Annotated in this window: 41 protein-coding genes, 1 tRNA gene and 2 pseudogenes (1 of these 44 running past the window's edge); 32 read left to right on the plus strand and 12 right to left on the minus strand. The window is 70.7% G+C overall.

Annotation, left to right across the window (positions count from 1 at the left end; all coding sequences use genetic code 11):
* The first annotated feature begins 496 nt into the window (after window positions 1–496).
* From gltB to ACZ4SA_RS32065, 5 genes are all read left to right on the plus strand, one after another.
* Window positions 497–5,098: a glutamate synthase large subunit gene (gltB, locus tag ACZ4SA_RS32045; RefSeq protein ID WP_468281420.1), complete on the plus strand. Its 4,602-nt coding sequence runs from the start codon at window positions 497–499 to the stop codon at window positions 5,096–5,098.
* Window positions 5,091–6,551 (plus strand): glutamate synthase subunit beta, encoded by a 1,461-nt coding sequence (locus tag ACZ4SA_RS32050; protein ID WP_468281421.1) that lies wholly within the window; start codon window positions 5,091–5,093, stop codon window positions 6,549–6,551. Before gltB ends, ACZ4SA_RS32050 begins: the two co-directional genes overlap by 8 nt.
* A gap of 171 nt (window positions 6,552–6,722) precedes the next feature.
* Complete coding sequence (locus ACZ4SA_RS32055; protein WP_468281422.1) at window positions 6,723–7,337, plus strand: TetR/AcrR family transcriptional regulator; 615 nt, start codon at window positions 6,723–6,725, stop codon at window positions 7,335–7,337.
* Window positions 7,338–7,812: 475 nt separating this feature from the next.
* Complete coding sequence (locus ACZ4SA_RS32060; RefSeq protein ID WP_005318814.1) at window positions 7,813–8,016, plus strand: cold-shock protein; 204 nt, start codon at window positions 7,813–7,815, stop codon at window positions 8,014–8,016.
* 102 nt (window positions 8,017–8,118) lie between these two features.
* Complete coding sequence (locus ACZ4SA_RS32065) at window positions 8,119–9,717, plus strand: DEAD/DEAH box helicase (RefSeq protein ID WP_468281423.1); 1,599 nt, start codon at window positions 8,119–8,121, stop codon at window positions 9,715–9,717.
* A 472-nt stretch (window positions 9,718–10,189) separates the two neighbouring features.
* Here the strand turns inward: ACZ4SA_RS32065 and ACZ4SA_RS32070 are convergent, their stop codons facing one another.
* Window positions 10,190–11,098: a hypothetical protein gene (locus ACZ4SA_RS32070; RefSeq protein ID WP_468281424.1), complete on the minus strand. Its 909-nt coding sequence runs from the start codon at window positions 11,096–11,098 to the stop codon at window positions 10,190–10,192.
* Between the two features lie 297 nt (window positions 11,099–11,395).
* On the opposite strand from ACZ4SA_RS32070, the gene ACZ4SA_RS32075 reads away from it, so the two are divergent.
* The 7 genes and pseudogenes from ACZ4SA_RS32075 to ACZ4SA_RS32105 all read left to right on the plus strand — a co-directional run bounded on the left by ACZ4SA_RS32075 (window position 11,396) and on the right by ACZ4SA_RS32105 (window position 19,634).
* On the plus strand, window positions 11,396–12,154 hold the full coding sequence (locus tag ACZ4SA_RS32075) for a S1 family peptidase (protein WP_468281425.1): 759 nt from the start codon (window positions 11,396–11,398) through the stop codon (window positions 12,152–12,154).
* A 93-nt stretch (window positions 12,155–12,247) separates the two neighbouring features.
* A pseudogene (locus tag ACZ4SA_RS32080) lies at window positions 12,248–12,361 on the plus strand (AraC family transcriptional regulator); the annotation flags it as partial.
* A gap of 11 nt (window positions 12,362–12,372) precedes the next feature.
* A complete protein-coding gene (locus tag ACZ4SA_RS32085; protein ID WP_468281426.1) occupies window positions 12,373–12,711 on the plus strand; it encodes a chorismate mutase in 339 nt (112 codons plus the stop codon).
* A gap of 170 nt (window positions 12,712–12,881) precedes the next feature.
* Window positions 12,882–15,380, plus strand: a complete 2,499-nt coding sequence (pepN, locus tag ACZ4SA_RS32090) for an aminopeptidase N (RefSeq protein ID WP_468281427.1) — start codon at window positions 12,882–12,884, stop codon at window positions 15,378–15,380.
* 626 nt (window positions 15,381–16,006) lie between these two features.
* Window positions 16,007–16,513 carry a DinB family protein gene (locus ACZ4SA_RS32095; RefSeq protein ID WP_468281428.1) on the plus strand — a complete coding sequence of 169 codons (507 nt, stop codon included), beginning with the start codon at window positions 16,007–16,009 and terminating at the stop codon, window positions 16,511–16,513.
* 350 nt (window positions 16,514–16,863) lie between these two features.
* Complete coding sequence (locus ACZ4SA_RS32100) at window positions 16,864–18,228, plus strand: pyridoxal phosphate-dependent decarboxylase family protein (RefSeq protein WP_468281429.1); 1,365 nt, start codon at window positions 16,864–16,866, stop codon at window positions 18,226–18,228.
* Window positions 18,225–19,634 (plus strand): lysine N(6)-hydroxylase/L-ornithine N(5)-oxygenase family protein, encoded by a 1,410-nt coding sequence (locus ACZ4SA_RS32105; protein ID WP_468281430.1) that lies wholly within the window; start codon window positions 18,225–18,227, stop codon window positions 19,632–19,634. The genes ACZ4SA_RS32100 and ACZ4SA_RS32105 overlap by 4 nt, the downstream gene beginning before the upstream one ends.
* Window positions 19,635–19,654: 20 nt before the next feature.
* Here ACZ4SA_RS32105 and ACZ4SA_RS32110 read toward each other — a convergent pair whose 3' ends face one another.
* On the minus strand, window positions 19,655–21,469 hold the full coding sequence (locus tag ACZ4SA_RS32110) for a bifunctional metallophosphatase/5'-nucleotidase (RefSeq protein WP_468281456.1): 1,815 nt from the start codon (window positions 21,467–21,469) through the stop codon (window positions 19,655–19,657).
* Window positions 21,470–21,698: 229 nt separating this feature from the next.
* Here ACZ4SA_RS32110 and ACZ4SA_RS32115 point away from each other — a divergent pair, with 229 nt between their 5' ends.
* Together ACZ4SA_RS32115 and pyk are read left to right on the plus strand one after the other, a co-directional pair.
* Entirely contained in the window at window positions 21,699–22,394 is a 696-nt protein-coding gene (locus ACZ4SA_RS32115; protein ID WP_468281457.1) for an SIMPL domain-containing protein, read from the plus strand.
* 134 nt (window positions 22,395–22,528) lie between these two features.
* Window positions 22,529–23,956 (plus strand): pyruvate kinase, encoded by a 1,428-nt coding sequence (gene pyk, locus ACZ4SA_RS32120; protein WP_468281431.1) that lies wholly within the window; start codon window positions 22,529–22,531, stop codon window positions 23,954–23,956.
* Window positions 23,957–24,405: 449 nt separating this feature from the next.
* Here pyk and ACZ4SA_RS32125 read toward each other — a convergent pair.
* Window positions 24,406–24,479: transfer RNA gene (locus ACZ4SA_RS32125), tRNA-Leu, on the minus strand.
* Between the two features lie 99 nt (window positions 24,480–24,578).
* Here ACZ4SA_RS32125 and ACZ4SA_RS32130 point away from each other — a divergent pair.
* The 7 genes from ACZ4SA_RS32130 to ACZ4SA_RS32160 all read left to right on the plus strand — a co-directional run bounded on the left by ACZ4SA_RS32130 (window position 24,579) and on the right by ACZ4SA_RS32160 (window position 31,776).
* On the plus strand, window positions 24,579–25,235 hold the full coding sequence (locus ACZ4SA_RS32130; protein WP_403862995.1) for an ANTAR domain-containing response regulator: 657 nt from the start codon (window positions 24,579–24,581) through the stop codon (window positions 25,233–25,235).
* Between the two features lie 532 nt (window positions 25,236–25,767).
* Window positions 25,768–26,925 carry a branched-chain amino acid ABC transporter substrate-binding protein gene (locus tag ACZ4SA_RS32135; protein ID WP_468281432.1) on the plus strand — a complete coding sequence of 386 codons (1,158 nt, stop codon included), beginning with the start codon at window positions 25,768–25,770 and terminating at the stop codon, window positions 26,923–26,925.
* Between the two features lie 135 nt (window positions 26,926–27,060).
* The gene (locus ACZ4SA_RS32140) at window positions 27,061–27,984 is read left to right on the plus strand and encodes a branched-chain amino acid ABC transporter permease (RefSeq protein WP_468281433.1); all 924 of its coding nucleotides are present in this window, start codon (window positions 27,061–27,063) and stop codon (window positions 27,982–27,984) included.
* Window positions 27,981–29,339 carry a branched-chain amino acid ABC transporter permease gene (locus ACZ4SA_RS32145; protein WP_468281434.1) on the plus strand — a complete coding sequence of 453 codons (1,359 nt, stop codon included), beginning with the start codon at window positions 27,981–27,983 and terminating at the stop codon, window positions 29,337–29,339. The genes ACZ4SA_RS32140 and ACZ4SA_RS32145 overlap by 4 nt, the downstream gene beginning before the upstream one ends.
* Window positions 29,336–30,382, plus strand: coding sequence for an ABC transporter ATP-binding protein (locus tag ACZ4SA_RS32150; RefSeq protein WP_468281435.1), 1,047 nt, complete (start codon window positions 29,336–29,338; stop codon window positions 30,380–30,382). Before ACZ4SA_RS32145 ends, ACZ4SA_RS32150 begins: the two co-directional genes overlap by 4 nt.
* On the plus strand, window positions 30,379–31,146 hold the full coding sequence (locus ACZ4SA_RS32155) for an ABC transporter ATP-binding protein (RefSeq protein ID WP_468281436.1): 768 nt from the start codon (window positions 30,379–30,381) through the stop codon (window positions 31,144–31,146). Before ACZ4SA_RS32150 ends, ACZ4SA_RS32155 begins: the two co-directional genes overlap by 4 nt.
* A gap of 132 nt (window positions 31,147–31,278) precedes the next feature.
* Window positions 31,279–31,776, plus strand: a complete 498-nt coding sequence (locus tag ACZ4SA_RS32160; protein ID WP_468281437.1) for a GNAT family N-acetyltransferase — start codon at window positions 31,279–31,281, stop codon at window positions 31,774–31,776.
* A gap of 273 nt (window positions 31,777–32,049) precedes the next feature.
* Here ACZ4SA_RS32160 and ACZ4SA_RS32165 read toward each other — a convergent pair.
* From ACZ4SA_RS32165 to ACZ4SA_RS32175, 3 genes and pseudogenes are all read right to left on the minus strand, one after another.
* Window positions 32,050–32,371, minus strand: a pseudogene (locus ACZ4SA_RS32165) (leucine zipper domain-containing protein); the annotation flags it as partial.
* Window positions 32,372–32,480: 109 nt separating this feature from the next.
* Entirely contained in the window at window positions 32,481–32,939 is a 459-nt protein-coding gene (locus ACZ4SA_RS32170) for a PaaI family thioesterase (RefSeq protein ID WP_468281438.1), read from the minus strand.
* 48 nt (window positions 32,940–32,987) lie between these two features.
* Window positions 32,988–35,267, minus strand: coding sequence for an FdhF/YdeP family oxidoreductase (locus ACZ4SA_RS32175; protein WP_468281439.1), 2,280 nt, complete (start codon window positions 35,265–35,267; stop codon window positions 32,988–32,990).
* A 205-nt stretch (window positions 35,268–35,472) separates the two neighbouring features.
* On the opposite strand from ACZ4SA_RS32175, the gene polA reads away from it, so the two are divergent.
* Entirely contained in the window at window positions 35,473–38,127 is a 2,655-nt protein-coding gene (polA, locus tag ACZ4SA_RS32180; RefSeq protein ID WP_468281458.1) for a DNA polymerase I, read from the plus strand.
* A 307-nt stretch (window positions 38,128–38,434) separates the two neighbouring features.
* Here polA and ACZ4SA_RS32185 read toward each other — a convergent pair whose 3' ends face one another.
* Window positions 38,435–39,292, minus strand: coding sequence for a DUF4184 family protein (locus ACZ4SA_RS32185; RefSeq protein WP_468281440.1), 858 nt, complete (start codon window positions 39,290–39,292; stop codon window positions 38,435–38,437).
* Between the two features lie 201 nt (window positions 39,293–39,493).
* Between ACZ4SA_RS32185 and ACZ4SA_RS32190 the strand changes: the two genes are divergently transcribed.
* From ACZ4SA_RS32190 to pgfA, 3 genes are all read left to right on the plus strand, one after another.
* Entirely contained in the window at window positions 39,494–41,236 is a 1,743-nt protein-coding gene (locus tag ACZ4SA_RS32190; RefSeq protein ID WP_468281441.1) for a lytic transglycosylase domain-containing protein, read from the plus strand.
* A 134-nt stretch (window positions 41,237–41,370) separates the two neighbouring features.
* Window positions 41,371–41,508 carry an SPW_0924 family protein gene (locus tag ACZ4SA_RS32195; RefSeq protein ID WP_468281442.1) on the plus strand — a complete coding sequence of 46 codons (138 nt, stop codon included), beginning with the start codon at window positions 41,371–41,373 and terminating at the stop codon, window positions 41,506–41,508.
* An 11-nt stretch (window positions 41,509–41,519) separates the two neighbouring features.
* Window positions 41,520–42,509, plus strand: a complete 990-nt coding sequence (gene pgfA / locus ACZ4SA_RS32200) for a cell envelope lipid trafficking protein PgfA (protein WP_468281443.1) — start codon at window positions 41,520–41,522, stop codon at window positions 42,507–42,509.
* An 85-nt stretch (window positions 42,510–42,594) separates the two neighbouring features.
* Here the strand turns inward: pgfA and hrpB are convergent, their stop codons facing one another.
* Window positions 42,595–45,075, minus strand: a complete 2,481-nt coding sequence (gene hrpB / locus ACZ4SA_RS32205; protein WP_468281444.1) for an ATP-dependent helicase HrpB — start codon at window positions 45,073–45,075, stop codon at window positions 42,595–42,597.
* Window positions 45,076–45,082: 7 nt separating this feature from the next.
* Window positions 45,083–45,886, minus strand: a complete 804-nt coding sequence (locus tag ACZ4SA_RS32210; RefSeq protein WP_468281445.1) for a class I SAM-dependent methyltransferase — start codon at window positions 45,884–45,886, stop codon at window positions 45,083–45,085.
* A 361-nt stretch (window positions 45,887–46,247) separates the two neighbouring features.
* Between ACZ4SA_RS32210 and rpsA the strand changes: the two genes are divergently transcribed.
* The 4 genes from rpsA (at window position 46,248) to ACZ4SA_RS32230 (ending at window position 50,444) form a co-directional block, all read left to right on the plus strand.
* Window positions 46,248–47,750, plus strand: a complete 1,503-nt coding sequence (rpsA, locus tag ACZ4SA_RS32215) for a 30S ribosomal protein S1 (RefSeq protein WP_356634210.1) — start codon at window positions 46,248–46,250, stop codon at window positions 47,748–47,750.
* Window positions 47,751–48,172: 422 nt separating this feature from the next.
* Window positions 48,173–49,111: a PAC2 family protein gene (locus ACZ4SA_RS32220; RefSeq protein WP_468281446.1), complete on the plus strand. Its 939-nt coding sequence runs from the start codon at window positions 48,173–48,175 to the stop codon at window positions 49,109–49,111.
* A 62-nt stretch (window positions 49,112–49,173) separates the two neighbouring features.
* Window positions 49,174–49,782 carry a dephospho-CoA kinase gene (gene coaE, locus ACZ4SA_RS32225; RefSeq protein WP_468281447.1) on the plus strand — a complete coding sequence of 203 codons (609 nt, stop codon included), beginning with the start codon at window positions 49,174–49,176 and terminating at the stop codon, window positions 49,780–49,782.
* Between the two features lie 296 nt (window positions 49,783–50,078).
* Window positions 50,079–50,444, plus strand: a complete 366-nt coding sequence (locus tag ACZ4SA_RS32230; protein ID WP_468281448.1) for a tetratricopeptide repeat protein — start codon at window positions 50,079–50,081, stop codon at window positions 50,442–50,444.
* A 55-nt stretch (window positions 50,445–50,499) separates the two neighbouring features.
* On the opposite strand, the gene ACZ4SA_RS32235 is transcribed toward ACZ4SA_RS32230, so the two are convergent.
* Window positions 50,500–50,757, minus strand: coding sequence for a DUF6343 family protein (locus ACZ4SA_RS32235; protein WP_468281449.1), 258 nt, complete (start codon window positions 50,755–50,757; stop codon window positions 50,500–50,502).
* Between the two features lie 641 nt (window positions 50,758–51,398).
* Here ACZ4SA_RS32235 and ACZ4SA_RS32240 point away from each other — a divergent pair.
* Both ACZ4SA_RS32240 and ACZ4SA_RS32245 read left to right on the plus strand, forming a co-directional pair.
* The gene (locus ACZ4SA_RS32240; RefSeq protein ID WP_468281450.1) at window positions 51,399–54,236 is read left to right on the plus strand and encodes a DEAD/DEAH box helicase; all 2,838 of its coding nucleotides are present in this window, start codon (window positions 51,399–51,401) and stop codon (window positions 54,234–54,236) included.
* The gene (locus ACZ4SA_RS32245; protein WP_468281451.1) at window positions 54,233–55,513 is read left to right on the plus strand and encodes an SWIM zinc finger family protein; all 1,281 of its coding nucleotides are present in this window, start codon (window positions 54,233–54,235) and stop codon (window positions 55,511–55,513) included. Before ACZ4SA_RS32240 ends, ACZ4SA_RS32245 begins: the two co-directional genes overlap by 4 nt.
* Before the next feature lies 1 nt (window position 55,514).
* Here ACZ4SA_RS32245 and ACZ4SA_RS32250 read toward each other — a convergent pair whose 3' ends face one another.
* Complete coding sequence (locus ACZ4SA_RS32250) at window positions 55,515–56,024, minus strand: DUF3574 domain-containing protein (RefSeq protein ID WP_468281452.1); 510 nt, start codon at window positions 56,022–56,024, stop codon at window positions 55,515–55,517.
* Window positions 56,025–56,333: 309 nt separating this feature from the next.
* Between ACZ4SA_RS32250 and ACZ4SA_RS32255 the strand changes: the two genes are divergently transcribed.
* Window positions 56,334–57,035: a chaplin gene (locus tag ACZ4SA_RS32255; protein ID WP_468281453.1), complete on the plus strand. Its 702-nt coding sequence runs from the start codon at window positions 56,334–56,336 to the stop codon at window positions 57,033–57,035.
* A gap of 45 nt (window positions 57,036–57,080) precedes the next feature.
* On the opposite strand, the gene ACZ4SA_RS32260 is transcribed toward ACZ4SA_RS32255, so the two are convergent.
* A protein-coding gene (locus tag ACZ4SA_RS32260; RefSeq protein ID WP_468281454.1) for a DUF2293 domain-containing protein crosses the window boundary here: on the minus strand, window positions 57,081–57,671 show its 3' portion. The gene runs 69 nt beyond the window's last position; 591 of the gene's 660 nt are visible here — the last part of the coding sequence; its start codon lies beyond the right edge, outside the window; it ends in the stop codon at window positions 57,081–57,083.

Raw genomic sequence — 57,671 nt, forward strand, 5'->3', positions numbered from 1 at the left:
CCCCCCCCCCCCCCCCCCCCCCCCCCCCCCCCCCCCCCCCCCCCCCCCCCCCCCCCCCCCCCCCCCCCCCCCCCCCCCCCCCCCCCCCCCCCCACGCCGCTCCCACGGCGTCCGCCGCTCGCCGGCCCCCGGGAGCCGGCACGTTCGCATTTTCGGGCTTTGTCACGGACCCTGTGACGTACGCCCTCCCGCAGCAGGGGCCCAGGGTGAGACACTATGCAAGGCGCAACATAAGTAGCCGTCATCCGGTGGTTTCGATTCCGTAATCACTGGGCATCAGCCGTAGACGCTGCGGGCAATGAAGCCTGCTCAGCCGAAGTCCGCCGGATGCGACGTGTCCGCCGCGACCCTCTCACCGCCTGGCGCGGTGTCCGCATGCTGGAATGAACTATCCGCTTTCCGAGAATCACTCCATCATGTAACCTGCACGAAATTTCGCGGAGGGCCAACGTCGTCCCTCGGCACTGCATATGCCACGACGACGACGGGAGAGCCGATGCGTTCCGACGCCTGGTCGCCCATGGACGGTCGCCCCGCCCCCCAGGGGATGTACGACCCCCGTAACGAACACGACGCCTGCGGTGTCGGGTTCGTGGCCACCCTCACCGGTGTTGCCAGCCATGAGCTGGTCGAGCAGGCGCTGACCGTACTGCGAAACCTCGAGCACCGCGGTGCCACCGGTTCCGAGCCCGATTCGGGCGACGGCGCGGGCATCCTGCTCCAGGTTCCCGACGCCTTCCTGCGCGAGGCCACCGGTTTCGAGCTGCCAGAGGCAGGCTCGTACGCCGTCGGTATCGCCTTCCTTCCGGCGGACGCCGAGGAGAACGAGGCCGCCGTCTCGCAGATCGAGACGATCGTCTCCGAAGAGGGCCTGCGCGTCCTCGGCTGGCGCGAGGTCCCCGTCACGCCCGACCTGCTCGGCAACGGCGCCCGCGCCACCATGCCCGCCTTCCGTCAGCTCTTCGTGGCTGGGGGTACCTCCCAGGCCGAAGGCTCTGGGGGAGGCGAGAGCACCGGCATCGCGCTGGACCGCAAGGCGTTCGTGCTGCGCAAGCGCGCCGAGCGCGAGGCCGGTGTCTACTTCCCGTCGCTCTCCGCGCGCACCATCGTCTACAAGGGCATGCTGACCACCGGCCAGCTCGAGCCCTTCTTCCCCGACCTCTCGGACCGGCGCTTCGCGACCGCCGTGGCGCTCGTCCACTCGCGGTTCTCCACGAACACCTTCCCGAGCTGGCCGCTGGCCCACCCGTACCGCTTCGTCGCGCACAACGGCGAGATCAACACGGTCAAGGGCAACCGCAACTGGATGCGCGCCCGTGAGTCGCAGCTCGCCTCCACGCTGTTCAATTCCGGCGCCGGCAAGATCGACCGGATCTTCCCCGTCTGCACGCCGGACGCCTCAGACTCCGCGTCCTTCGACGAGGTCCTGGAGCTGCTCCACCTCGGCGGCCGTTCGCTGCCGCACGCCGTGCTGATGATGGTCCCCGAGGCGTGGGAGAACCACGACTCGATGGACCCGGCCCGGCGCGCCTTCTACCAGTACCACTCCACGATGATGGAGCCCTGGGACGGCCCGGCCTGTGTCACCTTCACCGACGGCGTCCAGGTCGGCGCGGTCCTCGACCGCAACGGTCTGCGCCCCGGACGCTACTGGGTCACCGACGACGGCCTCGTCGTCCTCTCCTCGGAGGTCGGCGTCCTCGACATCGACCCCGCCAAGGTCGTCCGCAAGGGCCGGCTGCAGCCCGGCAGGATGTTCCTCGTCGACACCGCCGAGCACCGCATCATCGAGGACGACGAGATCAAGTCCTCCCTCGCCGCGGAGGCGCCGTACGCGGAGTGGCTCGAGGCCGGCGAGATCGAGCTCGAGGACCTCCCCGAGCGCGAGCACATCGTCCACACCCACGCCTCGGTCACCCGCCGCCAGCAGACCTTCGGTTACACCGAGGAGGAGCTGCGCGTCATCCTCGCGCCCATGGCACGCACCGGCGGCGAGCCGCTCGGTTCCATGGGCACCGACTCGCCGATCGCGGCGCTGTCCGAGCGCCCGCGGCTGCTCTTCGACTACTTCACCCAGCTGTTCGCGCAGGTCACCAACCCGCCGCTGGACGCCATCCGCGAGGAGCTCGTCACCTCGCTGCACTCCTCGCTCGGCCCCCAGGGCAACCTGCTGGAGCCGACCGCCGCGTCCTGCCGCAGCGTCACGCTGCCGTTCCCGGTGATCGACAACGACGAGCTGGCCAAGCTCATCCACATCAACGCCGACGGCGACATGCCCGGCATGAAGGCCGCCACGCTGGCCGGCCTCTACCGGGTCACCGGCGGCGGCGACGCGCTCGCCGCCCGTATCGAGGCCATCTGCGCCGAGGTCGACGCGGCCATCGAGGACGGCGCCCGGCTGGTTGTCCTGTCCGACCGGCACTCGGACGCCGAACACGCGCCGATCCCGTCGCTGCTGCTCACCTCCGCCGTGCACCACCACCTCATCCGCACCAAGCAGCGCACCCAGGTGGGCCTGCTGGTCGAGGCCGGTGACGTCCGCGAGGTGCACCACGTCGCCCTGCTGATCGGCTACGGCGCCGCGGCCGTCAACCCGTACCTGGCGATGGAGTCGGTCGAGGACCTGGTCCGCGCCGGCACGTTCATCGAGGGCCTTGAGCCCGAGAAGGCCATCCGCAACCTGATCTACGCGCTGGGCAAGGGCGTCCTGAAGGTCATGTCCAAGATGGGCATCTCCACGGTCGCCTCCTACCGCGGCGCGCAGGTCTTCGAGGCCGTCGGTCTCGACGACGCCTTCGTCGACAGGTACTTCAACGGCACCGCCACCAAGATCGGCGGCGCCGGACTCGACGTCATCGCCAAGGAGGTCGCCGCCCGGCACGCCAAGGCCTACCCGGCCTCCGGCATCGCCGCCACGCACCGCGCGCTGGACATCGGCGGCGAGTACCAGTGGCGCCGCGAGGGCGAGCCGCACCTGTTCGACCCGGAGACCGTCTTCCGCCTGCAGCACGCCACGCGCAACAAGCGGTACGACATCTTCAAGCAGTACACGGGCCGTGTGAACGAGCAGTCCGAGCGTCTGATGACGCTGCGCGGCCTCTTCGGCTTCAGCTCGGACCGCCGGCCGATCCCCATCGACGAGGTCGAGCCCGTCTCCGAGATCGTCAAGCGCTTCTCCACCGGCGCCATGTCGTACGGCTCCATCTCCAAGGAGGCGCACGAGACCCTCGCCGTCGCCATGAACCAGCTGGGCGGCAAGTCCAACACGGGTGAGGGCGGCGAGGACCCCGACCGTCTCTACGACCCCGAGCGCCGCTCCTCCATCAAGCAGGTCGCGTCCGGCCGCTTCGGTGTCACCAGCGAGTACCTGGTCAACGCGGACGACATCCAGATCAAGATGGCCCAGGGCGCCAAGCCCGGCGAGGGCGGCCAGCTGCCCGGCCACAAGGTCTACCCGTGGGTCGCCAAGACCCGGCACTCCACCCCGGGCGTCGGTCTGATCTCCCCGCCGCCGCACCACGACATCTACTCCATCGAGGACCTGGCTCAGCTGATCCACGACCTCAAGAACGCCAACCCGGCAGCCCGCATCCACGTGAAGCTGGTCTCCGAGGTCGGCGTCGGCACGGTCGCCGCCGGTGTCTCCAAGGCCCACGCGGACGTCGTCCTGATCTCCGGCCACGACGGCGGTACGGGCGCCTCCCCGCTGACCTCGCTGAAGCACGCGGGCGGCCCCTGGGAGCTCGGCCTCGCCGAGACCCAGCAGACCCTGCTGCTCAACGGCCTGCGCGACCGCATCGTCGTCCAGACCGACGGCCAGCTCAAGACCGGCCGCGACGTCGTCATCGCCGCGCTGCTCGGCGCCGAGGAGTTCGGTTTCGCGACCGCGCCGCTGGTCGTGTCCGGCTGCGTCATGATGCGCGTCTGCCACCTGGACACCTGCCCCGTGGGCATCGCGACGCAGAACCCGGTGCTGCGCGAGCGGTTCTCCGGCAAGGCCGAGTTCGTCGTGAACTTCTTCGAGTTCGTCGCCGAGGAGGTCCGGGAGATCCTCGCCGAGCTGGGTTTCCGCAGCATCGAGGAAGCCGTCGGCCACGCCGAGTTCCTCGACACCGAGCGGGCCGTCGATCACTGGAAGGCACAGGGCCTCAACCTCGCGCCCCTCTTCCACGTGCCCGACCTGCCCGACGGCGCGGTGCGCCACCAGGCCGTCGAGCAGGACCACGGCCTGGAGAAGGCGCTCGACAACGAGCTGATCAAGCTCGCCGCCGACGCGCTGAACGCGGCGACCATCGAGGAAGCCCAGCCGGTCCGCGGCCAGGTCGCCATCCGGAACATCAACCGGACCGTCGGCACCATGCTCGGCCACGAGGTGACGAAGAAGTTCGGCGGTGCGGGCCTGCCCGACGACACCATCGACATCACCTTCACCGGCTCCGCCGGCCAGTCCTTCGGCGCGTTCGTGCCGCGCGGCGTCACGCTGCGTCTCGAAGGCGACGCCAACGACTACGTCGGCAAGGGCCTCTCCGGCGGCCGGGTCGTCGTCCGCCCCGACCGGGGCGCCGAGCACCTGGCCGAGTACTCGACCATCGCGGGCAACACCATCGCCTACGGCGCCACCGGCGGCGAGCTGTTCCTGCGCGGCCGGACCGGCGAGCGCTTCTGTGTCCGCAACTCCGGCGCACTGGTGGTCTCCGAGGGCGTCGGCGACCACGGTTGCGAGTACATGACCGGTGGCCACGCGGTCGTCCTCGGCGAGACCGGCCGCAACTTCGCGGCCGGCATGTCCGGCGGCATCGCCTACGTGATCGACCTCGACAAGGACAACGTCAACGCCGGTAACCTGGGGGCGATCGAGCCCCTGTCCGACACGGACAAGCAGTGGCTGCACGATGTCGTGCGCCGCCACTTCGAGGAGACCGGCTCGACCGTCGCAGAGAAGCTCCTCGCCGACTGGTCCGTGAACGTGGACCGTTTCAGCAAGATCATCCCGACCACGTACAAGGCAGTGCTCGCCGCCAAGGACGCCGCTGAGCTCGCCGGTCTCTCCGAGGGGGAGACCACCGAGAAGATGATGGAGGCGGCGATCAATGGCTGACCCCAAGGGCTTCCTGACCACCGGGCGCGAGGTCGCCGAGACCCGTCCCGTCGAGGAGCGCGTCAAGGACTGGAACGAGGTCTACGTCCCCGGCTCCCTGCTGCCGATCATCAGCAAGCAGGCCGCCCGGTGCATGGACTGCGGCATTCCGTTCTGCCACAACGGCTGCCCGCTGGGGAACCTCATCCCCGAGTGGAACGACTACGCCTACCGCGAGGACTGGGCCGCCGCGTCCGAGCGGCTGCACGCCACGAACAACTTCCCGGAGTTCACCGGCCGCCTGTGCCCGGCTCCGTGCGAGTCGGCGTGTGTGCTCGGCATCAACCAGCCGGCCGTCACCATCAAAAACGTCGAAGTCTCCATCATCGACAAGGCGTGGGACTCCGGCGACGTCACCCCGCAGCCGCCGGACCGCCTGTCCGGCAAGACCGTCGCGGTCATCGGCTCCGGCCCGGCGGGCCTCGCGGCAGCCCAGCAGCTGACCCGGGCGGGCCACACGGTCGCCGTCTACGAGCGCGCCGACCGCATCGGCGGACTGCTGCGGTACGGCATCCCCGAGTTCAAGATGGAGAAGGTGCACATCAACCGCCGCATCGAGCAGATGCGCGCGGAGGGCACCAAGTTCCGTACCGAGGTGGAGATCGGGCGCGACCTCGACGCCACCAAGCTGCGCCGGCGCTACGACGCCGTCGTCATCGCGGCCGGCGCGACCGTCTCCCGCGACCTGCCGGTCCCCGGACGCGAGCTGAACGGCATCCACTTCGCCATGGAGTACCTGCCGCTCGCCAACAAGGTGCAGGAGGGCGACTTCGTGGCGCCCCCCATCACCGCGGAGGGCAAGCACGTCGTCGTCATCGGCGGCGGCGACACCGGCGCGGACTGCGTGGGCACCGCCCACCGCCAGGGCGCGGCCTCGGTCACGCAGCTGGAGATCATGCCGCGCCCGGGCGACGAGCGGAACGCGAACCAGCCCTGGCCGACGTTCCCCATGCTCTACAAGGTGACCTCCGCGCACGAGGAGGGCGGCGAGCGGGTCTACTCCGTCTCCACCACCCACTTCGAGGGCGACGAGGACGGGAACGTGCAGTTCCTGCACCTGGTCGAAGTGTCCTTCGAGGACGGCAAGCTGGTCCAGAAGCCGGGCACCGAGCGGAAGATCCCCGCGCAGCTGGTCACCCTGGCGATGGGCTTCACCGGCATCGACCAGGCCAACGGACTGGTCGAGCAGTTCGGCCTCGAGCTCGACGAGCGCGGTAATGTGGCGCGTGACGCGGACTTCGCGACGAACGTCGACGGTGTCTTCGTCGCCGGCGACGCGGGCCGCGGCCAGTCGCTGATCGTCTGGGCGATCGCCGAAGGCCGCTCGGCGGCGCGCGGCGTGGACCGCTACCTCACGGGCGCGAGCGCCCTGCCGGCCCCGATCCGCCCGACGGACCGCGCACTGACGGTCTGACCGCACCGCCCCTTGCACGTCCCGTACAACGGCGTACGGAACTGAACACGGCGCCTGCCCTGTCCCCGACCGGACTTTGGGCAGGCGCCGTGACGCGTCAGGGGGATGCGTGACGCCTGCGGCGGGCGTTCGCCCCGCCCCGCCCCGCCCCGAACCGGGGAGAATGGGCGGGTGCCTACGAAGAAGCAGAAGCAGGTGAGCGCTGCTCCGCCCGAGCGGCGCCGGGAACTCCTCGGTATCGCCGCCGAGGTCTTCGCCGCTCAGGGCTACAACGCCACCACCGTCCGCAAGATCGCGGACGCGGGCGGGATGCTCGCCGGCAGCCTCTACTACCACTTCGATTCCAAGGAATCGATGCTCGACGAGATCCTCGCCACGTTCCTCGACGAACTCTGGGCCGGCTACGACACCGTCCTCGCCGCCGGTCTCGGTCCGCGCGAGACCATCGAGGCCCTCATCACCGAGTCCTTCCGGGAGATCGACCGGCACCGCGCCGCCGTCGCCATCTACCAGAAGGAGTCCCGGCACCTGGCCCTGCAGCCGCGCTTCCAGTACCTGGCCGACTCGCAGGTGAAGTTCGAGAAGGCGTGGCTGGGAACACTGGAGCGCGGGGTCGCGGCGCACGTCTTCCGCGCCGACCTCGACATCCGGCTCACGTACCGGTTCGTCCGCGACACGGTCTGGGTCGCCGCCTCCTGGTACCGGCCCGGAGGTCTGCACAGCCCGGAGGAGATCGCCCGGCAGTATCTGTCGATGGTTCTCGACGGGATCGCCGTACGCACGTGACGGAAGCCGGTCGTACGCACATGACGCCGGCCGTAGGTGCGAACCCTGCGCGGCCGTGCCGGTGGCACGCACTCGTCCGGCTCAACGGGGCAGGGGCCGATCCGGCGAAAGCGAACGCGCACGGGCCGGCCCGGCGCGGGCTCGGACAGGACGCCGGTCCGGAGCCGAACCGGTGACGTCGCAGGTCCACGATCCGGCACGATCCGGCGGCCGGTCGGCCCGCAGATCCTGGGCGAGCGCGGCCGCCGGGCGAACGCGACGATCATCCAGCGTGTCCGATCCGCGCTTTCCGGGGCTCGGCGTGCTACGGTGGCACAGTTGCAGTTTTGGTACCCATGAACTTTGTGTGCGCCTGACGGGAATGCTTCCTCAGGCGCACATTATTGTTTCCGGCTTCTCCGGATGGGGCTCAATGCAGCGACGGGAAATTCACGAGGTGTGAATTTTCGGCTTGCCCCTGTTTTAGGAGAATGACATGGCTACTGGAACCGTGAAGTGGTTCAACTCGGAAAAGGGCTTCGGCTTCATCGAGCAGGACGGCGGCGGCGCCGACGTCTTCGCCCACTACTCGAACATTGCCACCTCGGGCTTCCGTGAGCTCCAGGAGGGCCAGAAGGTGACGTTCGACGTCACGCAGGGCCAGAAGGGCCCGCAGGCGGAGAACATCCTCCCGGCCTGATTGCCGGGCGCGTATCTCGCAGCTCCTGCAGCCGGGGCCCGCACCTTCGTCGGTGTGGGCCCCGGCTCTTGCTGTCCACAGGCCCCAGGAAGGCACATCCGCATGAACCGCTCCGAACGACCGGACCGCCCCGCCGCCAGGTCCGCACGCCCGGCCCGCAGGCGCCCGGCCACCTCCGGCGTCGGAAACCGGCCCGGTGCCGGAAAGGGCACCGGCGCAGGCAAGGCCGCCGGGTCCGGGAAGGCGAAGGCGTCCGCCCGCAGTGCCGCGCCGCCGCAGGAGTTCACCCTGCCGCAGACCGTCACGCCCGCGCTGCCCGCCGTCACGGCGTTCGACGAGCTGGACATGCCCGCCGCCCTGCTGAAGACCCTCGCGGCACAGGGCGTCACCGAGCCCTTCCCCATCCAGGCGGCGACGCTCCCCAACTCCCTCGCCGGCCGGGACATCCTCGGTCGCGGCCGCACCGGCTCCGGCAAGACGCTCGCCTTCGGGCTCGCGCTCCTCGCCCGTACCGCCGGCCGCCGAGCCGAGTCACGGGCGCCCCTCGCGCTCGTACTCGTCCCCACGCGGGAGCTCGCGCAGCAGGTCACCGACGCCCTCGCGCCCTACGCGACGTCCCTGCAGCTGCGGCTCGCCACCGTCGTCGGCGGTCTGTCCATCACCAAGCAGGCCGGGGCGCTGCGGCGCGGCGCCGAGGTACTGGTGGCCACCCCCGGGCGGCTCAAGGACCTCATAGAACGCGGCGACTGCTCACTGGGCGACGTCGCGATCACCGTTCTCGACGAGGCCGACCAGATGGCCGACATGGGCTTCATGCCGCAGGTCACCGCGCTGTTGAAGCAGGTGGAGCCGGACGGCCAGCGGATGCTCTTCTCCGCGACCCTGGACAAGAACATCGACCGGCTCGTACGGATGTTCCTCACGGATCCCGTGGTGCACTCGGTCGACCCGTCCGCGGGCGCGGTCACCACCATGGAGCACCACGTGCTCCACGTGCTCGACGAGACCGACAAGAAGGCCGTCGCCACGCGCATTGCCGCCCGCGACGGCCGCGTGATCCTCTTCGTGGACACCAAGCGGACCGCCGACCGGTTCGCGAAGCGGCTGCTGGCCAGCGGTGTGCGGGCGGCCGCCCTGCACGGCGGCCGGTCCCAGCCGCAGCGCAACCGCACCCTGGACCAGTTCAAGAACGGGCAGATCACGGCACTGGTCGCGACGAACGTGGCGGCGCGCGGCATCCACGTCGACGACCTGGACCTCGTCGTCAACGTCGACCCGCCCGTCGACCACAAGGACTACCTGCATCGCGGCGGCCGCACGGCCCGCGCGGGCGAGTCGGGCAGTGTCGTGACGCTCGTCCTGCCCGAGCAGCGCCGCGAGATGACGCGCCTCATGGCGAACGCGGGCATCAGCCCGCGTACGGCACGGGTGAAGTCCGGCGACGAAGAACTCAGCCGGCTGACGGGGGCGCGGGAGCCCTCGGGTGTCGCGGTGACGATCGAGCTCCCGCAGCCGGTGGCGCCGGCCGCGAAGACCGGAGCCGCGTCGTCGCGCAGGCGACGGCCGGCGCGACGCCACGGCGAAGGCGCGACGGAGTCGCCGCGGGCCTCGCGGGCGGCTGCGCCGGGCGAGTCCCGGGGCCGGACGTCGGCAGGCCGCGGGCGGCCGGCACGACGAGGCGGCAGGGGCGCGGCGGGCTGACGCGGTGGGCGGCCCCGTTATGTTTTTCGCGGTCCTGCAAGAGGGGGACCACTGCACCGCCGACCACTACGGGTCCTTCGACCTCGTCGACCACGGCTGCTGAATCCGCCCCGCCGCGCCGCTCTGCCGCGCCGGCAACCTCCGCCCCGTCGCTGGTTGGGTTTTGCGCCCGGGGCGAGCAGGGCCCGTACGGATTCGGTGTGTCCCCAGGCCGCGGCGCCGCCGGGCGGCAAGTCGCCGTCATCGGGACCACAGGCGCGGTCGGGTTCCGCGCCCGGGGCGAGCAGCAGCAGCACGATGCCCGCCTTTGTTGCCGGTGACCGCCGCGTACAGGGCTGTCCGGTCGTCCTCGGCGTCGGCTCCCGCAGCGGTCGCACCACGGTGTCGTCGTCACCGCCGTGCACCGCCTCGAACAGGTCCTGCCTGTTCGCCGCCGGGTCGTCCGTCATGGTTCGACGCCACGGAAGCCCGGTCAGGTGTCGCATTCGAGAATCGTCCGGCACAGCCCGCAGCGGGCCCGCACCCGCCCCCGTACGGGCACTCGGATGCGCTGGTGGCAGGTTGTGCACGGGAAGGAGACGCGCAGCCCGTCCGGCCCGTGCTCGAACGCGTACGCGTACGGGCCGGCGACCCGGGCACCTGGGGTCTCCAGCGCGTGGCGGCGGTCCTTGGCGTAGCGGAGGCGGCCGATCCGGCCCGCTGTGGTCAGCGGGGGTTGCTGGGCGTCACGCAGCGCCTCGGCGCGGCCCTTGGTGTACGCGTGGTAGGCCTGCGGGCTGGTGAACCAGGTCCGCGGATCCTCGTCGAAGGCCGTCGCCCGCCCGGCGAGGACATAGCCGAACTCCTCCGGGGTGAGGTAACCGAGCTTCTGGCTGGAGACGGCGTCCTCGCGGAACGCGTCCAGCAGCAGCCAGCCCGCGCCCAGGTAGGTGGTCACGGTGTCGGTGAGGATCTCGTTGTCGCGGGTGCCGGGGAACGCCAGCCCCAGCCGGTGCAGCAGTACATGGGTGATCTCGTGGGCGAGGGCGGCGCCGATGTCCCGCCGGTGGGTGCGGAACCGGTCGTTGAGCTCGATGAAGTACTCCGGCCCCGCCGTCAGTTCGACGCTCGCCGCGTGCTTCATCTCGCGGAAGCTGACGATCACCCGGGCGTCCGGGAGGCGCAGATGGTGTACCAGGGCGCGGGCCACCCGCTGGGCGCCCAGGTGAAGATCGTCCTGGTCGCCGAAGGCGACATCGGCGGGGAGCACGCTGGGGGCGTAGGAGAGCACGCCTTCGGGGGAGAGCCGCCGGTACAGCGCGGTGATCGCCGACCGCACGGTGTCCAGGTGCGGAAAGCCGTGCAGGACCTCGCTGTCGTTCGCCACGTTCCGTACCCCCATGCGTCCTGGTCTTCTGCGCCTGTGGCGCCTGTGCCACTCCGCGCTTTGCGCGCCTGTGGCGCCTCGGCACCTGCGCGCCTGTGGCGCCTCCGCCCCGCCCGAACGGGCTTCAACTCTACGGCGGTGCCGTGACCGCACCGCTGGGACGACGCCAGGGAATTGGCCGAAAGGTGCTCCTTGTGGTGTCCGCTGACCGGGTCCCATACTCCGGACAACGCCTTGTCGGGCACATGTCACTGCTTCCGCCCGGCTCGGTGATCCCCTCAACCCCCCACGAGAGGCAGTCCCTTGAACCTGATGCGCACGCTCAAGAGATGCGCCGCCGCCGGCGCCGTCATCCTGGCCGCCGTCAGTCTCCAGCCCACCTCCGCCTCCGCCGCCGCCCCGCCCGTCGTCGGCGGCACGCGCGCCGCCCAGGGCGAATTCCCCTTCATGGTCCGGCTCTCCATGGGCTGCGGCGGTGCGCTCTACGCCAAGGACATCGTGCTCACCGCCGCCCACTGCGTGAACGGCTCCGGCAACAACACCAGCATCACGGCGACCGCCGGCGTCGTGGACCTCCGGAGCTCCAGCGCCATCAAGGTCCGCTCCACCAAGGTGCTGCAGGCCCCCGGCTACAACGGCACGGGCAAGGACTGGGCCCTGATCAAGCTCGCCCAGCCCGTCAACCTGCCCACCCTGAAGATCGCAGAGACCACGGAGTACAACAGCGGCACCTTCACCGTCGCCGGCTGGGGCGCGGCCCGCGAGGGCGGCCCGCAGCAGCGCTACCTGCTGAAGGCCCAGGTCCCGTTCGTCTCCGACGCCAGCTGCCGGCAGGCGTACAACGAACTCGTACCCGGCGAGGAGATCTGCGCCGGATACAACCAGGGCGGAGTCGACACCTGCCAGGGCGACTCCGGTGGTCCCATGTTCCGCAAGGACAACGCCGGCGCCTGGACCCAGGTGGGCATCGTCAGCTGGGGCTACGGATGCGCCAGGGCGGGCTACCCCGGCGTCTACACCGAGGTCTCGACCTTCGCCGCCGCCATCAAGTCCGCGGCAGCGAATCTGTAAGGCACGCGGCGCAGAGGAGGGGGCAGGCCCCGCGGCCTGCCCCTTTCCGGCACACAGCGACACCGCAGCTCAGCGAAGCCGCAGCACGGGCCGGGCCTCGCGCCCATCCGCTTCAGGGAACAGCAGGGCCGGGCCGTCCCCGGGGGCTGGAGCACTCGCGTCCCGGACCCTGAACACCCTCCGACCATCGCCACGCCCTCGACGTAAGCTCCCTGACCATGACCACGAGGGACATCGACGAGACCGTGCGCGCCGAGCTGAACCGTCTGCGCGAGAGCATCGACAACATCGACGCTGCCGTCGTCCACATGCTCGCAGAACGCTTCAAGTGCACCCAGCAGGTCGGCCACCTCAAGGCCGAGCACCAGCTGCCGCCCGCCGACCCGGCGCGCGAGGCCCGCCAGATCGAGCGGCTCCGGCACCTCGCGGAGAGCGCGAAACTCGACCCGGCGTTCGCGGAGAAACTGCTCAACTTCATCATCGCCGAGGTGATCCGCCACCACGAGCAGATCGCCGACCAGCCCGAGCAGCCCGACCAGCCGGACCGACCCGCCTGACTCCACCAGCCGGACCGGCCCGCCTGACCCGACCGGCCCGGCCGCCCCGCCTGCCCAGTACGCCGGTGACCCCTGCCCGCCCGACCTGTGCGCCCGTACCCCCGGGTGTGCGCTGACAGCGGAACGCCCACCCCGTGTGCCGACGCGGGCCCATCAGGCAGCATGGGCCCATGTCCGTACTGACGCGCGACGAAGCGCAGACCCGAGCCCGGCAACTCGACGTACACCGGTACACGATCGACCTCGATCTCACCACCGGCGACGACACCTTCGACTCCCGCACCGTCATCCACTTCACCGCCATCGCGGCCGGGGACACCTTCGTCGAGTTCAAGCCCGCCGAACTCCGCTCGATCACGCTCGACGGACACCCGCTCGACCCCGCCTCCCTCACGGAGAACCGGCTCCCCCTCACCGGCCTCACCGCCGGTGAACACGAACTCCGTGTCGACGGCCGGATGCGCTACTCGCACACCGGCGAAGGCATGCACCGCTTCACCGATCCGAGCGACGGCGAGACGTACGTCTACACCCAGCTGTTCATGGACGACGTGCAGCGCGTCTTCGCCGCGTTCGACCAGCCCGACCTCAAGGCCGTCTTCGAACTGTCCGTCACCGCTCCCCGAGGCTGGACCGTCCTCGGCAACGGCATCGCCACCGACCAGGGCGCGGGCCGCTGGACCTGTGCGCCCACCCCGCTGCTCTCCACCTACCTCGTCGCCGTCGCCGCCGGCCCCTGGCACTCCGTACGCACCGAACACGCCGGACTGCCCTTCGGTCTCCACTGCCGCCGCTCGCTCGCCCCCTACCTCGACGCCGACGCCGACGAACTCCTCGACGTCACCCGGCAGTGCTACGACCGCTACCACGAGAAGTTCGAGGAGCCGTACCCCTTCGACTCCTACGACCAGGCCTTCGTCCCCGAATTCAACGCGGGCGCCATGGAGAACCCGGGCCTCGTCACCTTCCGCGACGAATTCATCTACCGCTCCGCCGTCACCGACACCCAGCGCCAGACCCGCGCCATGGTCATCGCCCACGAGATGGCCCACATGTGGTTCGGCGACCTCGTGACTCTCAAGTGGTGGGACGACATCTGGCTCAACGAGTCCTTCGCCGAGTACATGGGCTACCAGACCCTGACCGAGGCCACCCGCTTCACCGACACCTGGGTCGACTTCGCCATCGCCCGCAAGTCCTGGGGCTACGACGCCGACCAGCGCCCCTCCACCCACCCCGTCGCCCCCGACCCCGACGCCGTGCCCGACACCGCGTCCGCCATGCTCAACTTCGACGGCATCTCCTACGCCAAGGGCGCCTCAGCGCTGCGCCAGCTCGTCACCTGGGTCGGGGAGAAGGACTTCCTCGCCGGCATCAACAACCATTTCGCCCGGCACAAGTTCGCCAACGCGACCCTCGCCGACTTCATCGACTCGCTCGCCGACGCCACCGACCGGGACGTGCACGCCTGGGCCGGGTCATGGCTGCGCACCAGCGGCGTCGACACCCTCACCCCGACCGTCACCGACACGGCGGCCGGCTGGACACTCACCGTCGAACGCGACGGCAGCCGCCCGCACCGCATCGCCGTCGGCGCGTTCGACCCCGACCCCATCGACCCCGGGCACTTCGTCCTGCGCGACCGGCTCGAGATCGACGTACCCCGGACCGAGGAGGCGACGCCGCGCCCCGGCCGGCGCCCCGCCCTCGTCGTCCTCAACCACGGCGACAACAGCTACGCCAAGGTCCGCCTCGACGACACCTCCTGGGCCGCCGTCCTCGCCTCGCTGTCCGGCATCCCCGACGCGCTCACCCGCGCCGTCGTGTGGAACGCCGCACGTGACATGGTCCGCGACGGCGAAGTCGCCCCCTCCGTCTACCTCGAGGCCGCCCGCGACCACCTGCCGCGCGAGAGCGACCTCGCCGTCGTCCAAGGCGTCCTTGCCTTCGCCGCCGGCCCGATCGCCGACTGCTACCTCCCGGCCGGCCGGCGCCCCGCCGCGCTCGCCACCCTCACGCACATCAGCCGCGACCTGCTGCGCCGCACCGAGGACGGCAGCGACCCCGGCCTGCGCCTGACCGCCGTACGCCACTACATCGATGCGGCCACCCAGCCGGAGCCGATCCAGGAATGGCTCAGCGACGGCAGTGTTCCCGGCGGCCCCGAGCTCGACCCCGAGCTGCGCTGGCGCGTCCTGAAGCGCCTCGCCGTCCTCGGCGCGGTCGACGAAGCGGCCATCGCGGCGGAGCTGGAAGGCGACCCGAGCGCTACCGGCCAGGAAGGCGCGGCCCGCTGCCGCGCCGCCCTCCCCACGCCCGAGGCGAAGGCCGCGGCCTGGGCCAGGCTCTTCACCGGCGACGAGCTGTCGAACTACCTGTTCGCCGCGACGGCGCAGGGCTTCTGGCAGCCCGAACAGGCCGACCTCGTACGGGAGTACGTGCCCCGCTTCTACCCGGACGCCGTCGCGCTCGCGGCCCGCCGCGGGCCCGCGATCGCGGAAGCGTGCGGCCGGTACGCCTTCCCCGTCCACGCGGTGGACGCGGAAGCGCTGCGCCTCGGCGAGGCCTGCCTGCCCGAGCCGGACATGCTCCCGGCCCTCCGCCGCAAACTGGCCGACCAGCTCGACGACTTGCGCAGGGCCCTCAGGGTCCGGGCCGCGCAATCCTGACGGGGGCGCGGCGCGCCGGTCTTGTCGGGACCGCACCCCGAGCCCCGCGCGTCAGTCGCCGGCGGGGCTGAGGTTGGCCGCTCTGCCGGGACTCGTCCCAGGGGCCCGTGTGCGGGCGCGGCGTGCCGGGGGAGCGCACGGGCCTTGGCGGGCCGCAGCCCGAGCCCCGCGCGTCAGTCGCCGGCGGGGCTGGATTGCGCGGAGTGAAATCAGCCCGTCTGGGGGCACTCCACCCACGCCTGGCGGCGTGGGAGGTGCCCCCACCCACGGCCGTCAGGCCGTAGGGAGATCGACGACACCGCGCGAAGCGCGGTATCGGGTCCGGGCGGAGCCCGGTTTCGGGGAAGGGGCGGGGGAGGGGAACGGCCCCGCGCAGCGGCGCGCCGTGCGGTGCGGTGGGCGGCTACGGGATGGCAGGGGGGACGCACTCGGCGGCGGACGTGCGCGCGTGACGCCCCACCGTTTTTCATGGCGGCGACAACGACACCGGGGCCTCGTCGAGGGAGCCCGCCACTTCTCCGGGAGACTGGAGCACGTCACGTCCAATCCTGCGGTGTACGTCGAACTCCCAAGAGCGCAGCATGCGTTCGACCTCGGGAGGAACTGAGCAGCCTATCGTTGCAGTCATGACATTCCAGCCTTCGACGGAACCCGCCGTCTTCCACGCGGCGCTCCGCGATCAGTTCGAGGCGTTCCTCGACGAGCACCGATCCGCGCTGCACGACAGTCTGGACGGGCTGACCGAAGAACAAGCACGCCGGTCGCTGGTCACGTCCAAGACCACGCTGCTCGGCCTGGTCAAGCACGCCACGTTCGTCGAGAAGGTCTGGTTCGACGAGGCAATCACCTGCCGGTCCCGTACCGAGATCGGCATTCCCGACTCGCCCGACGAGTCGTTCGATCTCCACGACGGCGACACGATCGCCTCGGTCCGGCGCGCCCACCAGCAGGCTTGTGCGGCGTCCCGCCAGGCCACGGCGGAGCTGACGCTGGACGACCTTGTCCAGGGCAACCGCCGGGGCCCGCTGCCGCTGCGTTGGGTCTACCTCCACACGCTGCGTGAACTGGCCCAGCACTGCGGCCACGCGGACATCCTTCGCGAGCAGATCGTCAGCGGCACGACAGGCGGCTGAAGCAGGGTGCGGCCTGTCTGTGCCGGCGGCCGTTCCTGCCCAGACCATGCCTCGGTGGACCACGGCCGCCTGGGACACCCGCCATTCTGATGACCCGGTCACCTCGTGCGACCTCACGGCCTGCGGCAACCGCGGTACGGGGTCCGGGGCTTGCCCGGTATCGGAAAAGGGGCAGGGAGGGGAACGGCCCCGCGCAGCGGTCCGCCCCATAGCAGCCCGAGCCCACCCGCCGCCGCCCACCTCCACCCCAATACCACTTTCGGGTTCTGATCGTTGAGATCTGCGGGCACCCCACCGGCCCCCTCGCCACCGTGGAGTGACACCCCCCGCGTCTCGCCGAAGGACCGCCCATGCCGCACACCCCGCCCCTCGCGGGAGGAACCACCGGCCCCGACGCGCTGCGCCCCCTGCTCGCCGTTGTGCTCGACGCGCTCGCAGAGGGGGCGACGGCGCGGGGTGGGCCCGTGCCGGTCGGGGGGCCCGAAGCGGTCGACGCACGGGTGCGGCAGGCAGTCGGCAACGTACTGCCCGAGGACGGCGACGGCGCGGAGACCGCCCTGCGCACCCTCGTCGGTGCCGTCGCCCACGGCGCCGCCGACCCCGCCGACCCGCTGTGCGCGGCCCACCTCCACACCCCGCCGCTCGCGCTCGCGGTCGCCGCCGATCTCGCGGCCTCCGCGCTCAATCCGTCCATGGACTCCTGGGACCAGGCCCCCGCCGCCTCCGCACTGGAAGCGCAGGTCACGCGCGCACTGGCCGCTGACATCTACCCCAGGGAAGCCGACCCCGACGCCCTCGTCAGCACCGGCGGCACCGAGTCCAACCAGCTCGCCCTGCTGCTGGCCCGCGAGCGGTACGGGCCGGCGCTCCAAGTGGTCTGCGGCGACACCGCCCATCACTCGGTGCGCCGTGCCGCCTGGCTCCTCGGCCTGCCCGAGCCGGTCACGGTCCGCGGCCCCGCTTCCCTCGACGGCACACTCACCGCACTCGCCGGCCGTCCGCTCCTCGTCGTCGCCACCGCCGGCACCACCGACACCGGCCGTATCGACCCGCTTCCCGCGATCGCCGACCTCGCGGACCGCCACCGCGCCGAACTGCACGTCGACGCCTCCTACGGCGGTCCGCTCCTGTTCAGCGCCGACAGGCGACACCTCCTCGCAGGCCTCAACCGGGCCCACTCCGTCACGCTCGACCTGCACAAGCTGGGCTGGCAGCCGGCCGCGGCCGGGCTGCTCGCCGTGCCCGACGCGGCACGTCTCGCGCCCCTGGCCCACACCACCGAGTACCTCAACGCCTGCGACGACACCGACGCAGGACTGCCCGACCTCCTCGGGCGTTCCCTGCGCACCACCCGGCGCCCCGACATCCTCAAGATCGCCGTCACCCTCAGGGCCCTCGGACGCACCGGACTCGGCGCCCTCGTCGACCGCACCTGCACCGCCGCCGACGACCTCGCCGATCTTGTCGACAAGGATCCCCGGCTCGAGCTGTACGAGCGGCCCACGCTCTCCACCGTGCTGTTCCGGCCGGTCGGCGCCACCGACGAGGAAGTCGCCGAAATCCGGCGCACCCTGCTCACCCGGGGCCGCGCCGTCCTCGGCCGCGCCCGCGCCGACGGCCGGCTCTGGCTCAAGGCAACCCTGCTCAACCCGCACATCACCCCTGACGCCCTCGAAGCCCTGACCGAACTCGTGGAAGGCAGCACGCCCCGATGACCGGCACGCCATCGACCGAACAGCTCGACCAGCCGCACGATCTCGTGGGCGTCGGCATCGGCCCGTTCAACCTGTCCCTCGCGGCCCTCGCCCACGGTGTCCCCGGCGGGCTGGCTGCCACCTTCTTCGAGCAGCAGCCGGTCTTCCGCTGGCACCCCGGTCTCCTCATCGAAGGCTCCACGCTCCAGGTGCCGTTCCTCGCCGATCTCGTCACCCTCGCCGACCCCGCGAGCCCGTGGTCGTTCCTGAGCTATCTGCGCTCCCGCGACCGGCTGTTCCCGTTCTACTTCGCGGAGCGTTTCCACATCCAGCGGGCCGAGTACGACGCCTACTGCCGCTGGGTGGGCGACAACCTGCCCGGCCTCCACTTCGGCCACCAGGTGGACGCCGTCCGCTGGAGCGTGGAACGCGACCTGTTCGAGGTCGACTTCACCCGGCTCGACGCAGACGGCGAGGCGGAGGCTCTCGGCCGCGCCTACACCCGCAGCATCGCACTCGGCGTCGGCACCGAGCCGTACGTCCCCGAGCCGCTCCGTCCGCTCGTCGAGGCGCCCGCCGTGCCCGTCATCCACTCCGCCAACTACCTCGAGCACCGTGAACGGCTGCTGGCCGCCGAGCATGTCACGGTCATCGGCTCGGGGCAGTCCGGTGCCGAGGTCTTCCTCGACCTGCTGCGCGCCCGGCCGGCGGGAGTGGAGAAGCTCCACTGGCTCGCCCGGACGGATGCCTTCGCACCCATGGAGTACTCCAAGCTAGGCCTGGAGCACTTCACGCCCGACTACACCCGCTACTTCCACAACCTGCCGGAGAAGGTCCGCGACGACCTCGTGCCCCGCCAGTGGCAGCTCCACAAGGGCATCGACGCCGACACCATCGCCGCCATCCACGACGAGCTCTACCGCCGCAGCATGCACGGCGGCTGGCCCGACGCCGTCCTCACACCCGGCGTCACCGTCCGCACCGCCGGCCGGGTCGCCACCACCAAGGTCGAGCTGCACCTCGAGCACACCCAGCAGGCCACCCGCTCCCGGCTCACCACCGACGCCGTCGTCCTCGCCACCGGCTACCGCGAGCGGCCGCTCGACGGGCTCCTCGCCGGTCTCGACCCGTACATGAGCCGTGACTCGGCCGGACGTCCCCTCGTCGACGGCGAGTTCCGGCTGAAGCTCGGCCCGGCCGTGACCGGAGCCCTCTATGTGCAGAACGCCGAACGGCACACCCACGGCGTCGGCGCGCCCGATCTGGGCCTCGCCGCCTGGCGCAGCGCCGGCATCCTCAACTCCCTCACCGGCAAGGAGCCCTACCCGCTGCCCCGCCGCACCGCGTTCACCAGCTTCGGTCTGGAACGACGCGAGGCGCCCGGCATTCCCGGCCAGGCGTCCGCGCTCACCCCCCTGGAGTGCTGATGGCGTGCTGATCCTTCCGGCTAGAAGACGGGCACGCCGTCGCGCGTCAGCTTCCAGCCCACCGACGCGAACTCCGCCGGGTCGACCGTGCCCTTCGCCTGCACCCACCCGATGATCGTGTTCCGGATCTCCTCCGAGTTCGCCCACAGCTGCTGGGCCGCGGCGACATGCGGGAAGTTGCCGCCGCCGCTCGCCCGGTAGTTGTTGACCGCGAGCACGAACCGCGCCGCCGGGTCGATCGGCGCGCCCTCGAACGACAGGTTCACGATCCGCGATCCGGCCGCCTGCGCGATGTCGATGTCGTACGTCAGGCCGTGGACCGCGTCGTAGTTGTAGTCCGGCGTACCGTCGGCGTTCGTCAGCTTCGACGTGTCGACGGGGGCACCGGACGGTGTCCGCACGTAGTACCGCGCGGAGAACTCCAGGTACTCCCTGAGCTGAGCACCCGTCATCAGCCGTGCCTCGAGGGTGTTCTCGAACGGGTAGAGACCCGCTGCGTCCTTGATCGTCACCTCGCCGGCCGGAATCGACGCCGTACGGGAGAAGCATGACGCCTGCGACAGCACCGGCAGTGCCGCGTGGTCACCGCCGGCCAGCGCCGCCTTCACAGTCTCCGCCTGGACGTGGTTGATCAGATCGATGATCGGCTCGTCCTTCCACGGCGCGTCGGCCGTCGACATGGCGGCGGTCGAGGTGCCGATGACCTGGTTCACATAGGCGACGACCTTCTTGTGCTCGTCGCCCAGCAGCCGGGTGACACGCGGGTCCTCCACGACCGTGTTGGAGTTCAGGACCTGCGCGCCGACCTTCTCGACCGTCCAGCACCCCTTGTCCCACACCAGGTCGAAGTCGAACAGCGTCAGCCGCTGACCCCACTTCAGCGGCTCGGAGAGCACCACCTGCCTGCCGGTCTCCTTGTTGGTGACGAAGTGCTCCGGGATCTCGGTGTGCGCATGGCCCACCAGGATCGCGTCGATACCGGGCACCTGCTCCGCGACCAGACCCGCCGCGTTCTCGACGTAGGGGAGCTGGTCACCGTACGAGGAGGTGCCGCTGGAGCCCGAGTGCGCCGAGACGATCACCACGTCCGCACCCATCGAACGAAGCTTCGGCACCCACTTCGCCGCCTGCTCCTCCAGGCCCGGAAACACCATCTTCCCGCTGACGTTCTGCTTGTCCCAGATGGCGATCCCCGGGTTCGTCAGACCGAGGACCGCGACCAACACATCGCGGCCGTGCGGGGTGCACAGCCGGTGCATGCTGTACGGCGCGAAGGCCGGGCGCAGCGTCTTCGCGTCCAGCGCGTTCGCGCCCAGCAGCGGGAAACGGCACTGCTCCTCGAACTTCCGCAGCACCGGGATGCCGTAGTTGAACTCATGGTTGCCGAGCGCCGCGGCGTCATAACCGATGGCGTTCATCGCCTGCGCCATCGGATGCACCGGGCCGCGCTCCGCGGTGATCGGGTCGACCTTGGCGTAGTAGTACGACAACTGGGTGCCCTGGATGGTGTCACCGGCGTCTATCAGCAGCGTGTTGCGCCGGCCCTTCTCCTCCCGGACCTGGTTCACCAGGGTGGAGATCTTCGCCAGGCCCACGTCGTTGTGCGCCTTGTCGTCGAACTCCTTGTCCGTGAAGTAGTCCCAGTTGAAGACGTTTCCGTGCAGGTCGGTCGTGCCCAGCACGGTGAACGAGTACCGCTTCCGCGGACGTCCACGGCCCGGGCGGCCCTCGCCCCGGCTTGCGGCCGCCGCGGGAACGGCGGCACTCCCGGCGACGGCCGCTCCGGCCCCGGCGGCGGCCGAACGCCCAAGGAACGTCCTGCGGTTGAGCGGCATCTCTTCTCCCTCGGTCAAGGTGCACACCGGCGCGCCCCGGTGCACAACGCGCGTAGATTCTGGCCCAGGAGCACCACCCCGCAACACCCCCCACGGGTTTCGATCCGATGACCAGCCGTTGTCGTACCCGGATGGGAGAGTGTCACCAAGAGGGCCGCTCCGACCCGGACCCGCCGGAGAGGCCCGAGCCGCCGCGACAGGGAGAACAGCCGTGACGACAGACGAACCCATGCCCGCCACGCCGTACGGCACCCCCCAGGCGCCCCGCGTCGCCGTGCGTGGCGAGGCCCGCCTCGAGTTCGACCCCGAGATCGCCCGCATCGGCATCACCGTCAGCGCCCGCGGCACCGACCGGCGCAGCGCGCTCGAAGACCTCACCCGGCGAAACGGCGCGGTGATCGAGCTCGTGAAGGCCTACGGCGACGCCGTCGAGAAGCTGGAGACCGGCGCGTTGTCCATCAGCCCCGAGCTCGGCCGGCACGGCAGGGGCGAGCGCGTCAGGGCCTACCACGGCCGCGTCCACATCACCGCCGTACTGAACGACTTCACCGCTCTCGGCGAAGTCACCACCCGCCTCGCCGACCTCGAACTCACCCGCGTAGACGGCCCCTGGTGGTCCCTGCGCCCCGACTCGCCCGCCCATGGCGAAGCCCGGCGCCAAGCGGTCCGTGAAGCGGTGCAGCGCGCCCGGGAGTACGCGGAGGCCATCGGCGGCCGGCTCGCCGCCCTGGTCGAACTGGCCGACCTCGGCGCGGAGAGCGCGGCTCCCTACGGCGGGCCCGCGGCGCCCGGCGGGATGAGGACGGCCGCGTTCGCCGGAGCGGCCCAGACGGAGGCCGCCCCCGCCCTCGACCTCGAACCACAGCGCCAGACGGTCTACGCCCAGGTGAATGCGCGCTTCACCATGACACCGCCGCAGCTGTGACCGTGCGCGGCCAAATGCTCATCAGAGCACGCCCGCGCACAATTCAACACTTGTCAAGAGTCCGTCATGCAAAGGTTGTTGAGTAGTCATGCAAGGCCAATTCTCTACCGGTGGGTAAGCTTTAGGCTCGAATCATGCGCCGAGCAAAGATCGTCTGTACTCTGGGCCCCGCCACCGACACATACGACCAGATCAAGGCACTGGTCGAAGCCGGAATGGACATCGCCCGCTTCAACCTCAGCCACGGCACCTACGCCGATCACGAGGAGCGTTACCAGCACGTACGCAAGGCCTCCGACGAGACGGGCCGCAGCGTGGGCATCCTCGCCGACCTTCAAGGCCCGAAGATCCGCCTCGGCCGGTTCCGCGAAGGACCCGTACTGCTTGAACGCGGCGACACCTTCACCATCACCGCCGAGGACGTCGACGGCGACCGGCACACCTGCGGCACCACCTATCAGGGACTGGCGTCCGACGTCACCCGCGGCGAGCGCATCCTCGTGGACGACGGCAAGGTCGCCCTGGAGGTCACCGAGATCGACGGCCGCCGCGTCCACACCAAGGTCGTCGAAGGCGGCATGGTCTCCGACCACAAGGGACTCAACCTCCCCGGCGTCGCCGTCTCCGTCCCGGCCCTCTCCGAAAAGGACATCGAAGACCTCCGCTGGGCCCTCGGCATCGGCGCCGACATCATCGCCCTCTCCTTCGTGCGAGGCGGCCGTGACATCGAAGACGTCCACCGTGTCATGGACGAGGAAGGCCGCCGTCTCCCCGTCATCGCCAAGGTCGAAAAGCCGCAGGCGGTCGAGAACATCGACGGCATCGTCGCCGCATTCGACGGAATCATGGTCGCGCGCGGCGACCTCGGCGTCGAAATGCCCCTCGAGCAGGTGCCGATCGTCCAAAAGCGCGCGATCAAACTCGCCAAGCGCAATGCCAAGCCGGTCATCGTCGCCACCCAGATGCTCGACTCGATGATCGACAACAGCCGCCCCACCCGCGCCGAGGCCTCCGACGTCGCCAACGCCGTCCTCGACGGCACCGACGCCGTGATGCTCTCCGGCGAGACCAGCGTGGGCAAATACCCCGTCGAGACCGTCCGCACAATGGCCCGTATCGTCATCGCGGCAGAGGAGGACGTCCTCGCCAAGGGGCTGCCCCCGCTGACCGAACGCAACAAGCCCCGCACCCAGGGCGGCGCCGTGGCCCGCGCCGCCGCGGAGATCGGGGACTTCCTCGGCGCGAAGTCCCTCGTCGCCTTCACCCAGTCCGGCGACACCGTCAAGCGCCTGTCCCGCTACCGCTCCCCGATCCCTCTCCTGGCCTTCACCCCCGACCCGGCCACGCGCTCCCAGCTCAACCTCACCTGGGGCGTCGAAACGTTCCTCGGTCCCCACGTGGAGTCCACCGACGCGATGGTGGCCCAGGTCGACGAGGAACTGCTGCGCATCGGCCGCTGCGAGAGGGGCGACATCGTGGTGATCACCGCAGGCTCCCCACCGGGCGTCCCGGGCTCGACCAACCTCGTCCGCGTCCACCGCATCGGCGAGAGCCTGAAGTAGCGGGTGCCGTTCAGTGCTTTGGCCTGACGTGCGCGTCCATGAGAGCGACGGACGCGCGTCGGGCGACGGAGACGTTGGCGCCGCCGCGCGGACGTGCGGTGCTCGTCCGAGCCGCAACGATGTGGCCGTCGCCGATAGAGGCCGAGCAGACAGCTGTAGGCCGTCGGGTCCTCGGGGAGGCCTGGGATGTCACGGCACCGGGTATCTGCTGAGCGGCTCAAGTCGTGATCGCCAAGAGCGTGTCGCTGCTCGGGAGACGCCGGTTTCCCGACTGACGGAGTTCAGACCGCGCCCTTGGGCGACAAGGGCCAACACCCGTGCGCGTGTCGATGTCGTACACGCTCTCGACTTTGCGCCTCTGCCCGGCAGACATGGGCGATTTGGTCGCCAGTTCACTGTCGGGAGTGAAGATCACCCAACGAATGGCGACCTTCAATTTCGAAGGTAAGTGCCCCGGGTGGGATTCGAACCCACACTGAATACCTTTTGAGGGTATCGTCTCTGCCGATTGGACTACCGGAGCTCCTGCAATCCGAAGGCCAGTGTAGCCCCTCGGTGCCTCAAAGATACAGGAGCTGGGTAGGCTCTGGGGAGCAGTACCTGACCCGCCCAGAGGAGCCCCGTGACCGCCCCCGAGTCGCCCCAGCCCATCTCCGACGACGACGACAAGTCGCACGTTCCGCCGCTGACGACCCGTGTCGTCATCGCCGAGGACGAGGCGCTCATCCGGCTCGACCTCAAAGAGATGCTCGAGGAAGAGGGCTACTCGGTCGTCGGCGAAGCGGGGGACGGGCAGCGGGCCGTCGAGCTCGCTCGGGAGCACCGGCCGGACCTGGTGATCCTGGACGTGAAGATGCCCGTCCTCGACGGGATCTCCGCGGCCGAGAAGATCGCGGAGGAGTCCATCGCGCCGGTCCTGATGCTGACGGCCTTCTCGCAGCGCGATCTCGTCGAGCGGGCGCGGGACGCCGGGGCGATGGCGTATCTGGTGAAGCCGTTCAGCAAGAGCGACGTCGTGCCGGCGATCGAGATGGCGGTGTCCCGGTTCACCGAGCTGAAGGCGCTGGAGCAGGAGGTCGCGGACCTCTCACAGCGGCTGGAGACGCGCAAGCTGGTGGATCGTGCGAAGAGCATCCTGCAGACGCAGTACGGGCTGACGGAGCCCGCGGCGTTCCGGTGGATCCAGAAGACGTCGATGGACCGGCGGCTGTCGATGCAGCAGGTTGCGGAGGCGGTCATCGAGGACGCCGAGGAGAAGAAGGCCGCGAAGGGGCAGTAGCGGCGCGAGGAGTCGGGCGGGGCTCTCGGTCACATGGGTGACCGGGGGCCTGTGTCGTTCCTGGGGATGTTGTGAAGGACGTTTTCGATTCGGCCGCGCGGTGGGACGTGGCGCGCTACCGTGACGCGTTCCGGTTGAAGGGGGCTGCACGGTGAGACGGCGGGAGCGTTCGGGGTGTGTGGGCCGGGTCGTGCGGGGTCAGGTTGCGGCCGGTTCGTGCGGGTGGTCATGGCCGGATAGCGCCTGTTCAGGGCCGCTGTGGGTGGGCCTGGGGCCGAGGTCGTGAAGATCGCTCAGGGGTATGTCGGGAACTTCTGGATCACTGCTCAGTTGTCCGGTCGCCGGTAAGGAGTGTTCTGTTTCCGGCGCATGACTCAGGTCACAGGGCGATCACACATCGCTCGGTCACCTATCCGTGTGCCCGAACGCGCGATTACATTCCCCGCACACCGCACCGATTGGCGGTGTCCTGCGAGGAAAGGCCAACTTTTCCCGCAGACAGGATCGTTCGGGCGGCTCCAAGGGGTTCGTAGTGCTGAACAAGAACATCGTCAGGCTCGCCATTCCGCTGGCAGTGGGCGCTCTTGCGCTCACGGGCTGCGCGACTGACTCCGGCAGTGGCGGCGACACGCTGAAGATCGCCTTCCAGGGCCCGCTCTCCGGTGACAACGTCGCGCTGGGCCAGAACATGGAGCGCGGCGTCCAGCTCGCGATCGAGCAGGCGAACGCCAAGGGTGACCTCGGTGTCGAGATCGAGTACGTCCCGGTCGACGACCAGGGTCTGCCGGAGAAGGCGACGGCCGCGGCGCAGAAGGCGATCGACGACCCGGATGTCATCGCGCTGGTGGGTCCGGCGTTCTCCGGTCCGACGAACTCGGCGGCTCCGCTGCTGGGTGACGCGGGTCTGACCGCCATCTCTCCGTCGGCGACCAACCCGGGTCTGACCGAGCAGGGCTTCAAGACGTTCCTGCGTGGTGTGCCGAATGACAGCGCCCAGGGCGCCGGCATGGCGGACTACTACGCGAAGAAGCTGAAGGCCAAGAAGGTCTACCTGGTCGACGACAAGTCGGACTACGGCGTGGGCCTGGCCAAGGTCGCGAACGAGAAGCTCACGGCGGCCGGTGTCGAGGTCGTCAAGAAGTCCGTTCCCGCGAAGACCCCGGACTACAGCGCCACCGCGAAGGATGTCGTCAACTCCAAGGCCGACGCGCTGGTCTACGCCGGTTACTACCAGGACGCGGCTCCGTTCGCGAAGAAGCTGGCCGAGGCCGGTTACAAGGGCGCCGCGATCTCCGGTGACGGCACGAACGACATGAAGTTCGTGGAGCTCGCCGGCAAGGCGTCGGAGAACTGGTTCCTCACCTGCCCGTGCACGGACGCCACGGTCGAGGCGAGCACCAAGCAGTTCACCGCGGACTACAAGAAGAAGTTCAATGTCGACCCGGGTACGTACTCGGCCGAGGCGTACGACCTGACGAACTACGTCCTCCAGGAGCTGAAGAAGCTGGGTGACAAGGCGGACCGCGCGAGCATGTACGACGCGCTTGCCAAGGGTTCGTACAAGGGTCTGACGAAGGAGTTCTCCTTCGACGACAAGGGTGAGCTGAAGGTCTCGAGTATCTACCTGTACCAGGTCAAGAGCGGCAAGATCGCGTACCAGGGCTCCATCGAAGAGCTGTCCGGCAGCTGATCTCCGGGTGCGGGCCGCGTCCAGTCTCCGTAGGGCGCGGCCCGGCGCCGTCCTCGCACACATGGCGCGGGCCCCAGTCGTGTGCCGATCGCACCCCAGGCCCGCCCGCTCAGCTCCCACAAGGAAGTACGTTCGATGTCCCTTGTTGAATTCTGGGACTATCTGGTCCTAGGGGTGGTGCTCGGCTCCATCTATGCCGTCATCGCCATCGGTTACACCCTCGTCTACGGCGTTCTCCAGCTGATCAACTTCGCGCACAGCGAGGTGTTCATGCTGGGTGCCTACGGCGGTCTCATCGCTCTCACCGTTGTGGTGCCGGGGGATGCTCCCTCCGGCCTCGCCTCGGTCGGTTATGTGCTGCTCGGCCTCGGCGCCGGCGCGGCCTTCGGTGCTTTCACGGCGTACGGCCTGGAGAAGGTGGCCTATCGGCCGCTGCGCCGCAGAGGTGCTCCACGGCTCATCTTCCTGATCACCGCGATCGGTGCCTCCTTCTTCCTGTACAACCTCGCGGGCAAGCTCTTCGGCCGTGATCCGCTGCCGATGCCCGAGGCGTACGCGAACAAGAAGGTTCTGTCGGTCTTCGGCGCCGATCTGAATGTGACGCAGCTGCTGTTGCTGGCGTCGGCCGTGGTCATGATGGTCGGTCTCGACCTGGTGGTGAACCGCACCAAGCTCGGTTCGGGTATCCGTGCGGTGTCGCAGGACGCCGAGGTCGCCGGCCTGATGGGCGTGGACATCGACAAGGTCGTCTCGCGTACTTTCGTCATCGGTGGTCTGCTCGGCGGTGCCGCGGGCTTCCTGTACGGCACGTTCACGCAGGTCAAGTTCGACATGGGCTTCATTCCCGGCATCACGGCGTTCGCCGCGGCGGTCGTCGGAGGTATCGGCAACATCCGCGGTGCCATGCTCGGTGGTCTGATGCTCGGCATCGTGGAGACCCTGACGGTGCCGATGTTCGGCGGCGAGTGGCGTCACGTCGGCGCGTTCGTCGTGCTGATCGGTGTACTGATGTTCCGGCCGACCGGCATCCTCGGTGAGCGCGTGGGGAGGACGGCATGAGTACGAACACGTCCGTGAAGTCGCCGTCCGCGGCGGCGAAGCTGCGCCGGACCGCGTGGTACCAGCAGCCGCGTTTCAAGCGGCTGGGCGCCCTGGTGGCGCTGGGTGTCGTGCTCACCTTGATGGTGGGCGAGCAGGGCAACACCCGTGATCTGTTCTACTCCGTGAAGACCAGTTTCACCGGGGTGAATCTCTGGATCTGCCTGGGCATCGCTGTGGCGATCTGGCTCGTGCGGGAGTTCGGCTCCCAGCATGTGTCGAAGGCGGCTGAGGGTGCCAAGTCGGCGACGAGCTGGGGCCCGTTGGCCCAGGCGCGCGAGGCGATGCGCACCCAGCCCAAGGTCAAGTGGGCGGTGATGATCGCGCTGCTGCTCGCGGTGCTGTTCATCCCCGGTCAGCTGACGGGTTACTGGCAGACGGTGCTGATCGACCAGATCGCGATCTATGCGCTGCTGGCCATCGGTCTGAATGTGGTGATCGGCTGGGCCGGCCTGCTGGACCTGGGCTTCGTCGCCTTCTTCGCGGTCGGTGCCTACAGCGCGGCGTTCTGGACGGGCAGTCTTCCGGTGGAGCCGCCGGTCGTCCTGAACAACTTCCTGATCATTCCGGTGGCCGTGGTCACGTGTCTGATCGCGGGTGTGCTGCTCGGTGCGCCCACGCTGCGGCTGCGCGGTGACTATCTGGCGATCGTGACGCTGGGCTTCCACGAAATCGTGTACCTGGTGGCGAAGAACGCGGACGGGATCACGAACGGTCCGGCCGGTGCGCGGCAGGTGCCGAAGTTCTCCGCCTTCGGGTACGAGTGGACGCTGGAGCGGATGCCGTACTGGTATCTGCTGGTCACGGTGATCGTGATTCTGATCATTGTCTTCGCGCGGCTGGAGCACTCCCGGGTGGGTCGTGCGTGGACGGCGATCCGTGAGGACGAGGTGGCCGCTGCGGCCAATGGCGTCGACACGGTCCGCTTCAAGCTGATGGCGTTCGCGATCGGTGCGTCGACCTCCGGTGTCGCCGGTGTCGTCTACGCGAGCAAGGTCGGGTACTTCAACCCGGAGAACTTCATCATCCTCAACTCCATCCTGGTGCTGTCCTACGTCATCTTCGGTGGCATGGGATCGATCCCGGGTGTGCTGCTGGGTGCCGCGATCCTGGTGTGGTTGCCGGAGGTGCTCCGCGACTTCGTGGATCCGGCCGACCGTTACATGTACCTGGGTGCGCTGCTGGTGGTCATGATGATCTACCGGCCGCAGGGTGTGTGGCCATCCAAGCGCCGTCAAAGGGAGTTGAAGATGGCGCAGGAAGGCATCGGTGACGCCGATGCGATGACGGAGCCGGCGGGAGGTGCGGTCCGATGACGACGGATGTGACGAAGGGCGTGGTCACGGCGGCCGACGGCTCTGGGGCCGGTCACGACCATGTTCTCGAGGCGTCCGGTGTGACGCTTCGGTTCGGTGGTCTGACCTGCCTGGACAGCGTGGACCTGGGAATGCGCCGCGGCGAGGTTCTCGCCGTGATCGGTCCGAACGGTGCGGGTAAGACGTCGCTGTTCAACTCGCTGACGGGTGTGTACAAGCCGCAGGAGGGGCGGATCACGTTCCTTCCCAAGGACGGCGGCGAGAAGCAACTGCTCGGCAGCAAGCCGCACATCGTCAACCGGCTGGGTCTGGCGCGTACGTTCCAGAACATCCGGCTGTTCTCGGCGCTGACGGCGTTGGAGAACGTGAAGATCGCGGCGGAGACCCGGCTGAAGGCCGGTCCGGTGTCGATCATGCTCGGTCTTCCGAACGCCCGTAGGGCGGAGCGGGAGAGCGACGAGCGGGCCCTCCGGCTGCTGAAGTTCGTCGGCCTGGAGAACAAGATCAACGAGATCGCGGGCAGTCTCTCCTACGGCGACCAGCGCAGTCTGGAGATCGCGAGGGCGCTGGCCACCGATCCGCAGGTGCTGCTGCTCGACGAGCCGGCGGCGGGTACGAACCCGACGGAGAAGCTGGAGCTGGAACAGCTGATCCGCCGGATCAACACGGATCTGGGCGTCAGTGTGCTGCTGATCGAGCACGACATGCGTCTGGTGATGTCGGTGGCGGACCGGGTGATGGTCCTCAACTTCGGTAAGAAGATCGCCGAGGGGACGCCGAGCGAGGTGCAGCAGCACCCGGCGGTGATCGAGGCCTACCTGGGTGCTTCGGCGTCGGAGGCGCCGGCGGAACCGGTCCAGGCCGTGATCGCCGAGCAGCGTGGCCCGGCGGACGAGTCGGGTTCGGACGGCGAGTCGGGTTCGGACGCCGGGTCCGGTTCGGGCGTGGCATCTTCGGACGAGGAGCCGTCCTCGGACGATGCTGCGTCGTCGGACGAGACGGCGCCGGGTGGTTCCGCGTCGGACGAGGAGAGCGGCAAGTGAGCACGACGACCGAACTCGAGAAGGGCGCCGGCGGGACCGGCACCCCGCAGGAGACGCTCCTCGAACTCAAGGGTGTCCGGGTTTTCTACGGCGCCATCGAGGCGATCAAGGGCATCGACCTGACCGTCCGCAAGGGTGAGATCGTCGCTCTGCTCGGTGGCAACGGCGCAGGCAAGACGACGACGCTGCGCACGATCTCCGGCATGCTCCAGCCGCGTCACGGCGAGGTGCTGCTGCATGACGAGCGCATCGACGGCATCAAGTCGCACGAGCTGGTGCGGTTCGGCATCAACCACGTGCCGGAGGGCCGCAGGGTCTTCGCGCGGATGACCGTGCGCGAGAACCTGGAGATGGGCGCCTACCGTTTCAAGTCCGCCGATGCGGCCGAGATGGACCGGGTGTTCACGCTCTTCCCGCGTCTGGCGGAGCGGCGCAGCCAGCTCGCCGGCACTCTGTCGGGCGGTGAGCAGCAGATGCTGGCGATCGGCCGTGCCCTGATGGGCAAGCCGGAACTGCTGCTGCTGGACGAGCCGTCGATGGGTCTGGCACCGCTGATCGTGCAGCAGATCTTCGAGATCATCGAGGAGATCAACAAGCAGGGTACGACCGTGCTGCTGGTCGAGCAGAACGCCACTCAGGCTCTGGGCCTGGCCAACCGCGGCTACGTCCTGGAGACGGGTGCGGTCGCGATGTCGGGTCCGTCGTCGGAACTTCTGGCCGACTCCAGGATCCGGGAGGCGTACCTCGGTGAGGGCGCGGCTTGACGGTTCGGTGACCGTCGGCGGGGCCGGGAAGCCTTCGGGCTTCCCGGCCCCGCCCGCGTTGTGCGGGCGCGCGTCGCTGCGCTCCGGAAAATGCGGCGGACTTCCGGATCGTGGTGTTGCACACTGCCGGGCATGGACATCACGATCAGGAGGATCGAGCCGGGGGAGTACGCCGAGCTCGGTGAGCTGACCGCGCAGGCGTATCTGCGGGGCGGTCTGCTGGATTTCGGCGAGGACGACCCGTATCTGTCGGTGCTGCGGGATGTCGCGGGGCGGGCAGCGGGGTCCGAGGTGTATGTCGCGGTCGACGGGCCGGGCACGGTGGTCGGCGGGGTCGCGTTCGTGCCGGACGGCGGGCTGTGGGCCGACATCGCGGGACCGGGCGAGGCGGAGTTCCGCATGCTCGCGGTCTCTGAGCAGGCGCGTGGCCGCGGGGCGGGCGAGGCGCTGGTGCGTACCTGCGTCGAGCGGGCACAGGCCGTCGGCTGCGTGCGGCTGGTGCTGTCGACGCAGAGTGGCATGCACGCCGCCCACCGGATTTACCGTCGGCTGGGTTTCGTGCGTACGCCGGAGCGGGACTGGGAGCCGGTCCCCGGCCTCGGGCTGCTGACGTACGCGCTGGAGCTCTGAGGCGGCTTCTGGCGCGCCCCGGCCGGCTCTGGGCTGTGCTGCCGCATTCCTGGGGCGTGGCCATTCCGGCCACGCAAAGGGGGATCAGCTCCTTCATGCGGAAGGCGTTCTCGGTGACGGGTTCGATGAGCTGGGTCTCGACCTGGCTCTGGGCGACGCAGGCGCGTACGGAGAGGCCTTCGGCCTGGAGTTCGTCGAGGCGGGGGCCGATGTGATCGTGGTGCTCGACGGGTGCCGGATCACCGAACGGGGCACGCACGACGAGCTGACGGCGTGACGGGTCGGGACGCGCGTCACCGCCCGGGCGGGAACGCCGGTTTCCGCGGCGAGGAAGTCCGGCTCCCGCCGGTGAGCACGCCGTGCGCCGAGCGCCGCGGCCTCGATGTGTGCGTCTCGGGCAGCTGAGGGGCTGGCTGGAGCGGTCGTGCGGCCCGTCCCGGCCCTCGGCCCGGAAGCGGGCCATCCATCGGTGCGCGCACTGCCGTGAGACTCCCAGCTCCTTGGCCACATGCGCCACCGGGCGCAGGTCGTGCACGACACGGCGGATCAGAAGGCCTCTGCCGTGAAAGGTCGGACGGGCGTTGGCGTGGGCCACCAAGACCTCCGGTTGTGGTGAAGACAGACATCTCCACTACGCCCGGAGGTCTCTTCTTGATCAACTACCGATGCGAGTAACCAACCTCATGGCCGAGCACATCCAGGGCTCAGCCCTGGGCGTCGCGCAGCAGGCAGGTCAGCCGTGCCGTGCAGACCCGCTTGTCCTGGTCGTCGGTGATGACGATCTCGTACGTGGCGGTGGACCGGCCGCGGTGCACGGGGGTGGCCACGCCGGTCACCTGTCCCGAGCGGACGCCGCGGTGGTGGGTGCAGTTGAGGTCCACGCCGACGGCGATCTTGGTGCTGCCGCCGTGCATCATCGAGCCGACGGAGCCGAGCGTCTCGGCGAGCACGGCCGACGCCCCGCCGTGCAGCAGTCCGTACGGCTGGGTGTTGCCCTCCACCGGCATCGTGCCGACGACGCGGTCGGCGGAGGCCTCCAGGATCTGCACGCCCATGCGCGTGCCGAGGGTCCCCGCGGAGAACAGCGCGGGCAGGTCGATGCCGAGGGCGGCGTACTCGTCGATGACCTCTTGCGGGAACTTCACGGTGGTCTGCTCGCCCATGGGCCGGCTCCGATCGTCGTCAGGTCTCGTGCTCGCCTGAGCGGACGCTTAGGCGGACGGTGATTGTTCCAGACGCACGATGACGGACTTGCTGGCGGGGGTGTTGCTGGTGTCCGCGGTGGAGTCCAGCGGGACCAGCACATTGGTCTCCGGGTAGTACGCCGCTGCGCAGCCGCGCGCGGTGGGGTAGTGCACGACGCGGAAGCCGGGGGCGCGCCGCTCGACGCCGTCCTTCCACTCGCTCACGAGATCGGTGTACGAGCCGTCGGCCAGACCCAGTTCGCGGGCGTCGTCGGGGTTGACCAGGACGACCCTGCGGCCGCCCTTGATGCCGCGGTAGCGGTCGTCGAGGCCGTAGATCGTGGTGTTGTACTGGTCGTGCGAGCGCAGCGTCTGCAGCAGCAGCCGGCCCTCCGGGACCTCGGGGTACTCGACGGGCGCCGCCGTGAAGTTGGCCTTGCCGGTGGCGGTGGGGAAGCGGCGCTCGTCCCTCGGGGCGTGCGGCAGGGTGAAACCACCGGGACGGGCGATCTTCGCGTTGAAGTCCTCGAAGCCGGGGACCACACGCGCGATCCGGTCGCGGATCGTGCCGTAGTCGTGTCCGAACTCCTCCCACGGCGTCGGCGAACCGGGCCCCAGCACGGCGCGTGCCAGCCGGGCCACGATGGCCGGCTCGGACAGCAGGTGGGGACTCGCGGGCGTGAGGTTGCCCCGGGAGGCGTGCACCATGCCCATGGAGTCCTCGACGGTCACGACCTGCCGTCCTCCGGCCTGCACGTCCTTGTCGGTGCGGCCCAGGGTGGGCAGGATCAGCGCCCGCCGCCCCGTGACGCAGTGCGAGCGGTTCAGCTTCGTGGACACGTGCACGGTCAGCCGGGCGCGGCGCACAGCCGCCTCCGTGACCGCGGTGTCGGGGCTGGCCGACACGAAATTGCCGCCCATGGCGAAGAAGACCTTCGCCATGCCGTCGCGCAGCGCCGCGATGGACCGGACCACGTCGAGGCCGTGGTGGCGCGGCGGCGCGAAGCCGAACTCCTTCTCCAGGGCGTCCAGGAAAGCGGGGGAGGGCCGTTCGAAGATGCCCATGGTGCGATCGCCCTGGACGTTGGAGTGGCCGCGCACCGGGCAGACGCCGGCGCCGGGGCGGCCGATGTTGCCCCTCAGGAGGAGGAAGTTGACCACCTCGCGGATGGTGGCGACGGAGTGCTTGTGCTGGGTGAGGCCCATCGCCCAGCACACGATGGTGCGCTCGGAGGCGAGCACCAGGCGCAGGGCCTGCTCGATCTCGGCGCGCTCGAGCCCGGTCGCCGCGAGGGTGGCCTCCCAGTCGGCGGCCCGGGCGGCCGCGGCGAAGTCCTCGAAACCGTGCGTGTGGTCGCGGACGAACTCCTCGTCGACAGCGCCGTCGGTGTCCAGGATCAGCTTGTTCAGCAGCCGGAACAATGCCTGGTCGCCACCGATGCGGATCTGGAGGAACAGATCGTTCAGCGCGGTGCCCTTGACGATGCCGCGGGGTGTCTGCGGGTTCTTGAACCTCTCCATTCCCGCCTCCGGCAGCGGATTCACGGAGATGATCTTCGCCCCGGAGGTCTTGGCCTTCTCGAGGGCGCTGAGCATGCGGGGATGGTTCGTGCCCGGGTTCTGCCCGGCGACGATGATCAGGTCCGCCCGGTACAGATCCTCCAGCGAGACGCTGCCCTTGCCGATGCCGAGGGTCTCCGTGAGCGCAGAGCCGGAGGACTCGTGGCACATGTTGGAGCAGTCCGGGAGGTTGTTGGTGCCGAACTCGCGGGCGAACAACTGCAGCAGGAACGCCGCCTCGTTGCTGGTGCGGCCGGAGGTGTAGAACAGTGCCTCGTCGGGCGACTCCAGCGCGCGGAGCTCCTCGGCGATGATCGCGAAAGCCCGCTCCCAGGTCACCGCCTCGTACCGGTCGGCGCCCTCGGGGAGGTACATCGGCTGGGTGATCCGGCCCTGCTGGCCGAGCCAGTAGCCGCTGCGGTTCGCGAGGTCGGCGAGCGGATGCGCGGCGAAGAAGTCGGGCGTCACCCGGCGCAGGGTCGCCTCCTCGGCGACGGCCTTCGCCCCGTTCTCACAGAACTCGGCGACATGGCGCTTGTCGTCCTCCGGCCAGGCACAGCCGGGACAGTCGAAGCCGTCCTTCTGGTTGACCTTGAGCAGGGTGCGGGCGGAGCGGCCCACTCCCATCTGCTGCTGTGCGACGCGCAGCGTGTGACCGATCGCGGGCAGGCCCGCCGCCGCATGCTGCGGGGCCTCGACCTGCGGTGCGTCCTGGACCGGATCACCTGCGGGCGGCTTGCTGGCCATCGCGCTCTCCCTTGAGCCGTGCCTGTGCGATACATCTTTCGTTACGTCTCCGATCCTGTCACGCCGCTGTGACAGCCGTCCCCGCCGGGTCGCGCCGGTCGGGAAGGTCAGCCGGTCGGGAATGTCAGTAGTACGTGGCAGGATCGGGGTCGTGGCTGAGACGGCATCGAAGAAGACGGCAGACAACCGACCGCGCCTGCTCCTCATGGACGGGCACTCTCTTGCGTACCGGGCGTTCTTCGCGCTGCCCGCGGAGAATTTCACCAGCGCGAGCGGCCAGACGACGAACGCCGTCTACGGCTTCGCGTCGATGCTGGCGAACACGCTGCGCGACGAGGCGCCCACGCATTTCGCCGTGGCCTTCGACGTGTCCCGCAAGACCTGGCGCTCGGCCGACTTCCCCGAGTACAAGGCGAACCGCTCCAAGACCCCTGACGAGTTCAAAGGCCAGGTCGAGCTGATCGGCGAGCTGCTCGACACGATGAACGCGGTGCGCTTCGCGGTCGACGGCTTCGAGGCGGACGACATCATCGCCACGCTCGCCACCCAGGCCGAGGCCGCCGGCTTCGAGGTGCTGATCGTCACGGGTGACCGGGACTCCTTCCAGCTGGTCAGCGAGCGCACCACCGTGCTCTACCCGACCAAGGGCGTCTCCGAGCTCACCCGCTTCACGCCGGAGAAGGTCGAGGAGAAGTACGGTCTCACCCCGCAGCAGTACCCGGACTTCGCCGCGCTGCGCGGCGACCCGTCCGACAATCTCCCCGGCATCCCCGGCGTTGGAGAGAAAACGGCGACGAAGTGGATCAACCAGTTCGGCTCGTTCGCCGACCTCGTCGAGCGCGCCGGCGAGGTCAAGGGCAAGGTAGGCCAGGCCCTCCGCGACCACCTGGAGTCCGTCAAGCTCAACCGCCACCTGACAGAGCTGGTCCGCGACGTGGAGCTGCCCAAGACCGTGGCCGACCTCGAGCGGGCGCCGTACGACAGGACGGCCCTCAAGGGCTTCCTCGAGGTCCTCGAGATCCGCAATCCGAGCCTGCGGGAGCGACTGCTCGCCGTCGACCCGGGCGCGGCCGAGGAGGAGGCCCCCACCCCCGAGGCCGGTGTCGAGCTCGACGGCACCGTCATCGGCGCCGGGGAGCTCGCGCACTGGCTGGACCAGCACGGCGAGCAGCCGCTCGGTGTGGCCACCGTCTCGGCCTGGGCGCTGGGCGTCGGCAACGTCAGCGAGATCGCGCTGGCGGCCGCCGACGGCAAGGCGGCCTGGTTCGACACGACACAGCTCGACGAGTCCGACGAGCGGGCCTTCGCCGCCTGGATCTCCGACCCGGCCCGGCCGAAGACGATGCACAACGCGAAGGACGCGCTGCGGGTGTTCCCCGAGCACGGCTGGAGCATCGCCGGCGTCACCATGGACACCGCGCTCGCCGCGTATCTGGTCAAGCCCGGGCGACGGTCCTTCGCGCTGGACGCCCTCTCCGTCGAATACCTCCACCGGGAGCTGGCCCCCGCGTCCGCCGACGGACAGCTCGCCTTCGGCGCCGACGAGCAGGCCGAGGCCGACGCCCTCATGGCACAGGCCCGGGCGGTCCTCGACCTCGGAGAGGCGTTCGGCGAGAGGCTGAAGGAGGTCGGCGCGGCCGAGCTGCTGCACGACGTGGAGCTGCCCACCTCCCTGTTGCTGGCCCGCATGGAGCGCCACGGCATCGCGGCCGACCGCGCCCATCTCGAAGCGATGGAGCAGCAGTTCGCCGCGGCCGTGCAGCAGGCGGTCAAGGAGGCGCACGCGGCGGTGGGCCACGAGTTCAACCTCGGCTCGCCCAAGCAGCTCCAGGAAGTCTTCTTCGGAGAGCTCAACCTCCCCAAGACGAAGAAGACCAAGACCGGTTACACCACGGACGCGGACGCGCTCGCCTGGCTGGCAGCGCAGACCGACCACGAGCTGCCGGTCATCATGCTGCGCCACCGCGAGCAGGCCCGGCTGCGCTCCACGGTCGAGGGCCTGATCAAGACGATCGCCGCCGACGGCCGCATCCACACCACGTTCAGCCAGACCGTCGCGGCCACGGGCCGGCTGTCGTCCACCGACCCCAACCTGCAGAACGTGCCGGTGAGGACTGACGAGGGCCGCGCCATCCGTCGCGGGTTCGTCGTCGGCGAGGGCTTCGAGTCGCTGATGACCGCGGACTACAGCCAGATCGAACTGCGCGTGATGGCGCACCTCTCGGAGGACGAGGGCCTCATCGAGGCGTTCACCTCCGGTGAGGACCTGCACACCACCGTCGCCTCCCAGGTGTTCTCCGTCGAGCGGTCCGCCGTCGATGCGGAGATGCGGCGGAAGATCAAGGCGATGTCGTACGGGCTGGCCTACGGGCTGTCGGCCTTCGGCCTCTCCCAGCAGCTGAACATCGAGCCCGCGGAGGCACGGGTCCTGATGGACACGTACTTCGAGCGGTTCGGCGGGGTACGGGACTACCTGCGGCGCGTCGTCGACGAGGCGCGGGCCACGGGCTACACGGCGACCATGCTGGGCCGCCGGCGATACCTCCCCGACCTCAACAGCGACAACCGCCAGCGCCGCGAGGCGGCCGAGCGGATGGCTCTCAACGCGCCGATCCAGGGCACGGCGGCGGACATCGTGAAGGTCGCCATGCTGAACGTGGACCGCGCGCTGACGGAGGCGAAGCTGTCGTCCCGCCTGCTGCTCCAGGTCCACGACGAAATCGTCCTCGAGGTCGCACCGGGCGAGCGCGACCAGGCCGAGGCGCTGGTGCGCCACGAAATGTCGTCGGCGGTCTCGCTGCGGGCGCCGCTGGACGTGTCGGTGGGCGTGGGACACGACTGGGAGTCGGCGGCGCACTGATCTGACGTCGGGGGCGGCGTTGCTGCGGCCGTAGGGGTCCGCGCGGGCGGCCCGATCGGGTGACGCGTCGCCCGGGGGCCTGCCGGCCCGTGCTGCGCCGCCCGATTGTGACGCGTCGCCGGGAGGTGGCCGGTCGGGGTATCGCCGCCCAATACAGGGCCGTGCGGTCTGCTTGCGGGTCGCCGGGAGGCGGCCGTTGGGGGCGTAGCCGCCCCACGCGGGGGCAATGCCCCAGACGAGCGGGCCACCCTCAGGCCACGTCCGTGCGGCCCGGTCGGCGGCCACGGCGACCCACGCGGAGGCCGCCTCAGGCCACGCCGGCGTGGTCCCGGTCGGTGGGGTGCGGCGCGAGGGCATCGGTCGGTCGGCGGTCCCGCCAGTGGAGCCGGACCGCCGCCCCGTACAGCACCAGGCCGGCCGCCAGGCCCGCGCCGGCGCCGAAGCAGGCTGTCGGGATGATGTCGAGGGGCGTGTCGACCCGGCCCCAGTGCTGGTACCAGCGCACACAGCGGTGCACGACACCCGCCAGGACGCACAGGGCGAGCAGCCCCGCCGCCGACAGGCGGGCGCGGCGGCCGAGCACCGGGACGGGCGGCAGCTGCGGCGCCGGCAGCCGCCGCAGGGCGGACGAGACGAACCACACCAGCGCGACCAGCGCCACAACCGAACTGCCGTACTGCGTGTACGTGTAGAGCGGGAAGCCCGCCACGACCTCGCCGAGCACCGGCACCATCCGTACACCCCACCGGTCGAAGTGGGTGAAGGCGTCCCACACGACGTGTGAACTCGCCCCGATCACCGCCGATACGTAGAACCACAGCGCTGTGGCCAGGGGCGGACGCCCATGCACCGGACGCCCCCGCAGCAGGGTGTGCACCCGCCCCTGCCACGCCGTCGGCAGCAGCGCCACGAGCGGGTCACGCATCATCAGCCAGAGCGCCACGAGCGCCGCGGTGATGGCGACGTCGACCGTCAGCACCCCGAGCGGCCCGTGTGTCACGCTCCCGAGCTGCATTGCCGCGGGCGAGACGCTCGCTACGAAGTACGTCGTGTCCGGCGCGAACGAGCCGAGGACGAGAGCCGAGGCGCACAGCGGGCCGCGGGCGCTGCCGTTCCTGCGGATGCCCGGAAGCACCGCCGCGGCGTGGCTGAGTGTGAACGGCATGGTGTCGCCCCCTGAGACCTTCGTAGATCAGTCGGGCCCAGTATGCGTGATGGCGCCTTGGCCGATCGGTACGACGATGAGGTGGCGAAGTGGTGAATAGCGGTCAGGGGCCGGTGCCCCGATGCCGCAAGGTGCACTAGGGTCACGTGAGTCCGCGCTGGGGAGCGCGAACGGCCGCCCATGGGGAGGGGAACCAGACGTATGGCAGCGCAATTCGGCCGCCGACTGCGCAGGGGAGCGACAACGACCGCGGTGGCCGCAGCCGCCGTGGCCGCACTCTCCGCATCACAGGCCCCCGGTGTCACGCCCGCCGCCTCGGGCGCCGGTCAGGAAGCCACGGACGCCACCCCGCCGCCCGGCACCCCGGTCACCGGCAACTCGCCGTACTACACGGACCTTCCCCCGCTGAACACCCCCGACAAGCCGGGCACTTCGATCGATCTGCCGGTCACCGGTCCGGGCGAGGCCGGTATACCGGCGACCGTCCTCGCCGCCTACAAGCAGGCCGAGCAGACCATCGCGGCGTCCGACCCGGCCTGCCGTCTTCCGTGGCAGCTGCTCGCCGCGATCGGCAAGGTGGAGTCGGGCCAGGCCCGCGGCGGCCGCGTCGACGCCAACGGCACGACGCTCTCCCCGATCCTCGGCCCGGTTCTCAACGGCGTCGGCTTCGCGAACATTTCGGACAGTGACAACGGCGCCTACGACGGCGACTCGGTTCACGACCGAGCCGTCGGGCCGATGCAGTTCATCCCCGAGACCTGGGCGGCCTGGGGCCAGGACGCCAACGCGGACGGCCGCAAGGACCCCAACAACATCTACGACGCGGCGCTCGCCGCGGGGCGCTACCTCTGCGCCGGCGGCCGGGACCTCGGCAACAAGGACGACCTCGACAGGGCGATCCTCGGCTACAACCAGTCGCGGGAGTACCTGCGTACGGTGCTGTCCTGGTTCGAGTACTACAAGCGCGGGACGCACCAGGTCCCCGACGGCACGGGTGTGCTGCCGGTGGGCGACGGCCCCGGCTCCTCGACCCCGCCGACGACCCCGAGCCCCAAGCCCACGCCGACGCCGAACCCGGCGCCCCCTGGAACGAAGCCGACTCCGCCGCCCGCAAAGCCGGCCCCGACGACTCCGCCGCCGACGACTCCGCCGGCCACCCCGCCGCCGACGACTCCGCCGGCCCCCGCCCCGGTGGCGCGCATCGAGGACGCCGGGACCGGGCCGCTGACGTCCGTCGCCGGTGGCGAGTTCAGCGAGCGGCCCACCGTCAGGGCCGAGAACGCCAAGGGCCTGCCCGTCCAGAAGGTGGCCGTCCGGTTCATGGTCGTCGGCGACACAGACGCCCGCTTCTCCGGCGGGCACCAGAGCGTCGTGCTGGCCACCGGCGCCGACGGCACGGTCAGCGCCCCCGCGCTGCTCGCGGGTGAGAAGACCGGCACGTTCACCGTGCGCGCCACGGTCGTCGAGCGCTCCCTGCCCGGCGTCGAGTTCGGGGCCACCGTCACCGAACGGCAGGCGGACAGCATCGTCCGGACGGACGAGAAGGCGCTGACGGCCACCGCCGGCGGCGAGTTCGCGGACGTCATCCGGGTCAAGGCTGCCTGCGACGGCGTCGCCGCCTCGGGTGTCGCGGTCACCGCCACGATGATCGTTTCCAAGGAGGACGCGGCCGAGAACGGCAGGGGCCCGTACTTCAAGGAGGACGGCAAGGTCGTGCGCACCCTGACCGGGCTCAAGACCGGCGCCGACGGCGTCCTCGAGCTCCCCAAGGTCTACGCGGACGACGCTGAGGGCACGTTCCTGCTGCGCCTGACCGCCCCCGGCGGCGGCAGCCTGGACATCGAACTGAACGTGACGGCACCGGCACCGAGCACGACCCCTGAACCCTCGCCGTCGACCTCCCCCTCGCCGTCGACCTCTCCCTCCCCGTCGCCCTCTGCCTGACCCGCACGCACCGCGCACCGTCCCTCTCCCGCCGCCAGGGAGAGGGGCGGTGCCGCGTGTTCTCTTCTTCCGGCCGGATTGCTACGGTGCCCAGACCTGACGCCCTATCAGTTCTGCGTTCCGGGAGGCCGAGCATGCGCGCCCTCGTCGCCGCCGCCATCGGACTGGCAGCCGCCCTCGCCCTCGTCCTGACCGTCACGGCGATCGGCGCGCCGGCCGGCGAGACCTCGCCCGAACCGCTGCTCACCACCGTCCCCGGACCCAAGAAGTAGGAGGGCGGACCGTGCAGCGCAGAGCAGGTCTCGTACTCGTCGCCCTCGCCGTCTTCTTCGCCGCACTGGGGCCCCTGCTGCGCTGGTACGCCTTTCCCCGGCTCGTCAAGATCCCCGCCGGCCAGTACCAGGAGATGGTCCTCGAGGCGAAGCCCGCGACACTCCTCGACTACGGCACCCTCAAGGCCGAGGAGGTCGAGAGGGTCACCATCGTGCAGACCCTCAAGGGCAATGTGGAGGAGTCGGAGAGGATCGAACGCACCGCGGGCCGCGACGTCGTCGTCTGGGACTCCCTCTCCTACGTCCAGGGGCCGGACGGGAAGATGGTGTCCCAGATCCCCGAGCGGTACATCTTCGACGCGCACACCCAGGAACCCGTGCACGTCACCGGCGAATCCGTCGACGGCGACCCGGTGCGCCGCGAGGGCATCGAGTTCAAGTGGCCGTTCCTCACCGAGAAACGGGACTACGTGTACTTCGACGCCCAGGCCCGCAGGTCCGCCCCGATCCACTACCAGGGCACCCGGCAGTTCCGCGGCCTGGAGGTCTACTACTTCGAGCAGACCATCCCCTGGACCAAGGTGCCGTACCCGAAGAAGATGCCGATCCCCGGTATCGATGCGACCACGCTGGAGAAACAGACCGGCACCACCCGCTGGTACACCACCAAGCGGATGTTCTGGGTGGACCCGGTCACCGGAGCACCCGTCAACGGCGAGGAGATCCACACCGAGGAACTACGCGGCGGATCCCTGCTCGGCGGCCGCGACAAGGTCACGGCGTTCTCGGGCCATGTGAAGATGCGCCCGGACTACGTCGACTCCACCGTCGAACTGGTCACCTCCCAGCGCCGGCTGGTGCTGCTGATGACCTCGTACCTGCCCTGGGGGCTCCCGGCCCTCGGCGGTGTCCTGTTCGCTCTCGCCCTGTGGCTGGAGGCCCGCGCCCGCCGCCCGGACACGGCGGCCGGCGAACCGGCCCCCGAGCCGCTCACGGTCTGAGCCGCTCACGGTCTGAGCCGCTCACGGTCTGAGTCGCTCACGGCCTGTGCCGCTCACGGTCTGAGTCGCTCACGGCCTGTGCCGCTCACGGCCTGGGGCGCGCCTTCGTGTGCCGGGTGGGCTCCGCCGACGAAGGATCCTCCGGCCACGGGTGCTTCGGGTAGCGGCCGCGCAGCTCAGCCCGTACGGCCCGGTAACCGTCCCGCCAGAAGGACGCCAGGTCCGCGGTGACCGCCGCGGGCCGTCCGGCGGGGGAGAGGAGGTGTACCAGCACCGGCACACCCGCGACCCGCGGTGTCTCCCGCAGCCCGAACAGCTCCTGCAGCTTCACCGCGAGTACCGGCTGTTCACCGCTGTACTCCACCCGTACACGGGACCCGCTCGGCACCTGGATCCGCTCCGGCGCCAGCTCGTCCAGCCGGGACGCGTCGCCGGTCGCCCACGGCAGGAGCCGCTGCAGTGCCTGACCCGCTTGGATGCGGCCGAGGTCCGCGCGCCGCCGGGCGCGGGAGAGCTCCGGCTCGAGCCACCGGTCGGCGGCCTCGAGCAACGCCGTGTCAGAGACGCCCGGCCACGGCGGGCCCACCACCCGGTGCAGAAACGAAAGCCGCTCCCGCAGCCCCCGCGCCTCGCGCGTCCAATGCAGCAGCCCCAGCCCCTCGTGCCGCATGCCCTCCAGCAGCGCCTGGCGCACGAGCGAGGGGTCCGGGTCGCCCAGCGGCCGCACGGACAGCTCCACCGCTCCCAGCCGTTCCACGCGCCGGGCGACGACGTCGCCGTCCTCCCAGTGGACCTCCTCGCCGGACGTCAGCAGATGTGCGGCGGCGCCACGGGCGGCGTCCTCGTCGAGGACGGCGGCCAGCCGCACGCGTGCGGACGCGGCCGTGGCGGGACGGTCGGCCACGGCGACCGCCAGCCAGGGCGCGTCGCGCAGCGCCGAGCCGGCGCCCAGCCCGCCTCCGGTCCCCGAGGCCATCAGGTACTGCCCGTCCCCGCGCCGCCGTGCCACCCGCTCTGGGAACGCCAGAGCTGCGACGAGCCCGGCGACGGCGTCGTCGCCGGACACCCCCTGGCCGTGTCCGGTGTCACCGAGGGACGACTCCAGCCGGCGCGCCTCCGTCCGCCAGCGCGCACCGTACGCGTCACCACCCCGGCGGGCCGTGCGCCAGGCGCCGGCCAGGTCGTCCCCGTACTCCCGCGGGGGCTCGTCGCCCAGCAGCGCGACCACCTCGGCCGCGCGCCGCGCCCCCACCTGGCGGGCACCGTCGAGCAGCGCGCGGGCCAGCCGTGGATGGAGACCCAGCCGTGACATCCGTACGCCCCGGTCCGTCACCCTGCCCGACTCGTCGACCGCGCCGATCGCGCCCAGCACCGACCGGGCCGCGGCCATCGCGCCCGCCGGGGGCGCGTCCAGCAGGGCGAGGCCGCTCGCCGCCGGGTCGCCCCAACATGCTGCGTGCAGAGCGAACGCCGTCAGGTCGGCGACCTTGATCTCGGGCGCGGGGAACCGCGTCAGCCGTGCGTCCTCGGCCTCGGTCCAGCAGCGGTACACCGTGCCCGGCCCCTCCCGGCCGGCACGCCCCGCCCGCTGTCTGCCCGCGGCCTGCGACGCCCGTACGGTCGTCAGCGCGCTCAGGCCCCGCGCATGGTCGGTACGCGGCTCGCGCGCCAGCCCCGAGTCGACCACGACCCGCACTCCCGGCACGGTCAGCGACGACTCGGCGACGGACGTCGCGAGAATCACCCGGCGGACGGCACCGCCCGCCAGCACGGCGTCCTGGACCGCCGCAGGCGCCCGGCCGTGCACCTGGAGGACCTCCGCGTCCACCCCTGCGAGCTGCCCGGCCACCCGGCCGGTCTCGCCCACGCCCGGCAGGAAGCACAGCACGTCGCCGGTCCGCTCGGCGAGCGCCCGCCGCACCACGGACGCCACGTGCGTCAGCAGCGCGGGATCGACCCGCATCCCGTGCGGAGGCCGCACCGGACGCGCGGGAGGAGCCCAGAGCACCTCGACGGGGTGCGTGACGCCCTCGGCCCGCACCACCGGCGCGTCGCCGAGCAGCCGGGACCAGCCCTCGGCGTCCGTGGTTGCCGATGCCGCGACCAGCCGCAGCTCGGGCCGCAGGGCGGCACGCACGTCCAGCAGGAAGGCGGCGACGGTGTCGGCGTCCAGGTGGCGCTCGTGGCACTCGTCGAGCACGACCACGTCGACGCCCGCCAGCTCTTGGTCCCGTTGCAACCGCTGCAGCAGCACACCCGTCGTGACGACCTCGACGACCGTTTCACGGCTCACCACGCGCTCACCGCGGACGGTGAAGCCGACCGTCCGGCCGACCTTCTCACCGAGCAGCCACGCCATCCGGCGGGCCGCGGCCCGCGCCGCGATACGCCGCGGCTCCGCGACCACGACCCGTGCGCCGCCCTCCGCGAGCACCAGCGGCACCAGGGTCGTCTTGCCGGTGCCCGGCGGCGCGCACAGCACGGCGGCCCCGCCCCCGTCGAGAGCCTCCCGCAGCGCCGGCAGGGCGGCACGTACGGGCAGTTCCAGGGCCTCGTCGCGTATCACGCCCCTGTCACGCCCGCTCGCAGACGAAGATCGCCGTTCCCGGGATCAGATTGCCGCGCAGCGGGGACCAGCCGCCCCACTCCTGGCTGTTCCAGGCGGGCCACTCGGGCTCGACCAGGTCGACCAGGCGGAAACCGCCGGCGACCACGTCCCGTACGCGGTCGCCGATCGTCCGGTGGTGTTCCACGTACACGGCGCGGCCCTGGTCGTCCTGCTCGACGTAAGGGGTGCGGTCGAAGTAGGAGGCGGCCACCGACAGGCCCTCGGGCCCCGGCTCGTCGGGGAAGGCCCAGCGGATCGGGTGCGTGACGGAGAAGACCCAGCGCCCGCCCGGCCGCAGCACCCGCCTCACCTCGCGGAACACCTTCACGGGGTCTGCGACGAACGGCACCGCGCCGTAGGCGGAGCAGGCGATGTCGAAGGAGGCGTCCCTGAACGGCAGTACCCCCGCGTCCGCCTCCACCAGCGGCACGTCGGCGCCGATGCGCAGGGCGTGCTGGAGCTGGCGGTGGGAGAGGTCCAGCGCCACCGGCCTGGCGCCCTGCGCGGCGAGCCAGCGCGAGCACTGGGCGGCGCCCGCGCCGATCTCCAGCACGTCCAGTCCCTTCAGCGAGGCGGCGGGTCCCAACAGCCCGGCGTCCGCCTCGTCGAGTCCTTCTGGGCCCCATACGAACCGGTCGTCGCCGAGGAAGGCGCCGTGCTCGTTCTGGTACTCGTCGGCGTTCACGTCCCACCAGCCCCGGCTGGCCCGGCTGCTCTCCGCATCCCCAGCGCTACGGCGGGTCGCTTCCGGTTCGAAATCTTGGCTCATCGTCACCGTCGTTGTAGTTTGCGTCCAGCGCGCCGAAGCCGGGCATCGAAAAGAAGCCATCCTGGCCTCGGCGAACAAGAGTTGTGCCGGAAATGTGGTCTTCCACCCCGGGTGTGCGCCTTCGCGCATTGACCGTGTCCGGCTGCCCCCGTATGCTACAAGTTGCGCTGCGAGCCTGCGCGCCTCAGACGGAGCAGGCCGCGCTCGCATCTGTATGTATCCCTCGGTTCACGAGGCGTCTCCAGGGTCTTCGGATCTTTTGTTCGGCGCTTCCTAGGCTGTCCGGCTTCTGCAGCTGCGATACGGGCTCTCGGCGTAGCAGTACCTACGACTCAATGTCCGTACCGGAGCCCTTTCCCACATGACGAGCAGCACCGAGACCACCGCCACCACCCCGCAGGTTGCGGTCAACGACATCGGTAACGAGGAAGCCTTCCTCGCCGCGATCGACGAGACGATCAAGTACTTCAACGACGGCGACATCGTCGACGGCGTCATCGTGAAGGTCGACCGGGACGAGGTCCTGCTCGACATCGGTTACAAGACCGAAGGTGTCATCCCGAGCCGCGAGCTCTCGATCAAGCACGACGTCGACCCGAACGAGGTCGTCAAGGTCGGCGACGAGATCGAGGCCCTTGTTCTCCAGAAGGAGGACAAGGAAGGCCGCCTGATCCTCTCGAAGAAGCGCGCCCAGTACGAGCGTGCCTGGGGCACCATCGAGAAGATCAAGGAAGAGGACGGCATCGTCACCGGTACCGTCATCGAGGTCGTCAAGGGTGGTCTCATCCTCGACATCGGCCTCCGTGGCTTCCTGCCGGCCTCCCTCGTCGAGATGCGCCGTGTCCGCGACCTCCAGCCCTACGTGGGCAAGGAGCTCGAGGCGAAGATCATCGAGCTGGACAAGAACCGCAACAACGTGGTCCTGTCCCGCCGCGCCTGGCTGGAGCAGACCCAGTCCGAGGTCCGCCAGACGTTCCTCACGACCCTGCAGAAGGGTCAGGTCCGCTCCGGCGTCGTTTCCTCGATCGTCAACTTCGGTGCGTTCGTGGACCTGGGCGGCGTCGACGGTCTCGTCCACGTCTCCGAGCTGTCCTGGAAGCACATCGACCACCCCTCCGAGGTTGTCGAGGTCGGCCAGGAAGTCACCGTCGAGGTCCTCGACGTCGACATGGACCGCGAGCGTGTCTCCCTGTCGCTGAAGGCGACGCAGGAGGACCCGTGGCAGCAGTTCGCCCGGACCCACCAGATCGGTCAGGTCGTCCCGGGTAAGGTCACGAAGCTCGTTCCGTTCGGTGCGTTCGTCCGCGTCGACGAGGGCATCGAGGGTCTGGTCCACATCTCCGAGCTGGCCGAGCGCCACGTGGAGATCCCGGAGCAGGTCGTCCAGGTCAACGACGAGATCTTCGTCAAGGTCATCGACATCGACCTCGAGCGCCGTCGCATCAGCCTCTCGCTGAAGCAGGCCAACGAGTCCTTCGGTGCCGACCCGGCCTCGGTCGAGTTCGACCCGACCCTGTACGGCATGGCCGCGTCCTACGACGACCAGGGCAACTACATCTACCCCGAGGGCTTCGACCCGGAGACCAACGACTGGCTGCCGGGCTTCGAGTCCCAGCGCGAGGCGTGGGAGACGCAGTACGCCGAGGCGCAGCAGCGCTTCGAGCAGCACCAGGCCCAGGTCATCAAGTCCCGCGAGGCCGACGAGGCCGCCGCTGCCGAGGGTGGCGCCGCCGCTCCGGCCGGTGCCCCGGCGGGTGCGACCGGCGGTTCCTACTCCTCGGAGTCGGACGACAACTCCGGCGCCCTTGCGTCGGACGAGGCGCTTGCCGCCCTGCGCGAGAAGCTTGCCGGCGGCCAGAGCTGAGGCTCGTCCCGCAGGCAGCTGACCAGCTGAAGTAAGGCCCGCTCCCCACTGGGGGGCGGGCCTTACCGCTGTTTCGGGGAACTGCTGTCTTTCGGGGGCTACGGATCTGCAGGGGGCTACGGGTCCTACCGGGGGCTACGGGACTTCCGGGGCCATGGGGTGACGGCGATGTGGTCAGCCCCTTGCCGCCGGTGACGGTGCTGCTAGCGCAGACGGTCGTCCGGCAGCCGGAGCTGTGGTTGGCGACATCGACGGCCGGCTGCTTGGAGCCGGTGGCACGGCGGGGTCTCGGGGGCGGCCCGAACTGCCCGGCATCAGCGGCCCGTTCGAAGTGGGGCACGCACCATGGAGCGGGAAAGCCACGGGAATGCACATGCGTCACCGCGCGTTCTTGTCTTCGAACACGAGGAGGAGCGGTAATCGTGCTGGATCCGCAGGATTTGTACGAGTGGGAGCCGAAGGGTCTCGCGGTCGTCGACACGGCGCTCGCGCAGGAGTCCGCCGGCCTGGTCATGCTGTACCACTTCGACGGCTATATCGACGCGGGTGAGACCGGCGAGCAGATCGTCGACAACCTGATGGAGACGCTTCCCCACCAGGTGGTGGCGCGTTTCGACCACGACAGGCTGGTGGACTACCGTGCCCGCCGCCCCCTGCTGACCTTCCGGCGCGACCGCTGGGCCGGATACGAGACCCCGTCGCTGGAGGTCAGGCTCGTCCAGGACGCCACCGGCGCGCCGTTCCTGCTGCTCAGCGGCCCCGAGCCGGACGTCGAGTGGGAGCGCTTCGCGGCGGCGGTTCGACAGATCGTCGAGCGGCTCCAGGTGCGCCTCGCGGTCAACTTCCACGGCATCCCGATGGGCGTTCCGCACACCCGCCCCGTCGGCCTCACCCCGCACGGCAACCGCACGGACCTCATGCCCGGCCATCGCAGCCCCTTCGACGAGGCCCAGGTGCCCGGCAGCGCCGAGGCACTCGTCGAGTACCGCCTGATGCAGGCAGGCCACGACGTGCTCGGCGTGGCCGCCCACGTACCGCACTACGTGGCCCGCTCCTCCTACCCGGACGCGGCTCTGAGCGCCCTGGAGGCCATCACGGCCGCCACGGGTCTGGTGCTGCCGGCGGTCGCGCACTCCCTGCGGACGGAGGCGCACCGCACCCAGACCGAGATCGAGCGGCAGATCGGCGAGGGCGACGAGGAGCTGGTGGCCCTGGTCCAGGGCCTTGAGCACCAGTACGACGCCATGGCCGGAGCCGAGACCCGCGGCAGCCTCGTCGCCGAAGCGGTCGAACTGCCGTCGGCGGACGAGATCGGGCTGGAATTCGAGCGCTTCCTTGCTGAACGCGAGGGTGAGTCCTGAGGCTCTGCCGGCGATCGGACCGGACCGGAGAGGGGCCCGGGCGCTCGCGTAGGCTGCGGCCCATGCTGACAGTTGGTCTGACCGGCGGTATCGGCGCCGGCAAGAGCGAGGTGTCCCGGCTGCTGGTGTCGTACGGGGCGGTGCTCATCGACGCCGACCGGATCGCCCGCGAGGTCGTCGAGCCCGGGACCCCCGGGCTCGCGGCGGTCGTCGAGGCATTCGGCCCCGAGATCCTTTCCGTCGACGGCACCCTGGACCGGCCCCGGCTCGGCGCCATCGTGTTCGCCGACGCCGATCGGCTCGCGACCCTCAACGCGATCGTGCACCCCCTGGTCGGGGCGCGTTCGCGGGAGCTGGAGGAGGCGGCCGGTCCCGACGAGGTGGTCGTCCACGACGTACCGCTGCTCACGGAGAACAAGCTCGAGTCTCTCTACGACGTGGTGGTCGTGGTGGACGTGTCACCGCAGACCCAGCTCGACCGGCTCGTACGGCTGCGCGGGATGACGGAGCAGGAGGCGCGGTCACGGATGGCGGCGCAGGCCACTCGTGAACAGCGGCGGGCCATCGCCGATCTTGTCATCGAGAACGACGGGCCCCTGGAGGAGCTGGAGCCCCAGGTCCGCGAGGTGTGGGCCGAGCTGACCCGGCGCGCGGCGGGCTCTCGTTCCTAGGGCGTGTTTCGAAAGTAGCGTCGTCCGCCCGCAGGGCGGGGCCCGCGGCGTCTGGTGCGTGCGATCGCAAGGCGGAGGTTCATCCTCGTACTGGACGTACCTGGATGACTCCGACAACGCAGCGAGTGTGCGTGCCAGGCGTCGTGGGCCAGGCGGGACTTTCGAAACACGCCCTAGGGGGCTGCCCTGCGTTCCCAGGGGGCGGCCTCGGGACGGGCGGAGCCGCCCGGCGCAGGCACCGGAATAGCCCTGACCCGAGCCGTGTTGGTCCGGGCAGCGACGGGAAGGAATGCAGCGTGTCCAACAGCAACCCGGAAACGCACGTCATCGACTATCGCGCGGCCGAGCAGTTGCTGGCGTCGCGGGATCCGCGCGGAGCCGTGAAGCTTCTCGACTCCGTCATCGCAGCCCACCCGGAGAACACAGCAGCCCGGCTGCTGCGTGCCCGCGCCTTCTTCGCCGCGGCTCAATTGAGACCAGCCGAGCTCGAGTTCGAGCTCGTCCTCGAGCGTGAGCCGGACAACGCCTTCGCCCACTTCGCCCTCGCGCGCACCTTCGAGCGCGCCGGCAGACCGGAGCAGGCCAAGCGCCACTTCCGTCTCGCGGCGGCGCTGGACCCGAACCCCGAATATCTGAAAGCCGCCGACTTCGACACGCAGTGACACCGACCCACACGGAGCGCGCTCCCGGCGGGGCGGCGGTCGGGGCTTGGGGCGGTCAGCCGTGGTCGGGCTCGTACGGTGGGACGTCCTTGCCCGGCTGATAGTGCGGCCCCTGGCGGATATGGCGCACGACCAACCCCAGATCCACGGCGACGACGAGGAACAGCACCCCGCACGCGGCGGCCCACCCGGGCCGCCCGACGATCGCGAAGGCGATCGTGCCGCCCACCGTCCACATCAGGCCCCACACGCCCAGCCACAAGCGCATACGCAGTGGACTGCGTGCGGTGATCGGTTCACTCCCAGTACGCATGGCAACGCATCTCCTCCTCCCAGGATGCACCCTCAGCGTTCCTCGAAGTATCGGGAACGGGCGATGACTTCTCGTCCGCACGGCGGTCTGACTGGGTGAAAGCGCTACGGAAGACGAAGCGCCGACCCACACTCCGTCACTCTCGTCCGAGGAGACAGCCATGTCCGCCAGCACTCCCGCCGCCGACGCCACCCCTGCTGCCTGGTGCGGAGGCGGGGGCCGTCGTGCCTGCTGCGGGTGCCGAGGCGGTCGAGCCTGGTGACGGGGCGGAAACCGAGAAAGGGCCGGCCCCGCTGCGGAGGCCGTCGCGCCCGGCGCGGCGGAGGTCGAGGAGAGGGCCGGCCTCGCTGCGGGGGCGAGCGCGCGCGGGTGACCGCGGTGGGGCGGCGAGTGGGCGGCCGCTGCGCGGGGCTTTCCCCTACCCCGCCCCTTCCCGTATCCGGAGGCTCCGCCCCGGACCCCCGCGCCTCACCGCGCGAAGCGCGGTACGGGGTCCGGGGCTTACCCGGTTCGAGAAGGGGCGGGGTAGGGGAAAGCCCAGGTCACAGCAGGCACCGCACCCCACTGTCACACCCCGCCCGTAAGGTCGTGGATGCAGGTGCAAACCGCGTCCGCCGACGACCAGGGACGGGAGGGACCCGATGACGACCACCACGGCCGCCGCTGTGTTCCTTCCCGCCGCGCTGCCTCGCGACGGCCGGGTCGCTTTCTGGGAGCCCGACGGGCGTCCGCTCGCCGGGGCGAGCGGCGAGATCGTCGTCGTCCGGCCCGACGAGGACGGCGGCGTCCGCAGCGAGAGCGTTCCCGCCGTCGTGCTGCCCGTCGTCGACGCCGTGCCGCTGCTCATCCGCGCCCGCCGCGATCCGGCCGCGCATCCGGCCGGCGCCTGCTGGGGCGCCGCCGTCCTGCACGCTCTGCAGCTCGTGGCACGCGGCAGGCTGCTGCCCGGGCTGACCCCGTCCGACCACGACGCCTGGCGGGCCGGGCCGCTCGACGCCGACGACATCGCGCAGCTCAGGGCCATCGCCGCCGCCATGCCGTACGAGGCGCACGCCGCGCCCGTCGAGGGGGCCCGGCCGCTGCGGCTCCCGGATCCGGAGGCGCTGGTGCGGGCGTTCTTCGACGCCGTGGCGGACAGCCTGCCGCGCACACCGGCTGCCGCGTTCGCCGCGGGTGCGCCCTTCGCGGCGGCCGCGGCGCAGCATCTGCCCGGAGCCCGCGAGTGGGCCGCCGAGGCCGCCGCCGGGATGGACGCGGGCGTGCGGGTGTCGCTGCGGCTGGACCTGTCCGCATACGAGTTCTTCGACACCGCCCCGCACCACACCGCCCCGCACGACGGCGCCGAGCGCCACGCGGGCGCGGCGCTCGTCCAGGTGCACAGCCTCGCCGACCCGACCCTCGTCATGGACGCCGCGCGCCTGTGGGCCGGGGCCGGCGACGAGCACTTCGGGCCGCGAGCCCGGATCGACACGGTGCTCGCGCTGCGCCGTGCCGGCCGGGTCTGGCCGCCGCTCGCCCGGCTGCTGGAGCGGGAGGTGCCGGACGTACTGCCGCTCAGCGAGGACGAGTTGTACGAGCTGCTCGGCCCGGGCGCGGCACGCCTGGACGCGGCGGGCGTCGCCGTCCACTGGCCGAAGGAGCTCGCGCGTACGCTCTCGGCCGCCGCGGTCGTGCGCTCCGCGCCCGGCTCCGCCACCGACGGCACGCCCTTCTTCGACAGCGAGCAACTGCTCAGGTTCGACTGGCAGCTCGCACTGGACGGCGACCCACTGACGGAGCGTGAGATGGACGCGCTCGCCGAGTCGCACCGCCCCATCGTGCGGCTGCGCGACCGCTGGGTCGTGGTCGACCCGGATCTCGTGCGCAAGGCCCGCAAGAGGGAGCTCGGCCTGCTGGAGCCTGTTGACGCTCTCGCCGTGGCGCTCACCGGCACGGCGGAGGTGGACGGGGAGACGGTCGAGGCCGTGCCGACGGGTGCGCTGGCCGCCCTGCGCGATCGCCTCACCGCTGCCACCGCCACTGCCCCCGCCCCCGCCGAGGCCCCACCCGGCCTGCACGCCACCCTGCGGGACTACCAACTGCGCGGGCTGGCATGGCTGGATCTGATGACATCGCTCGGTCTCGGCGGATGCCTCGCCGACGACATGGGCCTCGGCAAGACCGTCACCGTGATCGCCCTGCATCTGCGCCGGGCGCGCTGCGCCCCGACGCTCGTCGTGTGCCCGGCCTCGCTGCTCGGGAACTGGCAGCGGGAGATCGCCCGCTTCGCCCCCGGCGTCCCGGTGCGGCGGTTCCACGGCGCGGACCGCGTCCTCGGCACACCCGACGGCGGCTTCGTCCTGACCACGTACGGCACGATGCGCAGCAGCGCGGAGCAACTGGCGTCGCACGCGTGGGGGATGGTCGTGGCCGACGAGGCGCAGCACGTGAAGAACCCCTTCTCCGCGACTGCCAAGGCGCTGCGCACGATCCCCACCCCCGCCCGCGTCGCCCTGACCGGCACCCCCGTGGAGAACAACCTTTCCGAGCTGTGGGCGCTGCTGGACTGGACGACTCCCGGCCTGCTCGGCCCGCTCAAGACTTTCCGCTCCCGCCATGCCCGTCTCGTGGAGAACGGCGAGGACGACGCGGCCGTGGAGCGGCTCGCCCGGCTCGTCCGCCCGTTCCTGCTGCGCCGCAAGAAGTCCGACCCGGGCATCGTGCCCGAGCTGCCGCCGAAGACGGAGTCGGACCATCCGGTACCCCTCACCCGCGAACAGGCTTCCCTCTACGAGGCGGTTGTACGGGAGACGATGGCGGCGATCGAGGCTGCCAAGGGCATCGCGCGCCGCGGCCTGGTAATGAAGCTGCTCACGGCCCTCAAGCAGATCTGCAACCACCCCGCGCAGTTCCTCAAGGAGTACGGACCCGGGCACGGTACGGACCGCGGTGGCGCGCCCCGCCTGGCCGGCCGCTCCGGCAAGCTCGCCCTGCTCGACGAGCTTCTCGAGACGATCCTGTCGGAGGACGGCTCGGTCCTGATCTTCACTCAGTACGTCTCCATGGCCCGCCTGCTGTCGGCACACCTCGTGTCCCGCGCCATCCCCTGCCAGCTGCTGCACGGAGGGACGCCTGTGGCGGAGCGCGAGCGCATGGTCGACCGCTTCCAGTCGGGGGAGGTCCCGGTGTTCATCCTGTCCCTCAAGGCGGCCGGCACCGGGCTGAACCTGACCAGGGCGGGCCATGTCGTCCACTTCGACCGCTGGTGGAACCCGGCTGTCGAGGAGCAGGCCACCGACCGCGCCTACCGCATCGGCCAGACACAGCCCGTGCAGGTCCACCGTCTCGTCACCGAGGGCACGGTGGAGGACCGCATCGCCGAGATGCTCGCCTCCAAGCGGGCACTGGCGGATGCGGTGCTGGGCTCGGGAGAGGCGGCGCTGACCGAGCTGACCGACCGGGAGCTGGCCGACCTCGTCTCCTTGCGGAGGCCGTCATGACCCCGCCCGCGCACCCGCGTTTCCGGCCGGGCGTCTCGCCGGGCCCGCGCCACGAGGACCAGCGCCGTACGTTTCCCGCTCTGGACCCCCTCGCGGGCGACGAGTCCGCGACGACCTGGTGGGGCAATGCCTGGGTGGCTGCGCTCGAGGAAACCGCCCTCGACCCCGCCCGCCTGGTCCGTGGCCGCGCCTACGCGGCCACGGGCCACGTCGCGGCGATCACGGTGACGCCCGGCCGGGTCATGGCGTACGTGCAGGGCAGCAGAGCGCGTCCGTACCGCACGGAGATCCGCCTGCGCACCCTCAATGACGACGACTGGGACGACTTCCTGTCCGCGGCGGCGGCCCGGCCCGAGCACATCGCGGCGCTGCTCGACAAGGACGTCCCGCACGCGCTGGCGAGCGCCGCGGACCTGCTGCCGACGCCCGGTGACTTGATCCCCGACTGTTCGTGCCCGGACGACGGTTACCCCTGCAAGCACGCCGCGGCGCTGTGCTACCAGACAGCCAGACTGCTGGACGAGGACCCGTTCGTGCTGTTCCTGATGCGCGGCCGGGGCGAGCGGGACATCCTCTCCGACCTCTCCGGCCGCAACGCGACCCGGGCGGCGGCCGAGCACTCCGCCACCGCGTCCGCCGCACCCCTGCGGAGCGTGTCCGCGAAGGAGGCCGTCGCCCGGCGTGCGGACTTGCCGCTCCTGCCGCCGCCCTTCCCCGTCCCGCTCCGCCCGGGCCGTCCCCCGGCCTATCCCGACACCCCCGGTGCCCCCGACCCGCTCGCCCTCGACCTGCTGGCCACAGAGGCCGCCGCACGTGCCCACGCCCTCCTCGCCACCGGGCACGACCCCGTCGCCGCGCTGACTCCCTGGCAGGACGCGGTGCGGTTGGCCGCCGCGCACCCCGGCTCCGGCCTGACCGCCTCGACCCGCGCCCTCTACCGCGATCTCGCCGCCGCCACCGACCGCACCCCCACGGAGCTGGCCCGTGCGGTCGCCGCCTGGCGGCAGGGCGGGCCGGCGGCACTCACCGTGCTGGAGGAGCCCTGGGACCCGCCCGCCGGCCCCTTCGACCGGGCCCGCCCTGCCCTGGCCGCCGCCGACTTCCCCGGTTTCAGGCCCTGGCGCAACCACCTGTCCGCACGCTCCCTCCAGCTCCGGCTGGGCCGTGACGGCCTCTGGTACGGGTACGAGTCCGACCCCGACCGTGAGGACTGGTGGCCGCGCGGCACGCCCGACACGGACCCCGTGGGTGCGCTCACCGCCTTGCTGGGCAGATGAGTCAGAAGTCGGCCTGCGTCGGTTCGTCCAGCCTGGCCACGGAGTCCTGCGCGTACGCCCGCACATAGGCCTCGCGGATCCGCTCGACCCGGCCGTCCCGGGCCAGGGCCTCGGACGCCGGATACAGCAGGATCAGCTCGTACGAACGCTCGCGCTCGATGACTCCGTTGGAGTCACGCCACTGGCCGCGGCCCTCCTGGATCGTCAGCCCGTCGGGGAAGTCCGGCGTGACGCTCCGGTCGACGAACGCCGTGAACTGCGCGTCGGTCACATCGGGACCGCCATCCGGCCGCTCGGTGCCGAAGAACAGCCGTGTCTCCACATACGCCGTACCCCGCACCGTGGTTGAGGCGGCTGCGCGCGGCGCGGCGGGCCGCCGATCACCGTCCCGGGAGGCCTGCGCGGCCGGCGCGGCCACTCCCAGTACGGCAACGGCGGCGGCGACGACGGCGAGCACGGTGCGTCGCGTCACGGACGGTGGCCGCGTCCGGCGGGGGCGGGGCTGCTTCATGGTCTGCACGTTCGGAAACCCTTCCGTCGGGGCGATGGCACGGCGGGGCCGCCGGGCGCGCCCACTCCGGCAAGCGCAACGGCCGCGGCACCGGCCGGATCACCGGCTTCGGCCGGAAACCACCCGTACGCGCGACGGGCGGCGCGGGACGGGGGCACGACGTTGGGCTCGACGTTCAGTTCGAAGGGTCTTCGACAACTCGCACACCCGAAGGGGTGAATGGCGTATTCGGCAGAACCGATGGGCCCCTGCGGCGTTAATTCCGGTGCGGGCGAATGCCCGTGAGGTTTCTTATGAAGGCAGGCAACCATGAGGCAGGTTCACCGAAAGGGCCTGGCGACCGTGATGCTCACGGGCGGCGCACTGGCCATGGCGACAGGCTACGCCCAGGCGGATTCGAGCGCGGACGGCGCGGCCGTCGGATCCCCCGGCGTGGTGTCGGGCAACGCGGTCCAGCTACCCGTGCACCTCCCGGTGAACGTGTGCGGCAATACCGCCAACGTGGTCGGACTGCTCAACCCGGCGGCCGGCAACGACTGCTCCAACGTGTCGCACGGTGACAGCGGCGGCAACGCGGAACACGGCGGCGGCTCCCAGGGCACTGAGGCCGGTTCCAGCTCCCACAGTGGCGGCGGCGCCCACGCGGGCGGCGAGGTGGCAGGGTCACCGGGTGTTCTCTCCGGCAACGGCCTGCAGCTCCCGGTCGACCTGCCGGTCAATGTGAGCGGCAACTCGGTGAACGTCGTCGGCATCGGCAACCCTGCCACCGGCAACAGCTCGGTGAACGACTCAGGCAAGCCGCCGGTCGAGGAGGAGCCGACCACCCCGCCCAGGACCGTGAAGCCCGAGAAGCCGGCCGTGCCCGACGAGCAGTGGGCCCCGAAGCCGTCTGGAGGGGCGCTGGCCCAGACGGGCTCCGACGAGCTGGCGTTCGCGATCCCTGCCGGTGCGACGATGATCCTCGGTGGTCTCGTCCTGTACCGCCGGTTCCGCCCCACCCGGGACTGCTGAGTCGTGTTCACCAGGCGCCCGCCCGGCCCGCGACGCCCGGCACGCTCAAGCCGTCGAAGGCCGCCGCCAGGACGCCAGGACCGCCTCGATCTGCCCCGCCACGCGGGCCCGCGCCTCGTGGCGGGGGACGCCCGCCATCAGCAGCGCGTCGTAGGCGGTGTCGATATGCCGCACAGAAGCGCGCACCGCGGCCGTGATCGCTCCCTCCTCCAGTGAGCGGCCCGCCGCGGTGCGGCCGACGCGCCCGCTGCCGCGCAGGGCGGCGTGCGCGGCGATCTCGGCGGTGCGTTCCCCGGGACAGCCCGGGAACAGGCGCCGTATCGCGGCAGCCAGTTCGGCGATGAACCGCGCGTCCTCCGCGTCCCGCCGGGCCGCGTCCCGCGCACGGCGGCGGGCGCGCGCGTCCGCGTCGGCGAGGCATGCCGACTCCGCGCGGGCAAGCGCAGCCTCCTCGACGAGCAGCCCCTGCCGTTCGTGGCGACTGCGACGGCGGTTGTAACGCACCACGACCGCCCAGAGCGAACTCGCCTCCCGGGCCCGCCGGGTGAGCGCCGCGCTGCCTCTCGGCAGATACACCAAGTGGCCGAGATCAGCGCACTCCAGGCACACGGGTGCGTCGGATTCGAGCACATGCAT

It is taken from the genome of Streptomyces sp. NPDC027962, assembly GCF_055566095.1.

Coding starts and splice junctions, on each gene's coding strand:
- ACZ4SA_RS32170 (WP_468281438.1), bottom strand. CDS start 32,939: ATGGGCGAGCAGACCACCGTGAAGTTCCCGCAAGAGGTCATCGACGAG.
- ACZ4SA_RS32070 (WP_468281424.1), bottom strand. CDS start 11,098: ATGGGGGTACGGAACGTGGCGAACGACAGCGAGGTCCTGCACGGCTTT.
- rpsA (WP_356634210.1), top strand. CDS start 46,248: ATGACGAGCAGCACCGAGACCACCGCCACCACCCCGCAGGTTGCGGTC.
- pyk (WP_468281431.1), top strand. CDS start 22,529: ATGCGCCGAGCAAAGATCGTCTGTACTCTGGGCCCCGCCACCGACACA.
- coaE (WP_468281447.1), top strand. CDS start 49,174: ATGCTGACAGTTGGTCTGACCGGCGGTATCGGCGCCGGCAAGAGCGAG.
- ACZ4SA_RS32250 (WP_468281452.1), bottom strand. CDS start 56,024: ATGAAGCAGCCCCGCCCCCGCCGGACGCGGCCACCGTCCGTGACGCGA.
- ACZ4SA_RS32105 (WP_468281430.1), top strand. CDS start 18,225: ATGACCGGCACGCCATCGACCGAACAGCTCGACCAGCCGCACGATCTC.
- ACZ4SA_RS32240 (WP_468281450.1), top strand. CDS start 51,399: ATGACGACCACCACGGCCGCCGCTGTGTTCCTTCCCGCCGCGCTGCCT.
- ACZ4SA_RS32145 (WP_468281434.1), top strand. CDS start 27,981: ATGAGTACGAACACGTCCGTGAAGTCGCCGTCCGCGGCGGCGAAGCTG.
- pepN (WP_468281427.1), top strand. CDS start 12,882: ATGTCCGTACTGACGCGCGACGAAGCGCAGACCCGAGCCCGGCAACTC.
- ACZ4SA_RS32190 (WP_468281441.1), top strand. CDS start 39,494: ATGGCAGCGCAATTCGGCCGCCGACTGCGCAGGGGAGCGACAACGACC.
- ACZ4SA_RS32195 (WP_468281442.1), top strand. CDS start 41,371: ATGCGCGCCCTCGTCGCCGCCGCCATCGGACTGGCAGCCGCCCTCGCC.
- ACZ4SA_RS32075 (WP_468281425.1), top strand. CDS start 11,396: ATGCGCACGCTCAAGAGATGCGCCGCCGCCGGCGCCGTCATCCTGGCC.
- ACZ4SA_RS32060 (WP_005318814.1), top strand. CDS start 7,813: ATGGCTACTGGAACCGTGAAGTGGTTCAACTCGGAAAAGGGCTTCGGC.
- gltB (WP_468281420.1), top strand. CDS start 497: ATGCGTTCCGACGCCTGGTCGCCCATGGACGGTCGCCCCGCCCCCCAG.
- ACZ4SA_RS32255 (WP_468281453.1), top strand. CDS start 56,334: ATGAGGCAGGTTCACCGAAAGGGCCTGGCGACCGTGATGCTCACGGGC.
- ACZ4SA_RS32140 (WP_468281433.1), top strand. CDS start 27,061: ATGTCCCTTGTTGAATTCTGGGACTATCTGGTCCTAGGGGTGGTGCTC.
- ACZ4SA_RS32085 (WP_468281426.1), top strand. CDS start 12,373: ATGACCACGAGGGACATCGACGAGACCGTGCGCGCCGAGCTGAACCGT.
- ACZ4SA_RS32175 (WP_468281439.1), bottom strand. CDS start 35,267: ATGGCCAGCAAGCCGCCCGCAGGTGATCCGGTCCAGGACGCACCGCAG.
- ACZ4SA_RS32115 (WP_468281457.1), top strand. CDS start 21,699: ATGCCCGCCACGCCGTACGGCACCCCCCAGGCGCCCCGCGTCGCCGTG.
- ACZ4SA_RS32235 (WP_468281449.1), bottom strand. CDS start 50,757: ATGCGTACTGGGAGTGAACCGATCACCGCACGCAGTCCACTGCGTATG.
- ACZ4SA_RS32100 (WP_468281429.1), top strand. CDS start 16,864: ATGCCGCACACCCCGCCCCTCGCGGGAGGAACCACCGGCCCCGACGCG.
- ACZ4SA_RS32160 (WP_468281437.1), top strand. CDS start 31,279: ATGGACATCACGATCAGGAGGATCGAGCCGGGGGAGTACGCCGAGCTC.
- ACZ4SA_RS32095 (WP_468281428.1), top strand. CDS start 16,007: ATGACATTCCAGCCTTCGACGGAACCCGCCGTCTTCCACGCGGCGCTC.
- ACZ4SA_RS32210 (WP_468281445.1), bottom strand. CDS start 45,886: ATGAGCCAAGATTTCGAACCGGAAGCGACCCGCCGTAGCGCTGGGGAT.
- ACZ4SA_RS32245 (WP_468281451.1), top strand. CDS start 54,233: ATGACCCCGCCCGCGCACCCGCGTTTCCGGCCGGGCGTCTCGCCGGGC.
- ACZ4SA_RS32110 (WP_468281456.1), bottom strand. CDS start 21,469: ATGCCGCTCAACCGCAGGACGTTCCTTGGGCGTTCGGCCGCCGCCGGG.
- ACZ4SA_RS32185 (WP_468281440.1), bottom strand. CDS start 39,292: ATGCCGTTCACACTCAGCCACGCCGCGGCGGTGCTTCCGGGCATCCGC.
- ACZ4SA_RS32150 (WP_468281435.1), top strand. CDS start 29,336: ATGACGACGGATGTGACGAAGGGCGTGGTCACGGCGGCCGACGGCTCT.
- ACZ4SA_RS32050 (WP_468281421.1), top strand. CDS start 5,091: ATGGCTGACCCCAAGGGCTTCCTGACCACCGGGCGCGAGGTCGCCGAG.
- ACZ4SA_RS32065 (WP_468281423.1), top strand. CDS start 8,119: ATGAACCGCTCCGAACGACCGGACCGCCCCGCCGCCAGGTCCGCACGC.
- polA (WP_468281458.1), top strand. CDS start 35,473: ATGGACGGGCACTCTCTTGCGTACCGGGCGTTCTTCGCGCTGCCCGCG.